Below are 57,279 nucleotides of genomic sequence, written 5' to 3' on the forward strand. Positions count from 1 at the left end.
GAGGAGCTGATCGGGGTGATGCTCTTCGACGCCGGTTACTGCTCCCGCGAGAATCTCACCGCGCCCGGCCCGGACCGGTTGATCGCCACCGGCAAGAGCCGAGACCTGCACCGGGCCGCGGCCGACGATCCCGCATCCGGGCCCGCCGACACCGACGACCCCCTCCTCGCGATGGCCCATCGGCTGCGCACCGAGGCCGGCATCGCCACCTACCGCAAACGCTCACCCATCGCCGAAACCGTGTTCGGGCACGCCAAACACAACCTCGGATTCCGCCGCTTCACCAGCCGCGGACTGGACCGCGCCCGCAGCGAATGGGCGTTCCACGCCGCCGTGCACAACCTCGGCAAGATCCTCACCCACCTGACCGGAGGCACCCCCCTCCCCGCCACCGGGTAACCCGAGAACCGGTGGAGGGTGGGGTGACCCACACACCCCCGATCACGTCACCGGGCAACCGCACCCGGGCCACGACCACTCAATTCCGCAACAGCCCCCCCGCGGTTAAGAAGTACTCACGGATCAGACGGCGCGGCGAATCGTCGCCAGGAACGTGGCCGCGACGAAGAACAATCCGGAGAACGTCCGGTTGGTGGTGCGCTGCTGCCGTGGTGACCGCATCAGCCGCAGGACCTTCGACGCCAGCCCGGTGTAGCCGGTCATGACGACGACGTCGACCGCGACCATGGTGGCGGCGATGATCAGGTACTGGGGGAGCAGCGGCGCCGACGGGGTGATGAACTGCGGGAGCACCGCGAGCATGAAGACGACGGCCTTCGGGTTGCTGGCATTGACCAGGAACCCGCGCAGGGTCATCGCCGGACCGCTGGTCTCGGCGACCTCGCCGTCGACGCCGGACACATCGGTCGCACTCGCCCGCCACTGCCGGATGCCGAGATACACCAGGTATGCGACGCCGAACCACTTGATCACCGTGAACGCGAGTGTCGAGTTCGCGAGCAGCGCCCCGAGTCCGGCGGCGACCACCGCGATCTGCAGCAGCAACCCCAGCTGGAGACCCGCGATGTTCCAGTAGCCGCGACGCAACCCGAACCGCATCCCCGCGGCCATCGACGCGATCGCGCCCGCCCCCGGGGACAAACTGATCACGCACGAGGCCCCGAGCACTGCACACCACATCTGCCACGACACCAGGCGATGGTACGTCGCGCCCCGGCGGCAACCGTTCTACGGGGGATCGATGCAGCTGAGCGGCGGATTCACGAGGGAACAGACACCGGCACGGCGTTCGGGTTCATAGCCGGGCGGGAGCCCGTTCGCAACGAGCTCCCGGTAGGTCGTCACCGCATCGGTCGGTCGCCGGGTGAGGGTGGGATCGGTCAGCGCGTCGACGGTGAACAGACCGAACCGGGGACGGTACGTGCCCCACTCGTAGTTGTCGGTGATCGACCAGTAGCTGTATCCGATCACCGGGGCGCCGTCCGCCCGCGCGCGCTCCAGCCAGTAGACGTGATCGCGGAGATGATCGGACCGCGTGTAGCCGTCCGGTCGCGGTTTCCCGTCGTCGGTGGGCATGCCGTTCTCCACGACGTACAGCGGTAGTCCCGGAAACTTGCGGGTGTACCGCATCAGGGCGTGGTAGATGCCGTCCGGTTGGGGGCTGATGTCGTAGAAGGCGTCGGTGACCGCGTTTACCGCGGTGAGGTTGTCGAGGGACAGTCCGTAGTAATAGTCGACGCCGAGGAAGTCGAGCTTGTCGCGGACCCGGTCGACGAAGGTGGCGTCGACCGCGTCCATGGCGGCCGGGATGTACGCGAGGTTGCTGCTCACCCGGGCGCCCGGGTCGTTCTCGTGGATCAGATCGTAGGCGCGGCGGTGGACCTCGACGAGCCGGTCGAGCATCTGCGGCGCCCGGTCGAGGCCGATGCCGCCGAACATCAGCTCCTTCTGCACGTACACCGTCGGTTCGTTGATCGTGATCCAGAGCGCGCCGACACCGGAATAGCGCTCGATCACTTTCTGCGCGTTCGCGAGCCAGTAGTCGACAGTGTCCGGGTCGGCCCAGCCACCCCGATCGGCGACCCACCCCGGATACACCCAGTGGTCGAGCGTGATCATCGGGGTCATTCCGCGGCTGGTGATCTCGTGAACGACGTCGTCGTAGTACCGCAGTTCGGTCTCGTCCCACACGCCCGGGACCGGCTGCAGGCGGGCCCATTCGACGCCGAACCGGAAGACGTCGACACCCAGGTCCGCGGCTCGGGTGATGTCCTCGGTGTAGCGGTGCCGGAAGTCGACGGAGTTGCCGATCGCGTCGTGGGTCCGCCCGGAGTCGGAATACCGCCGCCAGTTGCTGTCGGGTGAGGAACCCTCCGATTGGAACCCGGACGTCGCCACGCCCCACAGGAAGTCGTCGGGGAGCGGGGCCGCGTGCGCCGCGGTGGCGGGCGCCAGCAAGCAGAGGAGGACCACGCCGGCGCCCAGGAGTCGGGAGGGAGTCCGCATCGGCCGAAGAGTAGCGGAAACGCTGTCCCGAGTGCGCCGATTGGGGGATACTGGTGAGTAGGACTACCCGCCAGTAGGAGGCGCGTCATGGTCGACACCTCAGCTCCCAAGGTCACCGAGGAAGAAGCACGAGCGGTCGCGGAGGAGGCGAGGGAATCCGGCTGGGACAAACCCTCGTTCGCGAAAGAACTGTTTCTGGGACGGTTCCGGCTGGATCTGGTTCATCCCTTCCCGCGGCCGGCGACGGAGGACGCCGCAAAGGCCGAGGAATTCCTCATTCGCCTCCGCGCCTACTGCGAGGAGATGGACGGCAGCGTCATCGAATCCCAGTCGCGCATTCCCGACGAATACGTCCGCGGCCTCGCCGACCTCGGCTGCTTCGGCCTGAAGATCTCGGAGGAGTACGGCGGCCTCGGACTCTCTCAGGTGGCCTACAACCGGGCGTTGATGCTCGTCGCGTCGGTGCATCCGAGCCTGGGCGCGCTGCTGTCCGCGCATCAGTCGATCGGCGTCCCCGAACCGCTCAAGCTGGCCGGCACCCCCGAGCAGAAGCGCGAGTTCCTGCCGCGCTGCGCGCGCGGCGCCATCTCCGCCTTCCTCCTCACCGAACCCGACGTCGGCTCCGACCCCGCGCGGCTGGCGTCCTCCGCGACCCCCATCGAAGGCGGTGAAGCCTACGAACTGGACGGCGTAAAGCTGTGGACGACCAACGGCGTCGTCGCCGAACTGCTCGTCGTCATGGCGCGGGTACCCAAGAGCGAAGGTCACCGCGGCGGCATCTCCGCCTTCGTCGTCGAGGCCGACACCCCGGGCATCACCGTCGAACGGCGCAACGCGTTCATGGGACTGCGGGGGATCGAGAACGGCGTCACCCGCATGTACAAGGTCCGCGTTCCCCGCGAGAACCTGATCGGCCGGGAAGGCGACGGACTCAAGATCGCGCTCACCACCCTCAACGCCGGCAGGCTGGCGATTCCGGCGATGTGCGCCGGGGCCGGGAAGTGGTCGCTGAAGATCGCCCGCGAATGGTCCGGCGTCCGCGTCCAGTGGGGCAAGCCCATCGCCGAGCACACGGCCGTCGCCAACAAGCTGTCGTTCATGGCCGCGACCACCTATGCCCTCGAGGCCGTGGTGGACCTGTCGGCGCAGATGAACGACGAGGGTCGCAACGACATCCGGATCGAGGCGGCGCTCGCCAAGCTGTGGTCGTCCGAGATGGCCTGCGTCATCTCCGACGAGCTGATCCAGGTCCGCGGCGGTCGCGGATACGAGACTGCGGCGTCTTTGGCCGCCCGCGGTGAACGGGCGGTGCCGGTGGAGCAGCTGGACCGCGACCTGCGCATCAACCGGATCTTCGAGGGTTCGAGCGAGATCATGCGGCTGCTGGTCGCGCGCGAGGCCGTGGACGCGCACCTCACAGCGGCGGGCGATCTCGCGGACCCGCACGCCGACACCGGTGCGAAGGCCCGCGCGGCCGCCAAGGCGAGTGGTTTCTACGCGAAGTGGCTGCCGCAACTCGTGGCAGGCAAGGGCCAGGTGCCGACGGCGTACAGCGAATTCGGTGTTCTGGCCAAGCACCTGCGGTTCGTCGAACGGCACTCCCGCAAGCTGGCCCGCTCCACGTTCTACGGGATGGCCCGGTGGCAGGCGGCGCTGGAGAAGCAGCAGGGCTTCCTCGGCCGGGTCGTGGACATCGGCGCCGAACTGTTCGCGATGTCCGCCACCTGCGTCAAGGCGGAGATGCAGCGCGAGGAGAACGAGGCCGAGGGCGCGGCCGCCTACGAACTCGCCGACGTGTTCTGCCGGCAGGCGTCACTGCGGGTCGAGAAGCTGTTCGACGGTCTGTGGCACAACACCGACGACGTGGACAAGCAGGTCGCGCACTCGATCCTTGAGGGACGGTATGCGTGGCTGGAGCGGGGGGTGGTCGATCCCAGCGAAGGCACCGGTCCGTGGATCACCGAGTGGACCCCCGGCGCGTCCACCGAGGAAAACCTGGCGAGGAGGTTCCTGCACTCGACCCGCCTCTAGGCCGTCGGGTTCCCCGCGTCTCCTCGGCGGTACTCTCCGAGGAGACGCGCACACCAGCGTGGCGCTCGCCGGTGTCTCGGACGCGGGCGGGACGAGCCGAGGGAACACCAGTGCGCAGCTTCATGTGTCGTAAATGCGGCCAACGACTTTCGCTCGAGAACAGTCTCTGTCTGAAATGTGACAGCGCTCTGGGATTCCACCTGCCGAGCCGGTCCATCGTCGTCCTCGACGGCGCGGACCGGGCGGAGGTGGACGGCGACACGTGGGTGCGGTGCGGCAATGCCACCACGGCGAAGTGCAACTGGCTCGTCCGGAACGACGACGCCCAGAGCCTGTGCACGTCGTGCCGGTTGACGCGGACGCGTCCCGCGGACGGTGACGACGAGGGCCTGGCCGCGTTCGCGACCGCCGAGACCAACAAGAGGCGGGTCGTTCTCGAACTCGACGAACTCGGTCTCCCGATCGTCCCCAAGTTCGAGGACCCCGGCACCGGGCTGGCCTTCGACCTGTTGTCGAGCGCACGGACCCCGGTGGTGACCGGGCACGCGGGCGGGGTGATCACCCTGGACCTGGCCGAGGGCGACGACGTGCACCGGGAACAGTTGCGCGTCGAGATGGACGAGCCGTATCGCACGCTCGTCGGCCACTTCCGGCACGAGGTCGGGCACTACTACCAGATGATGCTGATCCGGGACCACGCCGAGCGCGCCCGATTCGAGGACCTGTTCGGGGATCCGGACCGCGACTACCAGGCCGCGCTGAAACGTCACTACAGCGAGGGCGCGCCGAAGGGCTGGGGCCGGCTCTACGTGTCGTCCTACGCCACGATGCACCCCGCCGAGGACTGGGCGGAGACCTTTGCGCACTACCTGCACATCCGGGACGCCCTGGATACCGCGGCAGCCTTCGCGATGGCGCCCGCCGGAGCGACGACGAGCAGCGAACTCAGTGGTGACGTGGGGTTCGACCAGATCATCGACTGGTGGCTGCCGCTGTCGTGGGCGCTCAACCAGCTGAACAGGTCGATGGGGCATCACGACCTGTATCCGTTCGTGCTTCCGGCCGCGGTCCTGGAGAAGATGCGGTTCATCCACTCGCTGATCCAGCCCGCCCCGGTGTGGGACGAGCCGGCACCGGCGTCGACGGAAACCCGGTCGGCCGCCGACCGGTGAAAACGGGGTGCGCCTATCCTGGATAATCGGTGTCGAGCCCTGTTCTCCGCAGAACAGTCCGCTCGTCCGACACACCGTGTCCCGACAGCCGCAGAGAGGACCTCTCATGCTCGCCCGCACCGACCTTCGTGGTCGTACCCCTTCCACGGCCGAACTTCGCGCCGCACTTCCTCGAGGTGGAGTGGATGTGGACGCGGTCCTGCATCAGGTTCGCCCCGTCGTCGAGTCGGTCCGTGAGCGCGGCGCCGACGCGGCCCTCGAATTCAGCGAGAAGTTCGACGGAGTCCGCCCCGCGCAGGTGCGGGTGCCGCAGTCCGAGTTGGACCGCGCCCTCGGCGAACTCGATCCGGCCGTCCGCGCCGCCCTCGAGGTCGCGATCGAACGCACCCGCAAGGTCCACGCCGACCAGCGCCGCACCGACACCACCACCGAGGTCGTCCCGGGCGGCACCGTCACCGAACGGTGGGTGCCCGTCGACCGCGTCGGGCTGTACGTCCCCGGCGGCAACGCCGTCTACCCGTCCAGCGTCGTGATGAACGTGGTCCCCGCGCAGGCTGCCGGTGTCCGGTCCCTCGTGGTGGCCTCGCCGCCGCAGTCCGAGTTCGGTGGTCTGCCGCACCCGACCATCCTCGCCGCGGCCGCCTTGCTGGGCGTCGACGAGGTGTGGGCCGTCGGCGGCGGTCAGGCAGTCGCCCTGCTCACCTACGGCGGCACCGACACGAACGGCGCCGAACTCACCCCCGTCGACCTCATCACCGGCCCCGGCAACATCTACGTCACCGCCGCCAAGCGCCTCTGCCGCGGTCTCGTCGGCATCGACGCCGAGGCAGGCCCCACCGAGATCGCGATCCTCGCCGACCACACGGCCGACCCCGTGCACGTCGCGGCGGACATGATCAGCCAGGCCGAGCACGACGTGTTGGCCGCGAGCGTGCTCGTCACGTCCAGCGTCGAACTCGCCGACGCCGTCGACACGGCGCTGGCCGCGCAACTCGAGATCACCAAGCACAAGGAGCGCGTCACCGCCGCGTTGTCCGGCACGCAGTCGGGCACCGTCCTGGTCTCCGACGTCGAGGCCGGGCTGCGGGTGGTCAACGCGTACGCCGCCGAGCACCTCGAGATCCAGACCGAGAACGCCACCGCCGTGGCCACGAAGGTGACCAGTGCGGGCGCGGTGTTCGTCGGCGCGTGGGCGCCGGTCAGCCTCGGCGACTACTGCGCCGGGTCCAACCACGTCCTGCCCACCGCGGGCTGCGCCCGGCACTCGTCGGGCCTGAGCGTCCAGACGTTCCTGCGCGGCATCCACGTGGTCGACTACTCCGAATCCGCGCTGAAGGAGGTCTCCGGCCACGTCATCACCCTCGCGAACGCCGAGGACCTGCCCGCGCACGGCGAGGCCGTGCGGCTGCGGTTCGAGGCGCTGCGGTGACCGCGGCGAACGTGCCGGGTTCGTCGATCGGGGTGGACGCCCTGCCGATCCGGGAGAATCTGCGCGGCAAGTCGGCGTACGGGGCGCCGCAGCTGACCGTCCCGGTTCAGCTGAACACCAACGAGAACCCGCACCCGCCCACGAAGGCACTCGTCGACGACGTCGCGGAGTCCGTGCGGGAGGCAGCGCGGGAACTGCACCGCTACCCCGATCGCGACGCGGTGGCCCTGCGCACCGACCTCGCTGCATACCTCGTCCGCCAGACGGGGGTGCCGGTGACGGTCGACAACGTGTGGGCGGCCAACGGCTCCAACGAGATCCTGCAGCAGCTGCTGCAGGCGTTCGGCGGTCCCGGTCGCAGCGCGATGGGCTTCGTGCCGTCGTACTCGATGCACCCGATCATCGCGGACGGCACCGAAACCGAGTGGCTGCCGATCTTCCGGCGCGCCGACTTCGCGCTCGACGTGGACGCCGCGACCGCGGCGATCGCCGAGCGCAGGCCCGACGTCGTGTTCGTCACCAGCCCCAACAATCCGACCGGGCACAGCGTCGGCATCGCGGAACTGCGCCGGGTCCTCGACACGGCGCCGGGCATCGTGATCGTCGACGAGGCGTACGCGGAATTCTCCGACGCGCCGAGTGCCCTGACGTTGATCGACGAGTACCCGTCGAAGCTCGTCGTGTCGCGGACGATGAGCAAGGCGTTCGCCTTCGCCGGCGGCCGGCTCGGATACCTCGCGGCCGCACCGGCATTCATCGAGGCACTGCTCCTGGTCCGGTTGCCGTATCACCTGTCGGTGGTCACGCAGGCCGCTGCCCGCGCGGCGCTGCGGCACGCGAACGAGACGCTCGGCAGCGTGCACGCACTCGCCACGGAGCGGGTTCGGGTGTCGAAGGCGTTGGAGGACACGGGGTTCCGTGTCATCCCCAGCGACGCGAACTTCATCCTGTTCGGTGAGTTCACCGACAGTGCCCACGCCTGGCAGGCCTACCTCGACCGCGGAGTGCTCATCCGGGACGTCGGCATCCCCGGATATCTGCGCGCCACCGTCGGGCTGGCCTCCGAGAACGACGCCTTCATCGTGGCGAGCGACGAGATCGCCGCCACCGAACTCACCAGCTCAGGAGACCGAGGATGACCGACCGCATCGCCCGCGTGGAGCGCACCACCAAGGAATCCAGCATCACCGTCGAACTGAACCTCGACGGTACCGGCATCGTCGACGTCTCCACCGGGGTCCCGTTCTTCGATCACATGCTGACCGCGCTCGGCTCCCACGCGAGTTTCGACCTCACCGTCCACGCGAAGGGCGACATCGAGATCGAGGCGCACCACACGGTGGAGGACACGTCGATCGTGCTCGGACAGGCGCTCGGTCAGGCGCTCGGCGACAAGAAGGGCATCCGACGGTTCGGTGACGCGTTCATCCCCATGGACGAGACGCTCGCGCACGCGTCGGTCGACGTGTCCGGGCGTCCGTACTGCGTCCACACGGGCGAACCGGAACACCTGCTGCACGCCGTCATCGGCGGGTACCCGGGCGTGCCGTACGCGACGGTGATCAACCGGCACGTGTTCGAGTCGATCGCGCTCAACGCGCGCATCGCCCTGCACGTGCGTGTGCTCTATGGGCGCGATCAGCACCACATCACCGAGGCCGAGTTCAAGGCCGTCGCCCGCGCACTGCGCGAGGCGGTCGAACCGGATCCCCGCGTCACGGGTGTGCCGTCCACCAAGGGCAGCCTGTGATCCGGACGCATTCGTGAGTGTCGTCCTCGTCTACGTCCTGTTCATCGCCGCGGGTATCGCGGCGGGCGGTGCGTACTCCATGTGGAAGTTCAACAAACTGGCCTCGGGCGTGCTGCTGGCACTGGCGGTGCTGGCAGCCGTGGCGGGCGTTCTCAGGTTGACGTAGTGCCCGTCGCAGTGGAGCCGCGCCGCGGCCTGCTCCGCACCCGCGGCATGCCCGCCGCGATGGTGATGGGCGCGGCGGCGTTCGGTGGCTGGGCGGTGCTCCTGCCCGTGGTGCCGCTGATCGTCTCGCTGTCCGGTGGCTCGGACACGCTCGCCGGCAGCGTGACGGCCGTGTTCATGGCCGCGACCGTCGTCACGCAACTCGGTGTGCCCCGGCTCCTGCGCAGGTGGGGGCATCGCTGGGTGCTCGCCGTCGGCTGCATGCTGCTCGGGCCGCCGTCGCTGCTCCTCCTGCTGTCCACCGAGGCGATCCCGGTGCTGGCCGTGTCGGCCGTCCGCGGATCGGGCTTCGGCATGCTCACCGTCGCCAGTAGTGCGCTGGTCGCCGAACTCGTTCCCCGCCAGATGCTCGGCCGGGCGACGGGTGCGCAGGGAATCGCGGTGGCCGCCGCGCAGATGGTCGGGCTGCCCGCGGGGCTCGCGATCATGCAGCACTGGTCCGCGACCCCCGTCTTCGTGATCGGTGCTCTCATTCCCGCTCTCGCGGTCGTCGCGATCACGCGGCTCCCCGCGATTCACGCCCCCGCGGATCGCGCGTCGCAGGACCGCATCCCGCTCGCCGTCCTGCTCACGCCGTGGCTCGCGATCGCGATCTCGGCGGCCGCATTCGGCGGTCTGTCCAGCCTGCTGCCGATCGCGATCTCGGAGCGGGCCTCGCTCGCCGGGGTGATCCTCGCCGTCTCGAGCGGTGCGACGCTGATCGGGCGGTACGCCGCAGGATCGTTCTCCGACCGGCTGGGGGTGGGCCGCGCCCTGGTTCCCGCCCTGGCGTTCGTGTGCCTCGGCCTGGTGTTGTTCGCCCTCGCCGCGGCGACGAGTGCGCCGGTGCCGCTGCTGGTGTGCGCGGCCCTGGCCTTCGGATTCGGATTCGGTGCGGTGCAGAACGAATCCCTCGTCATGATCTTCACCGCCGCGGGACCGGCCCGATTCGGCTCGGCGAGCGCCGGATGGAACATCGGGTTCGACGCCGGAACCGGTTTCGGTTCCCTCGCGCTCGGAGCCGTCGCGTCGGCGGCCGGGTACTCCTGGGTGTTCGCGGTCGCGGCGACGGCGGTCGCGGTGGTCCCGGCCGTCGGGATGGTCGTCGGCCGCACTCTCGGGCGTCGTGCAGCCGCCGGATAAGGTTGTGTCATGACCGTCTCCACCATTGCCGTCCTCGACTACGGCTCCGGCAACCTGCATTCGGCCACCCGCGCTCTGGCCCGGACCGGCGCGCGCGTCGAGGTCACATCCGATCACAAGGTCGCACTCGAAGCCGACGGTCTGGTGGTTCCCGGCGTCGGCGCCTTCGCCGCGTGCATGGAGGGACTGCGCGCGGTCCGCGGGGAGCGGATCATCGGTCAGCGTCTGGCCGGCGGACGGCCGGTCCTCGGGATCTGCGTCGGCATGCAGATCCTCTTCGAACGCGGAGTCGAGTTCGGCGTCGAGGCGGAGGGCTGCGGCGAATGGCCCGGCACCGTCGAACGGCTCCAGGCCGACGTGTTGCCGCACATGGGGTGGAACACGGTCGACGCGCCGGACAACAGCACGCTGTTCGCCGGTATCGATCCCGACACCCGGTTCTACTTCGTCCACTCGTATGCCGCCCAGACCTGGGAGCTGCCGACGCCGGAGCGGCTGGCGCCCCCCGCCCTGACGTGGGCCGACCATGGGGGCAAGTTCCTCGCCGCCGTCGAGAACGGCGCGCTGTCCGCCACACAATTCCACCCCGAGAAGTCCGGCGACGCCGGCGCGGAGCTGCTCCGGAACTGGGTTCGCAGTCTGTGACCGAACCCGGGGACGGGCGCGGTGACCTGTCGATCGGCAGGCTCGCGGTGTACGCGATGGGCGCCGCCACCGCGGTGCTGGTCCTCGCCACCGCGATCATTCTGGTGGTGAAGCCGGGCCCCGTCCTCGGGCTGATCGTCGGGCTGCTCGGCGTCGCAGGCGCGATCGCGGCCATGGGCTACGTGTCGAAACGCATGACCCGCAACGCCTACGGTCCCGATCCCGAGGACCCGGAGCCGGGTTCCGACCGCTGAGCGACTAGGGTTGTCGCACGTGAGCCTGGTCCTTTTGCCTGCTGTAGATGTCGTCAACGGTGAAGCTGTTCGCCTCGTCCAGGGGGAGGCAGGAAGCGAGACCGGATACGGCTCGCCTCGTGATGCCGCCCTCGCATGGCAGAACGACGGTGCCGAGTGGGTCCACATCGTCGACCTCGACGCCGCGTTCGGTCGCGGCTCGAACCGTGAACTCCTCGCCGACGTGGTGGGGGAGCTCGACGTCCATGTGGAACTGTCCGGTGGGATCCGCGACGACGCGTCCCTCGAAGCCGCACTGGCCACGGGCTGCGGACGCGTCAATCTCGGTACCGCCGCCATCGAGAACCCCGAGTGGTGTGCCCGCGCCATCGCCACGTACGGCGAGAAGATCGCGGTCGGTCTCGACGTGCGCCTCGTCGACGGTGAGTACCAGCTTCGCGGCCGCGGCTGGGTCACCGAGGGCGGAAACCTGTGGGAGACGCTCGCCCGGCTCGACAAGGACGGCTGCTCCCGGTACGTCGTCACCGACGTCAGCAAGGACGGCACCCTGACCGGCCCCAATCTCGAACTCCTCGCGCAGGTCTGCGCGGCCACCGATGCTCCCGTCGTCGCCTCGGGCGGCGTGTCCACCATCGACGACCTCCGGGCGATCGCCGGACTCGTCGATCAGGGGGTCGAGGGGTCCATCGTCGGCAAGGCGCTGTACGCGGGGCGGTTCACCCTCCCCGAGGCGCTCGCCGCGGTCTCGGGCTGAGTTCCCGCCATGACCCTGTCCCGTGATCCCCGGGAGCTCCTCGCCGTCGCCAGTGGGCTGCTCGACGGAGTGCACGACCGGTTCGTCTCGGGTGTGGGTGCGCCCAGCGCCGTCCACAAGGGTCCCGACGACTTCGCGACCGCCGTCGACCTCGAACTCGAGAAGCGGCTGACCGGCGAACTGCGCGACCGGACCGGCATCGATGTCCACGGCGAGGAGTTCGGCGGCCCCGACGTGGGCAGCGGACCCGTCTGGGTGCTCGACCCCATCGACGGCACGTTCAACTATTCGGCCGGTCTGCCCACGGCGGGCACGCTGCTCGCGCTGCTCGACGACGGGGTTCCCGTTCTCGGTCTCACGTGGCTGCCGCTCGTCGGGCGGCGGTATGCGGCTGTCGCGGATGGTCCGCTGCTCGAAGGTGGCAAGCCCCTGCCTGCGCTCGGTGGCACGTCGCTGGCGTCGTCGATCGTGGGCCTGGGCGCACTGAACATCGACAGTCGCGGGCGCATTCCCGGCGCGTACCGGCTGCAGGTCCTCGCGCAGCTCAGCCGGGTGTCCTCGCGGATCCGGATTCACGGATCCACCGGCGTCGACCTCGCGTTCACCGCGGCCGGAATACTCGGCGGCGCGGTGGTGTTCGGCCACAATGCGTGGGACAACGCCGCCGGTGTCGCGCTGGTGCGCGCCGCGGGTGGTGTGGTGACGGATCTGGGCGGCAAGCCCTGGACCGTGACATCCGACTCGGTGCTGGCCGGAGCGCCCGGAGTGCACGGCGAAATTCTCGATATCCTCGGATCACTGGGTGATCCTCGTTCCGAGCCTGCAGGAGGGCGTACACAATGACTCTGGCGGTTCGAGTGATCCCGTGCCTGGACGTCGATGCCGGACGCGTCGTCAAGGGCGTCAACTTCGAGAACCTGCGGGACGCGGGTGACCCCGTCGAGCTGGCCGCCGCGTACGACGCCCAGGGAGCCGACGAACTCACGTTCCTCGACGTCACCGCGTCCACCGCGGACCGGGGCACCATGCTCGACGTGGTGAGCCGGACGGCGGAGCAGGTCTTCATCCCGCTCACGGTCGGCGGCGGTGTCCGCACCGTCGAGGACGTCGACCGGTTGCTGCGCGCGGGCGCCGACAAGGTGAGCGTCAACACCGCGGCGATCGCCCGGCCCGAGTTGCTCCGCGAACTCAGCGAACGTTTCGGCTCCCAGTGCATCGTGCTGTCGGTCGATGCGCGCACCGTGCCGCAGGGTCAGCCCGACACCCCGTCGGGGTGGGAGGTCACGACTCACGGCGGCAAGCGCGGCACCGGTATCGACGCGGTCGAGTGGGCGGTCCGCGGCGCCGAACTGGGTGTCGGGGAGATTCTGCTCAACTCGATGGACGCCGACGGCACGAAGGCCGGTTTCGACCTGCCGATGATCCGGGCGGTGCGCGCCGCCGTGCACGTGCCGGTGATCGCCAGCGGGGGAGCGGGCGCCGTCGAGCACTTCGCGCCCGCGGTCGGCGCCGGCGCGGACGCCGTCCTGGCCGCCAGTGTCTTCCACTTCGGCGACATGACGATCGGCGACGTGAAGAAGTCCATGCGTGAAGAAGGGATCACCGTCCGATGAGCCTCGACCCCGCCATCGCGTCCAGGCTCAAGCGCAACGAGGCAGGACTGTTCAGTGCCGTCGCGCAGGAACGGTCGACGGGCGACGTCCTGATGGTGGCGTGGATGGACGACGAGGCACTCGCGCGCACCCTCGACACTCGCAAGGGCACGTACTACTCCCGGTCCCGTCAGCAGTACTGGGTGAAGGGCGAGACGTCCGGTCACACGCAGTACGTCCACGAGGTGCGGCTCGACTGCGACGGCGACACCGTGCTGCTCGTCGTCGATCAGGAGGGGGCGGCGTGCCACACGGGCACGCACACCTGCTTCGACACCGACGTGCTTCTCGCCGCCGAGTAGCTACCTCGACGCTCGGGCAGAATGTCCGCATGCCCTCGGGCAGAATGTCCGCCATGCCTTTGATTCAGATCAGTCAGACACCCGGGCTCACCGCGGAGCAGAAGCGCGCCACGATCGAGGCGGTCACCCGGGCGTACGCGGATGCGACGGGCAAGGATCCCGCGACGGTGTGGGTGACGATCACCGAGGTCCCGCGCGACAGCTGGGGTGTCGGCGGGACGCCGCTGGGGTGAGCTGGCGGGACGCCGCTGCGCTGAGCTGTCAGGCTTTGCCGGTGCCCGACGCGATGCTCTTGTCGAGTTGGGTGAGCATGGCGCCGGACAGTTCGGACAGCTGACGGACCTGTTCCGCGGACAGTCCGTCGAAGATCAGGGACCGGACGGATTCGACGTGCGGGGGTGCGGCCTCGACGACCTTGGCCATGCCTTCGTCCGTGAGGACGGCGTCGGAGCCGCGGCTGCCACGGATGCTCTCGCGGCGCACCCAGCCGGCCTTCTCCATCTTGGTGACGACGTGGGACAGCCGGGACAGTGACGCGTTGGCGCGCTGGGCGAGCAGAGACAGCTGCAGGCGCCGGTTCGCTTCTCCGGACAGCGAGGCGAGGACGAAGTACTCGAAGTGGGTGAGTGCCGAGTCGCGTTGGAGCTGGGTGTCCAGTGCAGCGGGCAGCCGGGTGACCAGGGCGATGAGGGTGAGCCAGGCCTCCTGTTGCTCTGCGTCGAGCCATCGGGTGCCGGCCTCTGCCGACTTGCCCTCGTCGTTACCACTCATCAGTGGTGTCCTCCATCCGTACGTCGATCCACGCGTGCAGCGTGTCCAACATAGTTAGCACGTCGCGGGCCGGATCGTGCCCGGGGAATAGTTGCCGCGCCCAGGGGTTGACTCCTATAGTAACTTGAAGGTTCAACATTGAGTGGCGCCCGTGATCCGGCCGGCGTCTTCGATGAGGGATCTCGATCCGAAGGAGTCGCGATGACCGCCACCATGCCCGCACTGTTCCTCAGCCATGGTGCGCCTCCGCTGGTGGACAGCGAACTGTGGGTGTCGCAGCTGGCGAAGTGGGCAGGCGACCTGCCGCGGCCGAAGGCCGTCCTCATGGTGTCGGCGCACTGGGAATCGGCGCCGCTCACGATCGGATCCACCACCACCGGGACGCCACTCGTCTACGACTTCGGTGGCTTCCCCGAACGCTTCTACCGGACGACGTACGAGTCGCCCGGCGCCCCCGAACTCGCGGCGCAGGTCGTGGCCCTGATGCCGGACGACGAGACCGTGTCGCACCAGCCGCACCGCGGCCTCGACCACGGCGCCTACGTGCCGTTGACGGTCATGTACCCCGACGCCGACATCCCGGTCCTCCAGATCTCGCTGCCCACGCTCGATCCGCAACGACTGCTGCACCTCGGCGAGCGGCTGCGTCCCCTGCGCGAACAGGGTGTGCTGATCGTCGGTTCCGGATTCACCACCCACGGGCTGCCGTTCCTGCGCGACCCGTCACCCGAGGCGAAGGCACCCGGCTGGTCGTCGGAGTTCGACGCCTGGGCGGACGAGCGTCTCGCCGCGGGCGACGTCGATTCGCTCATCGACTTCCGCTCGCTCGCGCCGGGCATGCCGTACGCCCATCCGACGATCGAGCACTTCGCGCCGCTGTTCGTCACGCTGGGCGCGTCGAGCGATCCCGAGCAGATTCCCCGGCAGGTGATCGACGGTTTCTGGATGGGGCTGGCCAAACGGTCGATTCAGGTGGATTGACGCGTCCGGAGGAAGGCGAGTGCCTGATCGCCGTGCGTGTTGGCGCGGAACTCGCTCGAGATGACCTCGAGCACGGTGCGGTCGGTGTCGATGACGAAGGTCGACCGCTTGACCGGCGCAAGCTTGCCGAGCAGTCCGCGCCGGACACCGAACTTCTCCGCGACCGCTCCGTCGGTGTCCGACAGCAGCGGGTAGTCGAACGACTGTGCCTGCGCGAACGACGCCTGCTTCTCCACCGCGTCGGTGCTGATCCCGGCGCGGGACGCGCCCACCGCGGAGAACTCGATTCCGAGGTCACGGAAATGGCAGGCCTCGGCGGTGCAGACCGGTGTCGACGCCGCAGGGTAGAAGAACAGCACCAGAGGGCCGTCCTCGAGGAGGCTCGACAGCGATCGCGCGATGCCGTCCTGATCGGGCAGGGTGAATTCCGGTGCAAGCTGACCTGGCTTCATGAGAGCCGAGGCTACCCGCGCACGCAGACACGACGAGTGCGCCTGGGATGATGGTCGGCATGCACGGCGAGCCCACCACGATTCCCGCACCCGAGTCCGCCGCCACCCCGGCCGACGGCGGGTCCGACTCGACCACCACGCGCGAGCAGTTCCACGCTCTCGCCGCCGAACACCGGGTGGTCCCGGTGACGCGCAAGGTGTTGGCAGACGCGGAAACTCCGCTGTCGGCGTACACCAAGCTGGCGGCGAACCGGCCGGGGACCTTCCTGCTCGAGTCGGCGGAGAACGGCCGATCGTGGTCGCGATGGTCGTTCATCGGCGCGGGCAGTCCCGCCGCGCTCACCGTCGTCGACGGTGAAGCCGCCTGGTATGGCAACGTCCCGGCGGGCGCACCGTCCGGCGGCGATCCGATCGCGGCCCTCGGCCAGACGCTCGAACTGCTGCGCAGCGAACGACTGCCCGACCTGCCGCCGCTGACCGGCGGCATGGTGGGCTTCCTCGGATACGACGCGGTGCGCCGGATCGAGCGCATCGGCGAGCACGCCACCGACGATCTGCAGATCCCCGAGATGGTCATGTTGCTGGCGACGGATCTCGCGGCCGTCGACCACCACGAGGGCGCCATCACCCTGATCGCCAACGCGGTCAACTGGGACGGCACGGACGAACGCGTCGACGAGGCCTACGACTCCGCGGTCGAGCGGCTGGACCGGATGACGCACGCCCTGTCGGCGCCGGCGCCGTCCACCGTGTCCACGTTCGCGAAGCCCGCACCCGACTACCGGCGTCAGCGCACCACCGAAGGTTTCGGCGCCGACGTGCAGAAGCTCGTGGGAGACATCGAGGCGGGCGAGGCGTTCCAGGTGGTGCTGTCGCAGCGCTTCGAGATCGACTGCACGGCGGACCCGATCGATGTCTACCGGATGCTGCGCGCCTCCAACCCCAGCCCGTACATGTACCTGCTCAACGTGCCGAACGGCGACGGCGAGACCGCGTTCTCGATCGTCGGTTCGAGCCCGGAGGCCCTGGTGACCGTGTCGGAAGGCGTCGCCACCACGCACCCGATCGCCGGAACCCGGTGGCGCGGGCACACCGAGGAGGAGGACATCCTGCTCGAGAAGGACCTGCTCGCCGACGAGAAGGAGAACGCGGAGCACCTGATGCTCGTGGACCTGGGCCGCAACGACCTCGGGCGCGTGTGCGAACCGGGCACCGTGAAGGTCCACGACTACCGCCACATAGAGCGGTACAGCCACGTGATGCATCTCGTCTCCACCGTCACGGGTCACCTCGCGGACGGCAAGCAGGCCCTGGACGCCGTCACCGCGTGCTTCCCGGCGGGCACCCTGTCGGGCGCGCCGAAGGTCCGGGCGATGCAGCTGATCGAGGAGCTCGAACCGACCCGCCGGGGCATCTACGGCGGCATCATCGGATACCTGGACTTCGCCGGCGACGCCGACACGGCCATCGCGATCCGGACCGCGCTGATCAAGGACGGCATCGGGTACGTCCAGGCGGGCGCGGGCGTCGTTGCCGACTCGAACCCCGAGTACGAGGACACCGAGGCGCGGAACAAGGCGATGGCGGTGCTCAGCGCGATCGCGGCGGCGCACACGCTCCGGACCCTGGGAGGCGACACGCAGTGACTGACGCGTCGGAGACGGCCCGGGAACCCGGGCAGGCGGGACGTCGCCGGTCGATGATCTCGGTGCTGCTGCTCGCGGTCGCCGCGGTGTGCCTGTGGGGTGCCTCCCGGATGACGTGGGTGGAGGTCACCTCCTCCGACGGACTCGGTGAGGAGCGCACGTCCGCACTCGTCGGCGGCACGTGGGCCGCGGCGCTCACACCGTTGGCGCTGACCCTGGTGGCCGCGATCGCCGCGTCGTTCGCCGTGAAGGGCTGGGCGCTGCGGGTGCTCGGTGTCCTCGTCGCGGTCGTGGCCGTCGCGGCCGCGGTCCCCGCGGTGGGGTTGATCGTCTCCGGCGCAGCCGACGACGAGGCGGGCCGGCTGGCCGAGCTGCCGGGCCGCGCCGAGGTCCAGTCGGTGTCCGTGCACGTCGGCCCCGCCGTTCTCGCGCTGGTGGGCGCCGTGGCGGCGCTCGCCGCCGCGGTGGAACTCGTCCGACGCCCGCGCGTGCGGGCCGGGCTCTCCGGCAAGTACGACAGCCCCGGTGCGCGACGTGACGCGGCGAAGAAGACCGGCGCCGATTCCGCCGAGGGGCCCGTCACCCAGCGCATGCTCTGGGACGCCCTGGACGCGGGGGAGGACCCCACGGTGGAAGACAAGAAAGCCGAACCTGTCGACCAAGTTGACGGACCGGACCAAGACCCGGGGACCCGAACGTAAACAGAATCAGAGTGCCATCTAGGCTGACTTCACCCCTGATGATGTTCCTCACATCGGGTTTCTGCCCAGAAAGGACTCGGGCCACGATGACCGTTCTCGACTCGATTCTCGACGGGGTGCGCGCCGATGTCGCCGCCCGCGAAGCCGTCCTTGACTTCGCCGCAGTCAAGGCTGCCGCCGCCGCCGCACCGCCGGCCCTTGATGCCGCGGCCGCCCTGCTCGAGCCGGGCATCGGAGTCATCGCCGAGGTCAAGCGCGCGAGCCCCTCGAAGGGCGCGCTCGCCGACATCACCGATCCCGCCGAGTTGGCCGCCGCCTACCAGGCCGGTGGCGCCCGCGTGATCAGCGTGCTCACCGAGGAGCGCCGGTTCCAGGGGTCCCTCGCGGACCTCGACGCCGTCCGCCGCGCGGTGAGCATCCCGATCCTCCGCAAGGACTTCATCGTCGGGCCATATCAGATCCACGAGGCCCGCGCGCACGGCGCCGACGTCGTGCTGCTCATCGTCGCCGCCCTCGAGCAGGACGCGCTCGCGTCGCTGATCGACCGCACGGAGTCGCTGGGCATGACGGCCCTCGTCGAGGTCCACACCGAGGAAGAGGCCAACCGGGCGCTCGAAGCGGGTGCCAAGGTCATCGGTGTCAACGCCCGCAATCTCAAGACGCTCGAGGTCGACAAGAACACGTTCGGCGAGATCGCTCCCGGACTGCCCACCGAGATCATCAAGATCGCCGAGTCCGGTGTGCGCGGCACGGCCGACCTGCTGGCCTACGCCGGTGCGGGAGCCGACGCGGTGCTGGTCGGCGAAGGCCTCGTCACCAGCGGGGATCCGCGCAAGGCGGTGGCCGATCTGGTCAACGCCGGCGCGCACCCGTCCTGCCCCAAGCCCTCACGCTGACGCTGCGTCGTCGGAACTGACCCGGACGGCGGCGGAACCCAGCGTTGGGGCAGACTGGACCTGTGACTTCACGTAATCAGGAAACCGTCTTCAAGGGTGGCAATCTGCCGACTGCCAGCGCCGGAATCGCCGAGCGCACGACGCACGACCCCGACGCCGGAGGACACTTCGGCGTGTACGGCGGACGGCACGTGCCCGAGGCCCTGATGGCAGTGATCGAGGAGGTCACCGCCGAGTACGAGAAGGCCCGCGCCGACGACGCGTTCCTGAACGAACTCGATCGTCTCCAGCGCGACTACACCGGCCGTCCGTCCCCGATCTTCGAGGCGAAACGGATGAGCGAGTTCGCCGGTGGGGCGCGGCTCATCCTCAAGCGCGAAGACCTCAACCACACCGGCTCGCACAAGATCAACAACGTGCTCGGCCAGGTGCTCCTCGCCAAGCGCATGGGCAAGACCCGCATCATCGCGGAGACCGGCGCCGGCCAGCACGGTGTGGCCACCGCGACCGCCTGTGCGCTCCTCGGCCTCGAATGCGTCATCTACATGGGTGCCGTCGACACCGAGCGGCAGGCGCTGAACGTCGCCCGCATGCGGTTGCTGGGCTCCTCGGTGGTGTCGGTCGAGTCGGGGTCGAGGACCCTGAAGGACGCCATCAACGAGGCGCTGCGCGACTGGGTCACCAACGCCGACGACACGTACTACTGCTTCGGCACCGCTGCCGGGCCGCACCCGTTCCCGACCATCGTCCGCGACTTCCAGCGCGTCGTCGGTCTGGAGGCGCGTGCCCAGGTGCAGGCGCTGACCGGCCGGCTGCCCGACGCTGTGACGGCGTGCGTCGGCGGCGGTTCCAACGCCATCGGCATCTTCCACGCGTTCCTCGACGATCCGGCCGTGCGGCTGGTCGGATACGAGGCCGCCGGTGACGGCGTCGAAACCGGGCGGCACGCCGCCACGTTCGCCGCGGGCACCCCGGGCGCGTTCCAGGGCGCGTACTCGTACCTGTTGCAGGACGAGGACGGCCAGACCATCGAGTCGCACTCGATCTCCGCGGGCCTCGACTACCCCGGTGTCGGACCGGAGCACGCACTCCTCAAGGACATCGGACGCGCCACCTACGAGCCGGTCACCGACACGGAGGCAATGGACGCGCTGCGTCTGCTGTCCGAGCGTGAGGGCATCATCCCGGCCATCGAATCCGCCCACGCCGTCGCCGGGTCGCTGCGACTGGGCCGCGAACTGGGGGAGGGCGCGATCATCGTCGTCAGCCTGTCCGGGCGCGGCGACAAGGACATGGACACGGCCGCCAAGTGGTTCGGACTGTTCGATCCCGACGACTCGACCGAGACCACCACGACTGACAAGGAAGGTTCGGCCAAGTGAGCGAACGACTCTCGCGCCTCGCCCCGACGTTTGCGCAGTGCCGCGAGGAGAAGCGTGCCGCGCTCGTCGGGTACCTCCCGGCCGGTTTCCCCACCGTGCAGGAGTCCATCGACGTGTTCAAGGCGATGGTCGAATCCGGTTGCGACATCGTCGAGGTCGGCATCGCCTACTCCGACCCGGTGATGGACGGGCCCACCATCCAGGCGGCGGCCGAGACGGCGCTGCGGAACGGTGTCCGGGTGCGTGACGTGTTCACCGTCGTCGAGGCGATCGCCTCCGTCGGGGGCAAGGCCGTCGTGATGACCTACTGGAATCCGGTCCTGCAGTACGGCGTCGACAAGTTTTCCCGCGACCTGGCGAGCGCGGGCGGCCTCGGGCTGATCACGCCCAACCTCATCCCCGAGGAGGCCGGCGAGTGGATCGCCGCGTCGAAGGAACACGACCTCGACCGGATCTTCCTCGTGGCGCCGTCGTCGACCGAGGAACGCCTCGCGATGACCCTCGACGCCAGCAGCGGCTTCGTGTACGCCGCGTCCACGATGGGTGTCACCGGCGCACGTGACGCGGTGTCGTCGATGGCACCCGAGCTGACAGCCCGCATCCGCGCCCACTCGGACATCCCGGTGGGTGTCGGACTGGGTGTCCGCTCCGGCGCGCAGGCCGCCGAGATCGCCGCGTACGCCGACGCGGTCATCGTCGGATCCGCACTGGTCACGGCCGCGGAGAGCGGTCTCGACGCGGTGCGCTCGCTCACGAAGGAACTCGCCGAGGGCGTTCGCTCCGCTACCGTGGCGTCGTGACTTCCACTGTGGACGTACTGGCCTACATTCCGAGTCCGCCCCAAGGTGTCTGGTATGTCGGACCGGTGGCCCTACGCGCGTACGCGCTGTTCATCATCGTCGGTATCGTCGTCGCGATCGTGTGGGGTGACCGTCGCTGGGTCGCCCGCGGCGGCGAGAAGGGCACCGTCCTCGACATCGCCATCTGGGCGGTGCCGTTCGGCCTGATCGGCGGCCGTCTCTACCACGTGATGACCGACTGGCCGACGTACTTCGGGGAAGGCGGCGACCCCGTCGACGCCCTGAAGGTGTGGCAAGGCGGCCTCGGCATCTGGGGCGCCGTCGCGCTCGGCGGTGTCGGCGCCTGGATCGGTTGTCGTCGCCGCGGCATCCCGCTGCCTGCGCTCGGCGACGCGGTCGCGCCCGCAATCCTGCTGGCGCAGGCGATCGGCCGGCTCGGAAACTACTTCAACCAGGAACTCTACGGTCGCGAGACCGACGTGCCGTGGGGGCTCGAGATCTTCGAGCGGCGCAACGACGCGGGCCAGGTGTCACCGCAGCTGATCGACGGGGTGTCCACCGGCGAGGTCGCGTTCGTGGTGCATCCGACGTTCCTGTACGAGGCGCTGTGGAACGTGCTGATCGTCCTCCTGCTCGTGTGGGTCGATCGCCGCTTCCGCATCGGTCACGGCCGCCTGTTCGCCCTGTACGTGGCCGGGTACTGCGCCGGCCGCTTCTGGATCGAACTGATGCGCAGCGATCACGCGAGCCTCATCGCCGGTGTCCGCGTGAACTCGTTCACCTCCGCCCTGGTGTTCGTCGCGGCCCTGGTGTACTTCTTCGCCGCCACAAAGGGCCGCGAGGATCCGGCCGAATTGCGGCCTGCCGACGGCGAACCGGTCGAGAGCGCGACCACGGAGACGGAGCCCGAGAAGAACGTCGAGGACGAGGGCAAGGGCGAGGGCGCGTCCTCGTCGGAGCCGGTATCGGACGACAAGGCCGCGAGTACTGCGAGTACCGGCGGCGAGGCGGGCACGAAGACCATCGACAGCAAGAAGGATGACGCGAATGACTGAACCGGGGAAAGCATCCGACGATTCCGGCAAGGGTGCATCCGAGGACGCACACAAGGTCGACCTGGGTAAGAGCAGCGACGGCACCGAGAACAGCACCGAGTCGAGCCTGCCGCCCGAGTTCGGCTCACCCTTCGATTACGACGCCACCGCCGAGGCCTCGCTGTCCCAGTCGCCGGCCACGTCGGACGCGACGCCGTCACCGGGTTCGTCCGGCACCGGACCGGGCTGGGACACCTACTCCGGTGTCGGTAACGGCCCGGGCTGGGGGTCGACGCCCACCTACCCGTCGCCGAGCGGCACCGAGCCGACGGCCCCGTTGCCGAACGTGGGCGAGCCGACTCCGCCGACCGCGCCCTACACCGGGTACGACAAGCCCCAGCAGCAACCGGACGGTCCCACCTACGGCGCACCCGACCCCAACTACGGCGCGCAGTACGGGGCGGCTCCGCAGTCGCCGCAGGACTACCAGCAGCCCGGGTATCAGCAGCCGGGATACGGACAGCAGCCGGGTTACCCCCAGCAGGGGTTCCCGCCGCCCGGGTACGCCCCCGCCGGCTACAACGCGTACGCCGATCCCTCGGCGCCGTTCGGCAGGCATCCGCTGACGGGTGAGCCGTATTCCGACAAGTCCAAGCTGACCGCAGGCCTGCTGCAGATCTTCCTCGGCGGTTTCGGAGTCGGGCGGTTCTACCTGAACCAGCCCGGCATCGCCGTGGCGCAGATCGCCGTCACGTGGCTCACCTGTGGAATCGGCGGGATCTGGCCGCTGGTCGACGGCATCATGATGCTGACCGGGAGCGTGAAGGACAAGTACGGACGACCCCTCCGGGAGCAGTGACGAACCCCGGCCGAACTGTGGCCCGTGTTGCTGATGCGACACGGGCCACAGTGCTGTCCGGGGCCGGAATCGGCATATCTCGCGAGGTATCGGTCCTGGTAAGCTGAGCGCGCCGGGTGTATGTCCGGTAACAACCTTCACGGGCCGATGCTGTCCCGGTAGACCCCCGAAAAGCAGTTAGCGCCCGTCGTGGCGACCCCGCTAGCGGAGGCCGCCGACAGCACGTGCGGAGCGCACACACTGGTGGTCTTCCTGGCCGATGTGGAGGTATATCGGTGCTGTTCTCTCAGTTGCCCGGTCCTCAGGGCTTGTACGACCCGGACCAGGAAGTCGATTCCTGTGGCGTCGCCATGGTGGCGGACGTGCACGGCCGCCGCTCACACTCCATCGTCTCCGACGGACTCCTCGCCCTCGAGAATCTCGAGCACCGCGGTGCGGCAGGATCGGAACCGAACAGCGGAGACGGCGCCGGCATCCTTCTCCAGCTCCCCACCGAATTCTTCGGGGAGGTCGTCGAGTTCGATCTCCCGGCGCCGCTCGACGACGGCAGCAGCACGTACGCGGCGGGCATCTGCTTCCTCCCGCAGGACCCGCAGGCGCGGGCTGCCGCGCAACGACGCGTGTCCGACCTCGCGGCCGAGGAGGGGCTCGAGATCCTCGGCTGGCGTCGGGTGCCCGTCGATCCCGACGGCGCGGACGTCGGTTCCACGGCCCGGGCCTGCGAACCGCACATGAGCCAGTTGTTCGTCACCGCACCCGCCGTCGGCGGGATCCGGCCCGGCGGGCCGGCACTCGAACGCCTGGTCTATCCGCTGCGCAAGCGGGCCGAGCAGGTCACTCCCGAGGTCGAGTCCGAGGGCAGCGGCGTGTACTTCCCGTCCCTCTCGAGCCGGACCGTCGTCTACAAGGGGATGCTGACCACGTCCCAGCTGTCACGGTATTTCCCGGATCTGCGCGACCCGCGGATCGCGAGTGCGATCGCGATCGTACACAGCCGGTTCTCCACCAACACGTTCCCGTCCTGGCCGCTCGCGCATCCGTTCCGGTTCGTCGCGCACAACGGCGAGATCAACACGGTCCGCGGCAACCGGAACCGCATGCGCGCCCGCGAGGCGTTGCTGTCGAGTTCGATGATCCCGGGTGACCTGCGCAGGCTGTATCCGATCTGCACCCCCGACGCGTCGGATTCGGCGTCGTTCGACGAGGTGCTCGAATTGCTGCACCTCGCCGGCCGCAGCGTGGCGCACGCGGTGATGATGATGGTGCCGGAGGCGTGGGAGAACGACACGTCGATGTGCCCCGACCGTCGGGCGTTCTACCAGTTCCACGCATCGCTGATGGAGGCGTGGGACGGACCGGCGTGTGTGACGTTCACCGACGGGACCGTGGTCGGCGCCGTGCTGGACCGCAACGGGCTGCGTCCGGGACGCTGGTGGCAGACCGTCGACGGGCGGGTGGTCCTCGCGAGCGAGAGCGGCGTCCTCGACGTCCCGCAGGCGGAGGTGGTGGCGAAGGGCCGGCTCGAACCGGGCCAGATGTTCCTCGTCGACACGTCGGAGGGCCGGATCGTGCCCGACGAGGAGATCAAGATGCGGCTCGCGGCGGAGCAACCGTACGCCGAGTGGCTGTACGCCGGTTTGCTCGAACTGAAGACGCTGCCGGATCGCCCGCACGCGCAGCACAACCACGAGTCGGTGGTGCGACGGCAGGTGGCGTTCGGGTACACCGAGGAGGATCTGCGCATCCTGCTCGCGCCGATGGCCGCGTCCGGCGGCGAGCCCCTCGGCTCGATGGGGACGGATACGCCGATCGCCGTCATGTCGCAGCGTTCGCGGCTGCTCTACGACTACTTCGTCGAACTGTTCGCTCAGGTCACGAACCCGCCGCTCGACGCGATCCGCGAAGAGATCGTGACATCGCTGTCGCGGGTCATGGGCCCGGAGCAGAACCTGCTGGAGCCGACCGCGGCGTCGTGCAGGCAGATCGTGCTGCCGTGGCCGGTGCTCGACAACGAAGAGCTGAACAAGATCATCAACGTGAACGCGGACGGCAACCATCCGGGGCTGGCCGCGACGGTGCTGCGCGCGCTGTACGACGTGGAGCGCGGCGGTGCGGGGATGGCCGAGGCGATCGAGGAATTGCGGGCTCAGGCGAGCGCCGCGATCGCGGACGGCTACCGGACGCTGGTGATCTCGGACCGAGACTCCGACCACACCCGCGCGCCGATCCCGTCACTGCTCGCGGTCGCCGCGGTGCACCATCACCTGGTGCGGACCAAGGAACGCACCAAGGTGGCGCTGGTCGTCGAATCCGGTGACGCCCGCGAGGTCCACCACCTGGCGCTGCTCATCGGGTACGGCGCCGCGGCTGTCAACCCGTACCTCGCGATGGAGTCGATAGAGGACCTCGTGTCCGAGGGCGAACTCACCGGCGTCGAGCACACGATCGCCGTGCGGAATTACCTCACCGCTCTCGGCAAGGGTGTGCTCAAGGTGATGTCGAAGATGGGCATCTCCACCGTCGGCTCGTACACGGCGGCGCAGGTGTTCGAGGCGATCGGCCTGGATCGCGACCTCGTCCACGAATACTTCAAGGGCACCGTCAGCAAGCTGGGTGGCGCCGGTCTCGACGAGATCGCCCGAGAGGTCACCGTCCGCCACCGCCAGGCGTACCCGGACAACCCGGCCGAGTTCGCCCACCGGCGGCTCGAGGACGGCGGCGAGTACCAGTTCCGCCGTGACGGCGAACTGCACCTGTTCACCCCGGAGACAGTGTTCCTGCTGCAGCACGCCACCCGCACCGGTCAGCACGAGGTGTTCGCGAAGTACAGCGACGAGGTGAACCGGCTGGCCGAGGCCGGTGGGGCACTGCGTGGTCTGTTCACGTTCCGCGACGGCGTGCGCCCGCCGGTGCCGCTGGACGAGGTGGAACCGGTCGAGCGGATCGTCACCCGGTTCAACACCGGCGCGATGAGCTACGGCTCCATCTCCGCCGAGGCCCACGAGACGATGGCCGTCGCGATGAACAATCTCGGCGGACGCTCCAATACGGGCGAGGGCGGCGAGAACGTCGACCGCCTCTACGATCCGTCCCGCCGCAGCGCCGTCAAGCAGGTGGCGAGCGGGCGATTCGGCGTCACCAGCGACTACCTGATCAACGCCAGCGACATCCAGATCAAGATGGCGCAGGGCGCCAAGCCCGGTGAAGGCGGCCAGTTGCCGGCGTACAAGGTGTACCCGTGGGTCGCGGAGACCCGGCACTCGACGCCGGGGGTCGGGCTCATCTCGCCGCCGCCGCACCACGACATCTACTCGATCGAGGATCTCGCGCAGCTGATCCACGACCTGAAGAACGCCAACGATCGGGCCCGGGTCCACGTGAAGCTGGTCAGCTCGGTGGGGGTGGGAACGGTCGCCGCCGGCGTCAGCAAGGCGCACGCCGATGTGGTCCTGATCTCCGGGAACGACGGCGGAACCGGCGCGACGCCGCTGACGTCGATGAAGCATGCCGGGGCGCCGTGGGAGATCGGGCTGGCCGACGCCCAGCAGACGCTGGTACTCAACGGTCTCCGCGACCGCATCACCGTCCAGTGCGACGGCGGGATGCGCACCGCGCGGGACGTCGTGGTCGCGGCGCTGCTGGGTGCGGAGGAATTCGGGTTCTCGACTGCCCCGCTGATCGTGGCGGGTTGCATCATGATGCGGGTCTGCCACCTCGACACCTGCCCGGTCGGTGTCGCCACCCAGAACCCGGAGCTGCGCAAGCGGTACACCGGCAAACCGGAGTTCGTGGAGGAGTTCTTCCGGTTCGTCGCCGCGGACGTGCGCCAGTACCTGGCGAACCTCGGGTTCCGCAGCATCGACGAGGCCGTCGGTCACGCGGATGTCCTCGAGACCGCCCAGGGGATCGCGCATTGGAAGAACCGCGGACTCGACCTCACGCCGATCTTCGCGGTGCCCACCGGGCCGGACGGGGCGCCACTGCCGCAGCGGCGCCGGGACCGCGATCAGGACCACGGACTGGACCGGGCACTGGATCGCACGCTCATCCAGCTGGCCGAGGGTGCCCTCGAGGACGCGCACGCCGTGGAGATCGAGATGCCGGTGCGCAACGTCAACCGGACGGTCGGCACGCTGCTCGGCGCGGAGGTCACCCGCCGGTACGGCGCCGCCGGGCTGCCGGACGACACGATCCGGCTCACGTTCACCGGTTCGGCCGGGCAGTCGCTCGGTGCGTTCCTGCCGCCGGGCATCACCATCGACCTGACCGGGGACGCCAACGACTACGTCGGCAAGGGATTGTCGGGCGGGCGGATCGTGGTCCGTCCCGCCGACGACGTCCTGTTCGTCCCGGAAACCCAGGTGATCGCGGGCAACACCCTGCTCTACGGTGCCACCTCGGGCGAGCTCTATCTCCGGGGACGTGTCGGCGAACGCTTCTCCGTGCGCAACTCCGGTGCGTCGGCCGTCGTGGAGGGCGTCGGCGACCACGCCTGCGAATACATGACGGCCGGACGGGTCGTGATCCTCGGACCGACCGGCCGGAACATGGCGGCCGGCATGTCCGGCGGCATCGCGTACGTCCTCGACCTGGACCCCGAGGACGTGAACCCGGCGATGGTGAAGCTCCTGCAACCCGACCCGGACGACCTCGACTGGTTGTGCGGCGCGGTCACCCGGCACCACCGGTGGACCGGTTCCGCGGTGGCGGCGTCGGTGCTCGCCGACTGGCCCCGCCGCTCCGCGTTGTTCACCAAGGTGATGCCGGTGGACTACCAGCGGGTGCTGGACGCGACCCGGATGGCCAAGGCAGAGGGACTCGACGTCGACACTGCGATCATGGAGGCGGCACGTGGCTGATCCACAGGGCTTTCTGCACATCGTCAAGAAGGAGGCGAGCAAGCGTCCGGTCGCGGAACGGGTGCACGACTGGCACGAGGTGTACACGCCGCAGAGTCCGGCGGAGCGGGCCGCCGAGGTGTCCGAGCAGGCCGCCCGGTGCATGGACTGCGGAATCCCGTTCTGCCACTCGGGAAGTGCGGGCTGCCCACTGGGTAACCTGATTCCGGAGTGGAACGACCTGGTGCGGCGCGGCCGCTGGTCGGCGGCCAGTGAGCGGCTGCACGCGACCAACAACTTCCCGGAGTTCACCGGGCGGGTGTGTCCGGCGCCGTGCGAGTCGGCGTGCGTCCTCTCGCTCGCCGACACACACACGACCGGCAGCGTCACCATCAAGCGGATCGAGCAGGCCATCGCCGACGTCGCGTGGGAGTCCGGCACGGTGGTCCCCAAGCCGCCGATGATCGCCACGGGCCACAAGGTGGCGGTGGTCGGTTCCGGTCCGGCCGGTCTCGCGGCGGCTCAGCAGCTGACCCGGGCGGGGCACGACGTCACCGTCTACGAGCGCGACGACCGGCTCGGGGGACTGCTGCGGTACGGCATCCCGGAATTCAAGATGGAGAAGGCGATCCTCGATCAGCGCCTCATGCAGATGCGTGCCGAGGGAACGCATTTCGTCACCGACTGCGAGGTCGGCGTCGACCTGACCGTGGAGCAGATGCGCGAGAATTTCGCTGCCGTCGTTATCGCGATCGGCGCGCTGCGGGGCCGTGACAACACGACCGTCGAGGGCCGGGAGCTGAACGGGATCCACCTCGCGATGGAACACCTCGTCACCTCGAACAAGGAATGCGAGGGTGACGGTCCCGCGACGATCACCGCCAAGGGCAAGCACGTCGTCATCATCGGCGGCGGCGACACCGGGGCCGACTGCCTCGGCACGGCGCACCGCCAGGGCGCGCTGTCGGTGACCCAGCTGGACTACAACCCGGAGCTGCCGACGGAACGGGACGAGGCCGCGACGCCGTGGCCCGCGTGGCCGATGGTGCTGCGCACGTCGCCCGCGCACGCCGAGGGCGGTGTCCGCCGATACCAGGTCGCGGTGCAGCGTTTCCTCGGTGACGAGAACGGGAACGTCCGATCCATGGTGCTCGCCGAGGTCCGGGTCGCCCGCGAGGACGGCAAGCGCATCATCACGCCGGTCGGCGAGGAGATCGAATTGCCGTGCGAACTGGCACTTTTCGCGATCGGATTCGAGGGGGTCGATCTCGGGCCGCTGCTCGACGACTACGGGCTGTCACCCACCCGGCGCGGATCGCTCTCCTGCGGACCGGACTGGCAGACCACCGCACCCGGGGTCTTCGTCTGCGGGGACGCGCACCGCGGCGCGTCGCTCGTGGTGTGGGCGATCGCGGAGGGCAGGTCCGCGGCGCACGCCGTCGACGTGTATCTGACCGGGGCGTCGGATCTCCCGTCGCCGGTGCATCCGACGGCGCTCCCGCTGGCAGTCGTCTAAATGGAGAAGGGCGCGCGGGACGACTAGGCTCGAGGCCGTGAACCGACGCACGAAGATCGTATGCACACTTGGACCTGCTACCGCCACCGGTGACCGTATTCGCGAGCTCGTCGAAAGCGGTATGGACGTGGCTCGGCTGAACTTCAGCCACGGCGAACACGCCGATCACGAGGAGAACTACAAACGCGTCCGGGCGGCCTCGGACGCGACGGGGAAGGCGGTCGGCGTCCTCGCCGACCTCCAGGGCCCGAAGATCCGGCTCGGCCGGTTCGCGGAGGGTCGCACCACGTGGGCCAACGGTGAGGAAGTGCGGATCACCGTCGACGAGGTCGAGGGCACCCACGACCGGGTGTCGACCACCTACAAGCAGCTCGCCGAGGACGCCAAGGCGGGCGACCGGCTGCTCGTCGACGACGGCAAGGTCGGTCTCGTCGTCTCCGGTGTGGACGGCAACGACGTGATCTGCCGGGTCACCGAGGGCGGCCCGGTCAGCAACAACAAGGGCGTGTCCCTGCCGGGGATGAACGTGTCGGTCCCGGCGCTGTCGGAGAAGGACATCGCGGACCTCGAGTTCGCGCTCGGCCTCGGTGTCGACTTCATCGCCCTGTCGTTCGTGCGGTCGCCGGCCGACATCGAACTGGTTCACGAAGTGATGGATCGGGTCGGTCGCCGGATCCCGGTGATCGCGAAGCTCGAGAAGCCGGAGGCGATCGACAACCTCGAGGCCATCGTGCTGGCGTTCGACGCGGTGATGGTCGCCCGTGGTGACCTCGGTGTGGAGTTGCCGCTCGAGCAGGTGCCGCTGGTGCAGAAGCGGGCGATCCAGATCGCCCGGGAGAACGCGAAGCCGGTCATCGTGGCCACCCAGATGCTCGAGTCGATGATCGAGAACTCGCGGCCCACCCGCGCCGAGGCGTCCGACGTCGCGAACGCGGTCCTCGACGGTGCGGACGCCGTCATGCTGTCCGGTGAGACGTCGGTCGGTAAGTACGTGATGGAGACGGTGCGCACCATGGCGCGGATCGTCGAGGCGGTGGAGAACGAGTCCACCCAGGTGCCGCCGCTGACGCATGTGCCGCGCACCAAGCGGGGTGTCATCTCGTACGCTGCCCGCGACATCGGGGAGCGGTTGGATGCGAAGGCGCTGGTCGCGTTCACGCAGTCCGGCGACACGGTGCGTCGCCTGGCGCGTCTGCACACGCCGTTGCCGTTGCTGGCGTTCACCCCGTTGCCGGAGGTGCGCAGCCAGTTGTCGCTGACGTGGGGCACCGAGACGTTCATCGTCGATCCGGTCGACAGCACCGACGCGATGGTGCGGCAGGTCGACCACGCGCTGCTCGGGTTGGGCCGGTACCAGAAGGGCGAGCTGGTGGTCATCGTGGCCGGGTCGCCGCCCGGCACCGTAGGCTCGACCAACCTGATCCACGTCCACAGAATCGGCGAAGAGGACCACTAGGTGAGCGAAGTCGCGGCGAAGACCGATCTCCAGACCCTGCTCGAACTTCTCGATCTCGAGAGGACCGGGGAGGACACGTACCGAGGTCGGCATCCCGCGCAGGTGGGTAGCCGGACGTTCGGCGGCCAGTTGATTTCCCAGGCACTGGTCGCCGCCGGCCGCACCGTGAGCGGCGAGCGTGCCGTGCACGCGATCAACGCCCACTTCATCCGCGGCGGCGACGTCAAGGAACCCATCGAATACCGTGTCGCGCGGCACCGTGACGGGCGGGCCTTCGCGAACCGTCAGGTCACTGCGCTGCAGAACGGTGAGGAACTGTTCGTCATGCTGGCGGCGTTCCAGGATTGGGGCAAGGGTCTCGAGCATGCGGTCGAGGTGCCCGACGTCCCGTTCCCGGACACGCTGCCGCCACTGGGCGACCACTTCCTGGGGTACGAGGATCGCCTGAAGATGTTCGTCGACGCCCTCAAGCCGATCGACATGCGTTACGCGAACGACCCGTCGTGGATCATGAAGGGCACGGGGGAGAAGCTCACCCACAACCGGGTCTGGATGAAATCGGACGGCGACCTTCCCGACGATCCGCTGATTCACGTGGCCGTCATGGGCTACTCGTCGGACACCACGGTCCTGGATTCCATCATCACCACCCACGGACTGTCGTGGGGGCTGGATCGGATCGTCGCGGCCACCGTCAACCATTCCATCTGGTTCCACCGGCCGTTCCGGTTCGACGACTGGACGCTCTACGCCACCGAATCGCCGGTGGCGGCGGGGTCCCGCGGCCTCGCGACGGGGCGCTTCTTCTCCCTCGAGGGCGAGTTGCTGGCCACCGTGGTCCAGGAGGGTCTCATCCGCCACTTCCCGCCGCGGAAGTAGCGGCCCCGCCATTCCTTTGCCACCGAACGGTTTTGAACGGTAGTTCAGCTGGTGGGTGCGGCGTATGGTCGGTCTGGAATCTCCGAAACGGAACGGACGTGCACTATGAGCGCAGACGCACCCGAGCAGAAGAACTCCGGCCGGCCGGCCGAGAGCGAAGTTCCCCTTCCCGACGACGAGGCGCTTGCCGAAGCCAAGAAGAAGGTGGCGGAGATCGACGCCCGCTACGAGCCGGGCGCCCGCGAGACGGTAGTCCTCCCCGGCTCCGACGGGACGGTGTCGGGTACCGCCTTCGACGACTACGTCGACGACGAAGGCAACCTGAAAAAGCCTGAGCCCGAGAAGGACTCGTAGACCCCCCGTCAACGTCGTCCAGTTCTCCCTGCCCGATGTCCCGTTCGCGCGGCCGAAACCGCCCAAATGGGACATCGGGCGACGTGTGGGTGCGGATCGACGCGTGTCCTGCGCGTATCTCTCGCCGATGACCGAGGTCCGGGGTTAGACTTCGCCATCTTTTCTGGTGAGTTTCACCTCGTGATCGGGGATATGGGTCGTGGACTGGAACAACGTCGTATGGGACAGCGCGATGTGGCTGCTCAAGGCCTACGTCATGACTGTCGTCGCGTTCGTCGTCGTAGTGATACTGCTCGCGCGGTTCACCAAATGGGGTAGGCAGTTCTGGCGCTTCGCCGCGCCGTACTTCGATCCGCGGCGCAGCCTCAAGCCGTTGACCATCCTGGCGCTGCTGCTGCTGTCGACGGTCTTCGCGGTGCGGATGACGGTGCTGTTCTCATACTGGTACAACGACTTCTACGATTCGATCCAGAATCTGGACGAGCCGGCGTTCTGGCACTTCCTCCGCGTATTCGCCATTCTGGCGACGGTCCACGTGGTGCGGGCCCTGATCGAGTACCTGATCGGGCAGACGCTCGACATCGACTGGCGGACGTGGCTCAACCACCATCTCGTCGACGACTGGCTCGACAGCCGCGCCTACTACCGCGACCGGTTCCTGGACGACGCGATCGACAACCCGGATCAGCGCGTCCAGGCCGACATCACCAACTTCGTGACCACGTCCCGCTCGCTGTCGATGGGCGCGGTGACCGCCGTGCTGTCGATCGTGTCGTTCACGGGAATCCTGTGGGATCTGTCCGGCCCGATGACGGTGTTCGGCGTGGAGATCTCGCGGGCGATGATCTTCCTGGTCTACATCTACGTGCTGGTGACCACGGTGGTGGCGTTCTGGATCGGCAAGCCCCTCATCAAGCTGAACTTCCTCAACGAGAAACTGGGCGCCAACTTCCGTTACGCGCTGATCCGGGTCCGGGAGTACGGGGAGAGCATCGCGTTCTACCGCGGCGAGAACGTCGAGCGCCGCACGCTCGCCGGACGGTTCGCGGACGTCATCCGGAACATGTGGCAGATTGTGTTCCGGACGTTGAAGTTCAGCGGATGGAACCTCACCGTCAACCAGACGGCCGTCATCTTCCCGTTCCTCGTGCAGGGTCCGCGACTGTTCACCGGTCAGGTGTCGCTCGGTGACGTGATGCAGACGTCGCAGGCCTTCGGCCAGGTCCACGACTCCCTGTCCTTCTTCCGCGAGTCGTACGCCGACTTCGCGAGTTTCCGCGCCACCCTCATCCGACTCAACGGTCTGGCCAACGACAACCAGCACGCCGCCGAACTCCCGATCCTGAAGACCGGAAAGTCGGGCGACGACCTCCAGGTCGAGAAGCTGGACGTGCGCATCCCGACCGGACAGACCCTCATCGAGGGCCTCGAGCTCACCGTGACCCCCGGGCAGTCGTTGCTGGTCAAGGGCCCCTCGGGCTCGGGAAAGACCACCCTGCTCCGCACGCTCGCCGATCTGTGGCCGTACGCCGACGGCACGGTGTCACGGCCCTCGGGGGAGGCCATCTTCCTGTCCCAGCGGCCGTACCTGCCGCTCGGTTCGCTGCGGACCGCCCTGGCGTACCCGAAGGAGCCGACGGCGGCCGACGACGTCGTGCGCGCTGCGCTGTCGAAGGTGTCGCTCGGCAATCTCGGGGATCAGCTCGACGAGACCGCCGACTGGACGCGGATCCTGTCCCCGGGTGAGCAGCAGCGTCTCGCGTTCGCGCGGGTGCTGATCGCACGTCCCGCGGTGATCTTCCTCGACGAGGCCACGTCGGCGATCGACGAGGGCCTCGAGTACACGCTCTACACCCTGCTCAGGACCGAACTCCCGGACAGCATCGTGGTGAGCGTGGGCCACCGCAGCACCCTCAACCAATTTCATTCCCGCGGGGTGGAACTCGAGGGGGAGGGGCGGTGGACGGAGTCGGAACTCGTGGGGTGACCAGCGGGATTCGTCCAGCGAGCTACCCGGCGTCCAGCCGAGTCGTGAACTGCAGGAGCGGTAGGGATCTCCGGTCGTCGTGTTCCATTGCGACACAAACAGATGCAGCTCGTCCAGCGTGGACGACGGATGGATGAATCCGCCGTAGATCTGCGCCCACGTGCCGTCCATCGCTCCCCAGCCGCCCCCCCGCGATCTGCACGGTCGGCTCCGACCACGGTCCGTCGATGCGCGCCGCCGTGCGCGTGACGACCGCGTACGCGGTGGGATCGAAGTAGGCGAGGACCCAGGTGCCGTCGATTCGTCGCAGGCACATCTCCCCGACGGGGCCCGGCAGGATCGGGGTCGCCGGCTGTCCCCACGCCCACCCCGTGCCGCGGTCCCAGCCCCAGTCCTCGTAGGCTCCGGGTTCGAGGATGCGCGATTCGGGGACCCGCCGGAGGATCATCCCGCCCGGATCGGTGCGGTCGAACGCGCTCGAGACGACGTAGACGTAGCCGTTGTGCCGTTCCATGGTCCAGAGCTGATCGAGCGACCCGCCGCGGTTGTCCCAGCGGGCGGGTGAGCGGTGCCAGTTCTCGCCGCCGTCGTCGGACCAGGCGAGATACGTGAAGTTCGTCGGCCATCCATGCGACCTCCACGAGTGCACACTGACGACGGACAGATAGGTCCGATCACCGATCGTGACGGCGTCTGCGGGAACGACGGTGAACTCGCTGCCCGCCGCTTCCCGGTCGGGAAGTTCGCGTACGTCGTGCGCGTTGGGGAGGATCTCCCTCGCCGTCCGACCGCCGGCCGCGGATTCGAACTCGATGCCGCCGCGCAGATCGGTTGTGGTGGAGCGCAACATCACGGGGCTGCGCCACCGCCTGCCGTGTCGGCCGGGTGAGCTGAACGTGTCGCCGAAGAGGAACGCGACCCTGCCGTCGGCCAGGCGCGTGGGACAGCCGAGGTCGGTGCCGTGCACACCCCAGCGCCGCGTCGCCGCTCCGGTGACCTCCTTCACGAAGGTCGCTGCCGGTGTGGTCGTGCTGCCCGGGATACGCACTCCTCCCTGTCGGTGAACCGGTGGTCAGGACGACTTACGGTAGGACGCGGCGAGTTCGTCGGCGCGATCCCACGGGGACCAGTCGACCTCGCGGCCGTCCAGTTGCGCTTCGACCACCTCGAGTCCCGCGTGCCAGCCGGCGGCGTGCGCGTAGGCGGATTCTTCTTCTTCCACGGTGTGGGTGAGCGTCAGCCAGCAGCCTCCGCTGCCGTCGGGGACGAGTTCCCAGTGCAGCGTCTCGGCGTCCCACAGGTACTCGAGGATGTGCGCGGGATGAACTGAGATGACCGTCCCGGTGGTGGTCTGATCTGCGGGCAATCCGAATCGGCGCACCTGCTCCGGCGTCACCCGGAAGACGAGGTCGGCACCCGGAGTGAGGTCGAACTCGACGTCGGCGGGGAACCAGGCCTTCAGGTACTGCGGGTCGGTGAGAACTCGCCACACCTTCTCCGGCGAGTGCGAGAGCGCTTGCTGGAATCGAAGGGCTACGCGCCCGTCGTAGGTGAAAGTGACGGTGCCGAGCTCCATGGGTGACCTCCGTGCTCGAGGGCGTACCTGTCCCACCATGGTACTGGCAGGACGGCGCAGATCCCCAGGATCGGCCACAAAAAACCGCCGCTACCTGCGGGGTCGTCAGTCGCCGACAGTGGAGAGCCCCAGACGCTGCAGGCGGTGCGGGTCGGCGAGGATGTCGATCCGGACGATCTTCCCACCTGCGATGGTGAAGGCCATGACCGACATGGCTTTTCCCTCGGGTGCGGTCACGACCCCGGCGGCGCCGTTCACCAGCGCGAGCCGGGCGAAAGGAGCGAAGCGCGAGAAGGTGAGGGCCTGCTCGCTGACGGCGCGGGCTCCGCGCACGAGTCGTGCAACACGAATGCGAGCCGCTCAGCGGGCGTCAGCGTGTCGAGAACGACCAGCAGCGCGAGTCCGACGGAGTCGCCGAGCACTGCCTCGTGCTCGGGATCTGCCACGTCCAGTTCGCTCACGATCGGATCCGGCACATGGACGTCCAGGGGCTCCTCGCGGCGAGTCTTCCGTGAGCGGAGCATGTCGAGGCACACCCGGGCGACCACCGTCGTCAGCCAACCCCGCAGGTTCTCCACCTCCGACGCCTCGGCACGGCTGAGCCGGAGCCAGCCCTCCTGCACGGCGTCCTCCGCTTCGCTGATCGAGCCGAGCAACCGGTAGGCGACCGCCGACAGATGCGTCCGGTTCTCCTCGAAGCGGTGCGCCAGAACTTCGTTGTCGTTCATCTGTCACATTCTGCCGTCGCGGTTCGTCATGTCAGTGAGAACGAAAATCAACCGGTGTGACATCACCTCACCCGAATACCTTTGGAGGCAGACAATCATGAAAGCCCGAATGACCAACCCCGCGATGATCGTTCCCGACGCCATGAAGTCTCTGCTGGCTCTGGGAAAGGCAGCGTCGAAGGCGGACGTGCCGCCGGTGACCCACGCGCTCGTGCATCTGCGGTCGAGTCAGATCAACGGCTGCAGCGTGTGCGTGGACATGCATTCGCGTGAGCTGGAGAAGGAGGGGGAGATCAACGAGCGGATCTTCGCGGTGGCGGCGTGGCGGGAGGCTCCGTACTTCAGCGACGCCGAACGCGCGGCCCTGGCGCTGGCCGAGTCGATGACCCGGTTGAGCGATCGTTCGGACCCGGTGCCCGACGATGTGTGGAACGAGGCCGCCCGGCACTACGACGAGCAGGCGCTCGCATCGCTGGTCCTGTCGATTGCCACCGTGAACCTGTGGAACCGTCTCAACGCCGCCACCCGGCAGGTCGCGGGCGGGCAGTGGTGACGGCAACACCGTAACGGGCGACGAGATGCGAATCGCAGGTCGGAGAAAGTATCCGACCTGCGATTCGCGGAGAAATCCTGGCAGTGCCCTCGGTGAGACTCGAACTCACACTGGACGGGTTTTGAATCCGTTGAAAAGTGTTTCCGCTGGTCAGCTTTGATCGTCAAGTCTTACAGTTCGACACCCGAAAAGTGCTGCGCTGTAAGGTTTGACGATCATTGCTCTCCGCTCTCTGTCAGCTTTGACGATCAATTCATATCAGAACTACTGCGAGTGACTGCGAGTGAAACCGAACTCGACCCGCCGGGGTGCTCGGTGTCGCGACCCGACGGCCACAAGCGGGGGACGCTGCCGACGGCGCGCGAGGTAGACCTCATCTCGCTCGAACGGCTCCCCGTCGGCGAGGTCGAACGTCCCGCCGGTGAGGTCCGTCCCGCTGGTGTCGATGTCCTCGGCGCCGTCGCACTCACACCGGCCGACGGTCAGCACCTCCCGGCCGAACGCACGGACGGTGATCACGCGGCACCCCTATCCCGCTTCGCTTGGTTGCGAGTCCTTCGGCGGGCCTGTCTCGTGACTCGCTCCGGGTCGGGCACGGAGCCGGGGTCGGCGTACTGCCTGCCGCTCTCGAAGTGGACGCGCTCGGTCCACGCCGACGGTCCCGTCTTGTCGAGCTGCGCGTTCTTCTGGCGCTCGAACGCCGTCTCGGCGAGTAGTTCAGCGGGTATCGGCCTGCCCCGCTGTGCTGGGTCGCTGTGTCGGGAGTAGTGCGCCGTCCAGAGGTCCTCACGGAGACACCGGACGCAATTCCAGCCGACCGGCTCCGTCGTCGCGAGGTCGATGCGACCCTTCCTCATGGTGACGACGTGCGTCGTCCTCGGGGTGAGTTCGTGCCCGCGACGGCACCGCTCCGGGACGGTCAAGCTGACGGCGTCCTTCTGCTCACTCATCGCTGCCCACCTCGCCGTTCCTCATCCCAGCGGGTGAACGCCGTCCAACTCCACTCGCGCGGCACGCTGCGCCGACTGCGCGAGCCGTTGAGGGTCAGCCCGTTCTCATCGCACCACTGCCAGTAGCTATCCCACTGCGCCGCGACCGCGATCATGGTCCGCCAGTGCGAGGCCACGGCCGGACGCTGCCCGCGCGGGATACGCGCCACCTCCTCCGGCTCCAGGCCGTATGCGGCTTCGCAGTGGTCGGCGTTGTCGTGGTCGGGGTGCTCCGGGACCTCGGCGAGCCACTGGAGGAACGACGACGGCCGGAGCTTGGCGGGCACGTCCTCGAACCTCAAAGCCCGCTGGCGGAGGTGGCTGGGGTGTCCTCCGGAGCGCTTGACCATCACGCACCCCGCTTGCGCATCGGCCGTGCTCCACGGCGCGGTGAGGCGCTGGCGACGGCATAGGGACCGCGCGTGCTCCCCGGCTGCACTCCGCGAGGACGAACGCCGCTGTCCGCCACGTCAATGCGGTGCGCGATCAACGTAGTCAGCTTGGCGAGCGCGGTTCGCTGCTGCCGGATCTCGACGGCGGCCGGGTTGGTGCGCGAGGTCCCGGCGGCGCTCGTGAGCATCGCGCCGTTGCGGTCGATGTCCGCTTGAAGCTCTGCGATCAGATCGGCGGTGTCGGCGGCCTGCGTGATCAGTAGTTCGTCGTCGTGCTCCAGGGTCAGTCCGGCGTCTGCTGCCTTCTCGAAATAGAACCGCGCCAGCTCCTCGCCAGTCGTCTCGGTCTGCTCGGTCATTGTCTGGACCTGCACTTTCTGTCATATACCCCCGTGGGGTATTCGCATACGTGAAGGGTATCGAACCCTGTCAAATCTCGGTCCTGCCAACCGACCGTTCGGCAGATAGTCAACCGATCGTTCAGCCGGTTATGTGCCCGATCGGCCGGTTGGTAATGCCGAATGCTGGACCCCCTCGACACCCCCTCGACACCCCGCTTGACCGGCCGGAGGGTGTGATTCACCAAAAGCCAATAGCGGCAAGGGATTACGGCTCAATTCCCCGTTGCCAGAGCCTCTGTGGGGCGCTCCGGCGCCGTCGCCGGGGGTCACTCGAACCCACCTCGGCGTCCTAAATCCGCTGGTCAGGGCGCTAGGGGGCTGGAATGGGGGTGTGGGAGAGGTGTGGGGGAGGTGTGGGGGAGGTGTGGGGGAGGTGGTGTTTAATATCGCTCGTCCCATGACGCAGTACGGGGCTGCCCTCCGAGAGAGCCGCCGGGGGGACCTCCCTCCCCGGGGGTCCAGCGACACCCCTACCCCCTCGACGCCATGCGCTAGGACACCAGCGCCGACCTGAGCCTCCCCGGTGTGGCTCACACCCGCTCAGATCGACGCTGACGCACTAGAACCTAGTCGGTGAGGTATCGACCGAAACCGCGTCCGTCGGCGTTCGTGTCCGTCTTGACCTTGACGCCGGACAGCGTGACCTTCTCGTCCTTGCCGGACGGCACGCGGTACTGCCTGCCTGCCTGCTCGCGCCGGTCGGACTCCTCGCGCCGCTGGTGCTCGGCGCTGTCCTTCACTGCCTCCCGTTCGGCGTCGCGGGTCGCGTGCTCCTCACGCCGTCGCTGCTCGGCCTGTGCTCGATGCTCGGCCATCCGCTTGCCGTACTCCTCGGTCAAGTACTGACCCATACCGTGCGTGCTGCTCACTTGGACCCCTGTCCTTCGTTGCTCTGCGCGACCCCTGCCGGTGCAGGACGCTTGTTCTCCAGCCACCAGACCAGCGCGTGGTGTGCTCCCGCGACCCCTACCCGCGACCCCTCGAACTGTGACCACCACGCGGTCACCTCGGCCTCCCCGTGATCCCCACCGGCGAGCGTCTCCGGACGGCGCGGGTCGAACCCTGCCGCCAGCGCGACCCCTACCCACCGCCGAGCGCTCTGCACGTCGCTCCAGGTCCCCACGGCCCGCTTCCACGCCTTGAACGCGTCGAGCACGTCCGTGGTCCCGTTCTCGATGACCCCGTCGCGATCGTCGAACTCGATACCCGCTGCGGTGAGCGTGTCCGCTGCGCTCCCGGCCTTCTCCAGCACCTCGCGGGCTGCCGACAGGATCACCCCGTCCACCTCGGCGAGAACGTCCTTCACCCGCTGGCGGGCCTTCTCGGCGTGCTGTTCCCGGATGCGCTTGGTCACGGTGTCTGCGAGCGCGGACGGCGAGAGGACGTGCTGCACGGCGTCCACGAACTCGATGTGTGGCGCCAGGATCGGCGGAACCTTGGCCTTACCCGCTGCGGCCTCCCAGCCGTCCGCGAGCACGGCGTCGAGATGTTCGGCGCGAGCGGCGAGTTGCATCGCCTCTTCGGCCTCCCGGCGCTCCTCGGTCACCCGGTGCTCCAGCTTGCGCGCGCTCTCTGCGATCCGGTCGAGCCGCAGCACGTCGAGCACGCTCTCGCCGACCTCACCCCGAAGCGCGGTTGCGACGTCTCCACCTCCGGCCGCCGCAATACGCTGCGCGCGGTCCTGTTCGCGCTGCTGGCGCTCCCGTGCGTACTTCTCCCGCCGGGGTGCTCCCACAATCTCGTGGACCGCTGCCGACTGGCGATACTGCTCGTTGCCGCGCTCCGCGAGCGGGTCCACGGCCGCCGGTGTGGCCGGTGCGCTGGTCTCCGTCTCGGCGGTGTCGGTGTCGGCGACGTAGTCGACGCTGACGTTCTCGAACGGGGTGCTGATGTCCTTGCTCACTTGAATCTCTTCTCTCTCGGTTACTTGGCGGTCGTCGGCAGGATCAGCCGAACGACTTTGTGGTGACGGTTGTTGAGGTGTCCCTCACCCATCCATTCGAGCTGGCGCTCGGTATCGGTGAGCTTGGCGAGTGCTGTGTCGGCGGTGTCGTGGAGCGTGATGGTCGGCCACTGGTCGAACCACCAGACGAGCGCGTACGGCCCGGTTCCGCTGCCCTCCAGCACCCCGTTAGGCCACAGGCACCGGGACATCGCCGTATACGTCCGGTGGACCCGCTCGCAGTTGTGTGCGCGATACGCCTTCACTCTCGGGTCTGCATAGTCGGCGAGTGCGGCCTGGACCTCGGCGCGGCCCATCCTCAGTGTCAGCTTGGGCACTTTCTTTTCCTCTCTTTTTCTCTTTTCTTTTCCAACCCCCGGGCACCGGACGACAGCCGACAACACCGGGCGCTCGGGTGCGGGGTGGGCGGGGTGCATATAAAGACATGCACCCCACCCCACCCCACCCCTCACCGGAGTGCCGCGCGTGGTGCGGGGTGGAGTGGGGTGCACACCAAAAAAGAAAGATCTACCTGCGGTTTCTCGGAAATTCCACCCCGATTCCACCCCGGTTCCACCCCAAGAAAATCGGGGTGAAAATCGGGGTGGAGCGGAGAGGGGATTCCACCCCAAGCGGGTGCTTGGTTTTCGGCTATTCCTGCGCATCGATTCCACCCCCGTCCGGGGTTTCCTCGGCCGCGAGACGCGCGGCCTCCCGGTTCTCGCGGAACTCGATCGCAGTGGTCACGAGCTTGTCGTCGAACTTGTGCTTGCGCTTTGCCCGTAGCTCCGCGATGGCGTCCCGCTTGGTGACCTTGAACGGCAGCTTGGCGGCGTCCATCTTGACGACCAGGTCGAGCACACGCGGGTCGGTGTCGCCGTCGAGAGCGCTCGACTTCGCGGCGCGGGTCACATCCACCCGGACGTGCGTCAGCGGGTTGTCTCGACGCTCCAGGTGGACCACGCGGGGGTGTCCGTCGAAACCGTTGCGCATCTTGCCGGTGTCGACCGGGTTGGACAGCCGCAATGTGTCCGGGGCCGACTTGTCCGGGAGGTCGAGAACCCACTCGACATCGAGCTTGGCTTTCTTCGCGCTCGCGCCGCGAGCACGTGAGTTGTCGTGTCCGGTGTGGTCGGCGTAGACCACGGTGATGCCCGACGCTTTGAGCGGGAGCGTCACCAAGCGGTCGAACTCCAGCCACGTGTCATTGCTCGACTCCTCCCCGCCGACGAACGCCGACAGGGTGTCGAGCACGATCACGTCCAGCCCGCCGACTGCGATGGCGAACTCGCGGATGAACGCCAGGAACGCTTCGGCGCCGTCCGGGGTGCAGAGCGCGGGCCACGTCGGCGCGTCGTCGGTGAGCGTGCGCAGGTGGAAGTTCGGCAGGTGGCGGGGGAACCGGAACCGACGCGTGTAGTCGGTCCACCACGGCAACCCAAGCTCTCCGTCGATGTACAGGACCCGCTGCGGCCGATTCAGACGGCGAGGCTTGCCGTCCTCGTCCACGTCGAGCGACGACATTCCCAGCGACCAGTTCACGGCCATATCGGAGAGAAGAATCGTCTTGCCGAATCCGCTCGCTGCGGTCAGCTTGTTGACGGCTCCGGCCTCGATGATGCCGTTCTCCAGCCACACACGCGGGATTGGCGGTAGTGAACGCGCTCCGGTCAGGTCGGCGATGCCGGGGACGCTCGGCTCAGTGGACTCCGGCGCGAACCCCGCGATGTCGACGCCACGGGCCTCGAACCGCTCCACCAGATCGAGGTACGGCAGATCCGGACTCGCCGGGACGATGAACGCGCCGTGCTCGGCAAGCCAAGCGGGGTCGAGAAGCGCGGCCGTGTCCTCGTCAGGGACGAAAAAGAGCACCGCAGCGGGGTCGAACGGGTCCTCGCTGACCTGCTCGTCCTCGACCCAGAGAAGGTCCAATGCCGCCGCAGCGTCGACTGCCGTCTCGGGGACGTCGAAATACTCGACTACATCGCCGTCCGCATCCTCGTCCACGTCGATGTACTCGGTCTCGGCGGAATCATCTGACTCATCGGAGTTATCGAAATCCTCGGCCGTATACAGAGCACCCCACAGAACAGAGCGATTCGGCGAGTACAGCGCATGCCACTCCGTCGACTCGGCTCGCGAACCCTCCACTACATCTGTAGTACCGGACTCGGTTTCTGTGGCCGGTTGGTGGTCGGTCGGCATGGCTCCCGCGTCGGCTCGCGCGGGAGCCGTTGTCGTTTCTCGGGACATTGCGCTCGGTTCCTGTCGTCGGTGTGTGCGAGTAAGCCGCTGGTCACGCGCTGGTGCGCAGTGATTCGAGCCATGTGTCGATATCTCGCGGCGCGAAGTGGTAGCCGTTGCCGATTCGGTACGCGTCGAGCGCACCCTCGCGGACGGCCTGCCGGATGAACGACGGTTTGAGGTTGGCGCCGAACACTTCTCCGACGTACTCGACTGCGGCGCCGGTCGACGGGATGCACGGGGTGTTGTAGAACACCTCGGCGTGCTGCTCGGCGGTCACCTGCTCGCCGCGCTTGAAACGGTCGGCGTACGAGTGAAAAAGCGGGTTGAGGGCCACCGGAGGGCCTCCTTCGTCATGTCGTGTCGGTCGAACTCGATGTGGAGGACACTACGGAGTCGTGCAAACTCGATCAACCCGAAAAAGACTGTGCTGCAAGTGATTTAGATAGATTTGATCGTCAAAGCTGACAGCCTCGACCCTCGAACGTGCGGCAGCGGCCCGCTGGCAGAAAGATAACGGTTTGATAACGGAACGGTTTTCACTCGCACTCGCGATAGATTGAGCGGGTGACGACGACCAAGACGGCGACCGTGAGCACCCCGGAGACGCCGAAGACGAAGCGCAACCGCCGAAGCGGGATTGAGGACCTGTGGATGCGGCGCGACGGCCGCAAGTCCACGAAGTACGGCGTCAAAAAGCGCTGGCAGGCGCGGTTTGTGGACTATGACGGTCACGAACACATGAAGTCGTTCGAGGACAAAGACGACGCGCAACAGTGGCTCGACCAGAACACGGCCGACTTGGTGACGGGCAAGTTCGTCGGCAAGGCAGCCGGGACGCGCACCGTGGGCAGCGTTGCCGCGCAGTGGATCGAACACCGCCAGCACTTGAAGCCGAAGACGCTCGCCGGATACCGGTCGCTGCTCGACGGTCTGGTGCTCCCGACGTGGCGGGATGTGACGCTGGCGGATGTCGACTACGCCGGGGTGCGTTCGTGGGTCACGGCGATGCAACAGGGCAGGCACGCCGTCGGCGAGCGGGACGGGCAGGGTCGCATGATGCGCGCACGGCCGCTGTCGGCGTCCCGGACCATCCAGGCGTACCAAGTGCTGAAACAGGTCCTCGATGACGCCGTGCGGATGAAGCTGCTACCGGTCAATCCCGCTGCCGGGGTCGAGATGCCGCGCAAGCCCGAAGGGGACAAGCGCTACCTGTCACACGCGCAGGTGGACGCGCTCGCGCTGGAGTGCGCCGACCTCGCGACGATGGTCTACGTCCTGAGCTACTGCGGACTGCGGTTCGGCGAGGCCGTGGCGCTGCGGGTGTGTGATGTGGACCTGGAAGGCTCACGTCTCAACGTCCGGCGCTCGGTGACCTACGTCAGCGGGACCGGCTTCGTGGAGGGCACAACGAAGGGGCATGAGTCCCGCGCGGTTCCGGTGCCCGCGTTCCTGGTCGAGTTGCTGCGCGAGCACGTCCGGGACGGCGAGCCGACAGCGCTGGTGTTCCCCGGCAAGAGCGGGGAGTGGATGACGCCGGGGGAGTTCCGGTGGCGGTTCGACCCCGCTGCGACGGCGGTCGGCGTGGACGGTCTCACCCCGCACGAACTCCGGCACACGGCCGCATCACTCGCGATCCGCTCCGGCGCGACGATCAAGGTGGTGCAACGGATGCTCGGCCACAAGACGGCGACGCTGACTCTCGACCGGTACGGCCACCTGTTCGACGACGAACTCGACGGCCTCGCGACCCGCTTGGATGCCGGACGGTCGGCGGCGCTGGCTCCGGCGCGGCCCGCTCTCGATGTCGGCCGTCTGGCGGGTCACCTCGAACTCACCGGGGAGCAAATCGCGAAGCTCGCCGACCTGCTCGCGGGGTAGCTCCGGGGACTGCTGCGAGTGGCTGCGAGTGAGATTGGGGTTACCCCCTATGGGTATGAGTCAGAAAACCTACTCTGACCTGCACCTTTCGGTGCCCTCGGTGAGACTCGAACTCACACTGGACGGGTTTTGAATCCGTTTCCTCTGCCAATTGGGATACGAGGGCGTGTTGCGCTGTACCACTGTAGAAGATCGCCGTCGGGAGTCAACCACCGGTACCCTTCTAACGTTCGCTCCCCGCGCCGGGGTCGTCCGAGCAGAGGAGAATGGTGGCCGTGAACGCTCCCCAGCAGCAAGGTGTGCCGTCGCAGCCGCGACGGGTCGTGGTGGCCGAGGACGAGGCGCTGATCAGGCTCGATCTGGTCGAGATGCTGCGGGAAGAGGGCTACGACGTGGTCGGTGAGGCGGGGGACGGGCAGGCCGCCGTCGACCTGGCGGTGGAGCTCAAACCGGACCTCGTGATCATGGACGTGAAGATGCCCCGTCGCGACGGTATCGATGCGGCGTCGGAGATCGCCGCGAAACGTATTGCGCCCGTGGTCATTCTCACAGCGTTCAGCCAGCGCGAGCTGGTGGAGCGGGCTCGGGACGCCGGGGCGATGGCGTATCTCGTCAAGCCGTTCTCCTCGGCCGACCTGGTGCCTGCGGTCGAGTTGGCGGCGAGCCGGTTCAAGGAAGTGACGGCGCTCGAGCGGGAGATCTCCGATCTGTCGGAGCGACTGGAAACCCGCAAGATCGTGGAACGCGCCAAGGGCGTGTTGATGGAGAAGCAGTCCCTGACCGAGCCCGAAGCGTTCAAGTGGATCCAGCGGGCCGCTATGGACCGCCGGTCGACCATGAAGGCGGTCGCGCAGGTGGTGCTCGAGACCCTCGGTGGGGAAGCTCCCACCAGCTGAGCCGCGAGATCGGCAACAGCCGATGCGTTTTCGAAGCGTCAGGCGCCGGCGGGGAAGTCCGCGGAGCGGCTGACGCCGGCCCACCGCTGGGCCTCGGCGGCGCGTTCGCGGGATGACTTCTCGGCCATCTCGACGGCGCCGGCCCCGAGTAGCAGGCGCAGCGGGGCGTCCTCGGCGGCAACCACATCCAGGATGATCCGAGCGGCCCGGGCCGGGTCTCCGGGCTGGGCGCCGTCGGTGGTCTCCCGTTACGGTTCATCACGCCGACCGTCGCCTCGTAGTCGGGGCCGACCGAGCTGCGTTTCATCGACGAACCCTGCCAGTCGGTCCGAAATGCCCCGGGTTCCACGATGAGCACCTTCACGCCGAACGGTTTCGCCTCGGCCGCCAGGACTTCGGAGAATCCCTCGACGGCGAACTTTGCTGCCTGATACGCGCTCAGCCCCGGCGTGCCACCGACGCGACCTCCGACGGAGGAGAACTGCACGAAGCAGCCGCTGCGTTGCTCGCGCAGGATCGGCAGTGCCGCGCGGGTGACGTTGACGACGCCGAAGAAGTTGGCTTCGATCTGCTGTCGGAAGTCCTCGTCGTCCATTTCCTCGATCGGGACGCTGTTGGCGTAGCCGGCGTTGTTCACCACCACGTCGAGGCCCCCGAACTCGTCGACGGCGACAGCGACCGCGGAACGGGCGGCCGCGGCGTCGGTGACGTCCAGGGCGACCGTCCGAACCCGGTCGCCGTACGTGCCGACCACGTCGGTCAGCTGTTCGGGCTGCCGGGCGGTGGCGACCAGATTATCGCCGGCGTCGAGGATCGCTGTCGCGAGTTCCCTGCCGAAACCGCGTGAGCTTCCGGTGACGAGCCACGTCTTCGCCATGGTGTCTTCCCTCCCGTGTGCTTGCAACTGACTGGTTGATGCTGACGAAATCCATGGAACACCTGCCGAGGGAAACTGTCATTCGGCATCGCCGGGGCGCGGGTCGACCGCATCGCCCTGGCCGCCAAGGCGAACAAATCGATGATCTACGCGTACTTCGGCGACAAGGGGCAGCTGTTCGACGCGGTCTTCGCCGCCCACGTGGTGGCCTTCACCGAGCGGGTGCGGTTCGACGCCACCGATCTCCCGGGTTACGCGGGGCGCTCGTTCGACCTGTACGAGAACAACCCGGCGACGCTCCGGCTCGCCACCTGGTACCAGCTCGAGCGGCCCGACGGTGAACCACTGCAGGTGGTGGCCGCGTCCAACCGGTCGAAGCTCGCCGACATCGAGCGAGCGCAGAGAAGTGGTGTGCTGCCAACCCGATTCGAGCCCGTGGAACTGCTCGCCGTCGTCCGGTCCGTCGCGATGTCCTGGCACACGCAGACTCCGGAACTCGGCGCCTCGGCCCCCGCGGACCGAGCCCGCCGACGCCAGGTGGTCGTCGACTCCGTGCGCCTTCTCGTCGGCGCCTGAGGCTCGCCACGCTACGGCCGCGTAAACACTCGTCGTATTCAGATCACAGTAAGGTCACGAGCCTTTCTGGACGGATCGCGAAAGCCGCCGGACCGCTAGCGTCTGATCCCACAGCGGACGCCAACTCGGGTGGCGCCCGCACTCAGGTGATCTAAGGAGAGTTTGGATGGCTAAACGGACCCTCGTGCGGGCGGCCGCGGTTCTCGGCGCGGCATCACTCGCACTGGCAGGTTGTAGTTCGGACAGTGGCGACGACTCCGCGAGTGGGAGTGACAGCTCTGCCTCGGCCACCACTGTTTCCACCGACTGCACGCCCGAAGAGGCGGCGGCAGCGGGTGCCCCGTCGACGGCGCCGCTGAAGATCGGCACCCTGCTTCCCGACACGGGAAGCCTCTCCTTCCTCGGACCGCCGATGGTGGCGGGCACCCAGCTCGGCGTCAATGACGTCAATGCGGCCGGTGGGGTTCTCGGCCAGCCCGTCCAACTGATTCCCGGCGACTCGGGCGACACCACCACCGACACGGCGAACACCACCGTGGACCGGGAACTGGCCGCGGGCACCCAGGTGATCATCGGTGCGGCGTCGTCCTCGGTGTCGCTGAAGGTCATCGACAAGGTGTCCAGCGCCGGCGTCGTGATGTTCTCCCCGGCCAACACGTCCGACCAGTTCGTCTGCTACCCGGACAAGGGCCAGTACTTCCGCACCGCTCCCACCGACGTGTTGCAGGCTCAGGCTGTGTCGCAACTCATCTCGGACGACGGCGGCCAGCGCGTGTCCATCCTGGCCCTCAACGACCCGTACGGAACCGGGCTCGCCGACAACATCCAGAAGAACCTCGTCGACGCGGGCATCCCCGAGGATCAGATCCAGAAGATCATCTACGACCCCAACGCGCAGTCGTTCAACTCGGAGGTCGACCAGGTCAAGGACTTCGCCCCCGACGCCGTCGCGGTGGTCGGATTCGAGGAGTCGGCGAAGATCATCACCCGTATGCACGAGGTCGGCATCGGCCCGTCCGACGGCATGAAGGTCTACGGCGTGGACGGCAACATGGGTAACGCGCTCGGCGAGTCGGTGGCCCCACCGCTGCTCGACGGAATGCAGGGCACCACGCCCCTCACCGACGTCGGTCCGGCCTTCCAGGATCGCCTCAAGGGCATCAACCCGGGGTTGATCGACTTCAACTACGCCGGTGAATCCTACGACGCCGTGGTCGTTGCCTCGCTCGCCGCGGAAGCCGCGAAGTCGACGGCCGGTCGCGACATCGCCGCGAACATCAACGCCGTCACCGAGGGTGGCACTCCGTGCACGTCGTACCAGGAGTGCCTGCCGCTCGTGCAGGCCGGCACGGACGTCGACTACAACGGCATCACCGGCAAGCTCGACTTCACCGCCGCAGGCGAGCCGTCCATCGGTTCGTACGGCAAGCTGAAGTTCGGTGCCGACAACAAGCTGACGACGGACGGATACATCGTCGTCGGCGGGTGATCGCACTCACCTGAAACGGACTGTGGGCCAGGGAAACCTGGCCCACAGTCGTGTCCGGAACTGCCGGACCTACTTCTTCTCCTGGCGTCCCGCGAGGGTCCCGAGGTACAGCTCGATCACCTTCGGGTCGTGCATCAGGTTGGGGCCCGAGTCGGTGTAGGCGTTTCGGCCCTGGTCCAGGACGTACCCGCGGTCGCAGATCTGCAGGCACCGGCGGGCGTTCTGCTCGACCATGATCACCGAGACGCCCGCCGCGTTGATCCTCTTGCAGCGGATGAACACCTCGTCCTGGAACATCGGGGAGAGTCCGGCGGACGGTTCGTCGAGCAGCAGCACGGACGGATCCATCATCAGTGCCCGGCCCATGGCGACCATCTGCCGTTCACCGCCGGACAGGGCGCCCGCCTTCACCTTCTTCCGCTCGACGAGCAGCGGGAAGAGGTCGCCGACGAACGCGAATCGCTCCGCGAAGAGCTTGGGGCGCAGATACATCCCCATCTCGAGATTCTCCTCGATGGTGAGCGACGGAAAGACGTTCTGCGTCTGCGGGACGTACCCGACGCCCTTCTGCACGAGAACGTGGGCCGGCTTCGACGTGATGTCCTCACCGCGCAGGGTCACCGATCCTTCACGCACCGGTATCAGCCCGAACAGTGACTTGAGGAGCGTGGACTTCCCGGCGCCGTTGGGGCCGATGATGCCGACGATCTCACCCTCGCGCAGGAAGAAGTTGCATTCGCGGAGGATGTTGACGCCGGGGATGTAGCCGGCCACCACGCCGTCCGCGCGGACGAGGGCACCCTCGGCGAGCCGGGCATGCTCCTCGGGTGTGGCCGCGAATTCCGCTGGGGTCGGTTCGGTCATGGGTTCTCACGCCTCAGCTCGGTGATGTCGGGTTCGGAGAGGTCGCCGCCGGTCTCGAGGGTTTCGGCCTCGGCGTTCTCGAGTGCCTCGGCCAGAACGGCCGTCGCGCCCACCGGATTTCCCTCGTCGTCGAACTCGAGTGCCTGATCGTGGTGGCTGCCCAGGTAGGCGTCGACCACCGCGTTGTTGGACGAGAGCTGCTCCGGTGTGGACTCGGCGATCACACTGCCTTGCGCCATCACCACCACCCAGTCGCTGATGTCGCGGATGACGTCCATGTCGTGTTCGACGAACACGACGGTCATGCCTTCGTCCCGAAGCGATTTGATGTGGCCGAGCAGGCTCTGGGTGAGTGCCGGGTTCACGCCGGCCATCGGCTCGTCGAGCATCACCACTGTCGGCTCGGTCATCAGCGCCCGCGCCATCTCGAGCAGCTTGCGCTGACCGCCGGACAGCGAGCCCGCGAGGTCGTCGGACTTGGTGTCGAGTTTGAACCGCGCGAGCAGCTCGTTGGCTCGTTCGGTGACGGCCCGTTCCTGCGCCTTCCACGTCCACGGCAGAAGCGTGTTGAAGATCCGCTCGCCTCGTTGCCCGGTGGCGCCGAGCCGCACGTTGTCGAGCACCGTGAGCTTCGACAGCGCCTTGGTGAGCTGGAACGTGCGGACGACGCCGCGGCGAGCCACCTGGTGCGGATACATCCGGCCCAGGGACTGGCCGTCCATCGCCCACGTGCCGCTGTCCGGCCGGTCGAAACCGGTGAGCAGGTTGAACAGGGTGGTCTTGCCTGCGCCGTTCGGACCGATCAGTCCGGTGATGCAGCCGCGCTGAATCTCCAGATGTGCCACGTCGACGGCCTTGAGCCCGCCGAACGTCCGGGACACGTTGTCGACCACGAGGATCGGGTCGGGTTTCGGTGCGCCGGGGGAGTGCGGGACGTCGGTGAAGATGGAGGCCCGTTCCTCGGCGGTGAGCACGGTGTCGGTCTGCAGTTGATCCGGCAGTCTGTGGTCAGGCATTGAGCTGCACCTCCCGCTTGTTGCCCAGTATGCCCTGTGGCCGGAAGACCATCAGCACCGCGATCATGATGCCGAGCAGGACGAACCGCATGGCCCCGACCTGCTGTTCCGTCAGCGGCAGCAGCGGCTCCGGCCCGGAGATGGCCTGCCGCAACAGGGCGTCCGGGATGGCCAGCAGGAACCAGAACAGCATCGCCCCGACCACCGGTCCGAAGACCGTCGCCGCGCCGCCGAGGATGAGGGCGCCGAACGCGAAGAACGTCTGCGCGGTGGAGTAGAAGTCGGGGTTGATCGACTTGGTCTGCAGTGCGTTGAACACGCCGCCGAGTCCGCCGATCATGCCGCCGAGGACCAGCGCCTGCATCTTGTAGACGAAGACGTTCTTGCCGAGCGCGCGTGCGGCGTCCTCGTCTTCGCGGACGGCCTTGAGGACGCGGCCCCACGGACTGTGCGTCAGGAGGTACACGAACCCGCACAGCACCAGGACGAGCGTCCATCCGACGACCATCGACCAGAGGTCGTCGCCGTAGAACTTCACGCCGAGGAAGTTGTACTGCTTACCCGAGTCGAACGGGCTGAGCGTCGTGAACGGGTCCGCGAAGCCGAACAGGCCGTTGGTGGATCCGGTGATCGAATCCGAAGCGGTGGAGCGGAATATCAGCCGCAGGATTTCGGACGCGGCGATCGTGACGATGGCGAGGTAGTCGGCCCGCAACCGCAGCGTCGGGATACCGAGGACGACGGCCAAGAGGCCGGCCGCGGCGAGACCGACGAGGATGCCGACCCACAGTGGCTGCTCGTAGGTGACGGTCATGATCCCGACGCCGTAGCCGCCGAGGAGTGCGAAACCGATCTGACCGAAGTTCAGCAGTCCGGCGTAGCCGAAGTGCAGATTGAGGCCGATCGCGAGCAGCGCGTAGAAGATCGCGGACGGGCCGATCAGCTGGGCGAGCGAGACCTGGAGTGCTCCTGTGATGTCCATGCCCTCACCCGATCCTTTGCCGGCTGCCGAGAATGCCCTGAGGCCGGACGACCAGGATGACGATCAAGATGAGCAGTCCTCCGATGTACTTGAGGTCGGGGTTGATCACCAGCGTCGACAGCTGGACGAGCAGACCGACGATCACACAGCCGAGCAGTGCGCCGTAGGCGGTGCCGAGTCCACCGAGCGTGATGCCGGCGAACATCAGCAGCAGGAGTTTGAAGCCCATTTCCCACTGCACGCGGCCGCCGAGTTCGGAGATGCCGAACAGGACGCCGCCGAGCGCGGCGAGACCGCCTCCGAGACCCCACACGAAGCGGATCACGCGTTCGACGTCGATGCCGGAGGACGCGGCCAGGTCGCGGTTGTCGGACACCGCGCGCATGGCCTTGCCGATGCGCGTCTTCTGCAGCAGCAGGGCCACTCCGACGAGAACGACGAGACTGATTGCGATGCTCACGAGGTTGGCGTCGGTGATCGCGATCGGACCCCAGTGCCTCTCCACCTGGGCCTGGTAGTCGACGAACGGCTCCGCGCGATCGGAGAAGAAGATCAGGATCAGGTAGCGCAGGGAGATCGCGAGTCCGATCGACACCACCAGCTGCGCTATCAGGCCGGTCTTGCGTTTTCGCAGCGGTTTCCAGATCGCGGCGTTGTTCAGCAGACCTATCAGGATTCCCACGAAGACCGCGAGGATCGTGGCCGGGATCAGCTGCACACCGAACGTCACGTTGATCACCCACGCCGCGACCGCGCCGAGGGTGACGAGTTCGCCGTGCGCGAAGTTCGTCAGGCCGGTGGTGCCGTAGATCAGGCTCAGCCCGACACCGGCGATGGCGATGACGAGGCCGAACCGGAGTCCGTCGATAGTCTGGCGAATCAGCTTCTCGTAGAACGGGACCGCGGAACCGGTGCGGGCCTCGCCGAACGAGAAGATCACCGTGTTGGTGCGACCGGCCACCACTTCCCGCTGCACGGTGCCCTGCACGCTGACGTCGTCGGGAAGCGAGTCCGCCACGATCTCGAACGTGTACGTGCCGGGCGCGACCTGGACTTCCCAGCGGCCGTTCGACTCCGACGTCGCCTTCGCCACCTCGTTGCCCGACGAATCGAGAGCGCGCACCTCGACGTCGGCGAGCCGTTCGCCGGCGTTGTTCAGATTGCCGCTGACCCGCACCGCGTTCTCCGGGGGCGCCGGTTGCCCGCTCGTCGCGGGCGGTGGGGGCGGCGGGGTGGGTTCCTGCGCCGCCGCGGGACCGCCGAAAGCGATCGCCGCGACGAGGCCGAGCAGGACGAGGACGAACGCACGGCCGAGTTGCCGGGTGACCGACCCTCGCCTCGTGCGTTTCCTCGCGGATTTCGGTCGCGTACTCACTGCTGCGAGTCGCTTCCTCACGGTTGGGGCCACGCAGGTCCTCCGGGGACGTGTAGATCGGTCAGGAACGTGCTGCGACGGACTCGACTACCGCCCGTGCCGCAATTTCCGGACTCTAACGGCTCCGGTCGCGCGAAATGGGGTTCTCGGATTTCCGGCACGTTTCGGTTGGGTATCGAACCATCCGGCTGATCGGTGTCGGATCCGCTCCCTAGACTGGGCAACCGTGAGCCCTGCAACCACCCCCCGGTCCACCACGTCCCCCGCGTCCGGCGCAGCCGCGTCGTCCGACGATCGCCCCACCCTGATGCTGCTCGACGGCCATTCGCTGGCCTTCCGTGCGTTCTACGCCCTGCCCGCCGAGAACTTCAAGACGCACAGCGGTCAGGTCACCAACGCCGTCTACGGGTTCACGTCGATGTTGATCAACCTGCTGCGCGACGAACAGCCCAGCCACGTGGCGGCGGCGTTCGACGTGTCCAGGCAGACGTTCCGGGCCGAGAAGTTCCCCGAGTACAAGGCCAATCGCAGCAAGGCTCCGGACGAGTTCAAGGGGCAGGTCGAGATCACCAAGGACGTCCTCGGGGCCCTCGGCATCCCGGTGATGGCCGAAGAAGGCTTCGAGGCCGACGACATCATCGCCACGCTCACCACCCAGGCCGAGGCGCTCGGGTACCGCGTCCTCGTGGTGACCGGCGACCGGGACTCGCTCCAGCTGGTCACCGACGGGGTGACGGTGCTCTACCCGAAGAAGGGCGTCTCGGACCTCACCCGGTTCACGCCGGCGGCCGTCGAGGAGAAGTACGGGCTCACACCTGCGCAGTACCCCGACTTCGCGGCATTGCGCGGCGACCCGAGCGACAACCTGCCGGGCATCCCGGGTGTGGGGGAGAAGACCGCCACCAAGTGGATAAAGGAGTACGGCGATCTCGTCGGCCTGGTCGACAACGTCGACAAGGTCCGCGGCAAGGTCGGTGACGCGCTGCGGGAGAACCTCCCGAACGTTCTGCTCAACCGGGAACTGACCGAGATGGTGCGCGACGTCCCGCTGCCGTACACCCCGGACCAGCTGATGCTCGCGCAATGGGATCGGGAGAAGATCCACGCGCTGTTCGACGACCTCGAGTTCAAGGTGCTGCGCGACCGGCTGTTCGCGACGTTGGCCCCTGTCGAAGCGGAGGCGGAGGAGGGCTTCGAGGTGCGCGGGGGCGCGCTCGATCCCGGAGCGGTCGCGGACTGGCTGTCGGCGCACGCGTCGACGGGCGAGCGATCCGGCGTGTCGGTGGTCGGCACCCGCACCCCGTACGGCGGTGACGTGACGGCGATCGCCATCGCGGCCGCAGACGGCGAGGGCGCCTACATCGCCACCGCGTCCGCCACCCCGGAGGACGAGAAGGCGCTCGGCAACTGGCTCGCGGACGCGGGTCAGCCGAAGGCCCTGCACGAGGCCAAGTGGGCGATGCACGCGCTGCGCGGACGCGGCTGGGTGCTCGGCGGTCTCACCAGCGACACCGCGCTGGCGGCCTACCTGGTGCGCCCCGGACAGCGGACGTTCAACCTCGACGACCTGTCGCTGCGGTACCTGCGCAGGGAGCTGCGGGTGGAGGAGACCGGCCAGGAGCAGCTGTCGCTGCTCGACGACGCCGACCAGGTCGACGCGGAAGCCGCCGAGACCGAAATTCTCAGCGCCCGCGCCGTCCTCGACCTCGCGGCCGCGCTCGACACCGAACTCGAAAACATCGAATCGACGGCTCTGCTGTCCGAGATGGAGTTGCCGCTGCTGGAGGTGCTGGCCGTCATCGAGGCGTCCGGTATCGCCGTCGACGGCACCCACCTGCACGACCTGCAGAGCCGTTTCGCGGCCGAGGTCTCCGAGGCGGCGGAGGCGGCCTACGGGGTCATCGGCAAGCAGATCAACCTCGGGTCACCCAAGCAGCTGCAGGTCGTGCTGTTCGACGAGCTGGAGATGCCCAAGACGAAGAAGACGAAGACCGGGTACACCACGGACGCCGAGGCGTTGCAGAACCTGTTCGAGAAGACGTCGCACCCGTTCCTCGAGCACCTGCTCGCGCACCGCGACGCGACGCGGCTGAAGGTGACCGTCGACGGCCTGCTGAAGACGGTCGCCGAGGACGGGCGGATCCACACGACGTTCAACCAGACCGTCGCGGCCACCGGCCGGTTGTCGTCGACCGAGCCCAACCTCCAGAACATCCCGGTGCGCACCGACGCGGGCCGTCAGATCCGGGACGGTTTCGTCGTCGGCGAGGGCTACGACACGCTGCTCACGGCCGACTACAGCCAGATCGAGATGCGGATCATGGCCCACGTTTCCGGTGACGAGGGACTGATCGAGGCGTTCAACACCGGAGAAGACCTGCACAGCTTCGTCGGCGCGCGTGCCTTCGGCGTGCCGATCGAGGAGGTCACGCCGGAGCTGCGCCGCCGCGTGAAGGCGATGTCCTACGGGCTGGCGTACGGGCTGAGCGCGTTCGGTCTGGCCGCCCAGCTCAAGATCTCGACCGAAGAGGCCAAATCACAGATGGAGGCGTACTTCGCCCGGTTCGGCGGGGTACGCGATTACCTGCACGAGGTCGTGGAACAGGCCCGCAAGGACGGCTACACGTCCACGCTGTACGGGCGTCGCCGCTACCTTCCCGACCTCACGAGCGACAACCGCCAGCGGCGGGAGGTCGCCGAGCGCGCCGCGCTCAACGCCCCCATCCAGGGCACGGCCGCCGACATCATCAAGGTCGCGATGATCAACGTGCAGCGTTCGCTGCGCGAGGCGGGTCTGAGGTCGCGGATGCTGCTGCAGGTCCACGACGAACTCGTGCTCGAGGTCGTCGACTCGGAACGGGAACAGGTCGAACAGCTGGTCCGCGACAAGATGTCCTCGGCCATCGAGCTGTCGGTGCCGCTGGACGTGTCCGTCGGCACCGGTCGCAGTTGGGACGCCGCCGCACACTAGGCGGCGGCGGTCCTCCGCCCTATTCGGCCGGCGCCTGCTCGGCGATCTGCTTGCGCACCTCGTCCATGTCGAGGGCCTTGACCTGCGTGAGAAGATCCTCGAGCGCCGCAGGCGGCAGCGCACCCGGCTGGCTGAACACCAGCACACCCTCACGGAACGCCATGATGGTCGGGATCGACCGGATGTTCGCGGCGGCGGCGATGCCCTGTTCCGCCTCGGTGTCGACCTTGGCGTGCACGACGTCCGGGTGCTGCTCCGACGAGGCCTCGAAGGTGGGCGCGAAGGAGCGGCACGGTCCGCACCACGATGCCCAGAAGTCGACCAGAACGACGTCGTTGCCGGTCACGGTCTCGTCAAAGTTCTGCTGAGTCAGAGTCTTGGTGGCCACGAGGGTCCTTTCGTTCGATGACTGCTCTGCGTGTGCAACGCCGCGCCGCCGTCGATTCTTCCCTGCGGCGTCGTCAGCCGGTGCGCTCCGTGTCCCGGAACGTGCGGCGGTACGCCTGCGGGGTGGTGTGGCGCAGCCGCAGGAAATGCTGCCTCAGGACGGGGCCGCCGCCGAAGCCGACCCGTTCGGCGATCACGTCCACCGAGAGGTCCGAGTTCTCCAGGAGGTGCTGCGCGGCCAGCACCCGCTGATCGCTGAGCCATCGGGCGGGGGTGGTCCCGGTCTCGGCCTGGAACCGCCGCGCGAACGTGCGGGGAGACATGTTGGCCTTGGCCGCCACCGCGGTCACCGACAGGTCGAGGGCGAGGTGCTCGGTCATCCAGTCGAGCAGCGGTCCGAGCGTGTCGATCGTCGTCGACGGCAGCGGCATCGCCACGTACTGCGCCTGACCGCCGTCCCGGTGCGGCGGGACCACCATGCGCCGCGCGATCCCGTTGGCCACCCGGCTGCCCTGTTCCTTGCGCACGATGTGCAGGCACAGGTCGATACCCGCGGCGGTGCCCGCGCTGGTCAGGACGGGATCGTCGTCGACGTACAGGACGTTCGGGTCGACCGTGGCCGCCGGGTGGAGGTCGGCGAGCCGCTGGGCGTGCCGCCAGTGGGTGGTGCATTTGCGCCCGTCCAGCAGTCCGGCCGCACCGAGCACGAAGGCGCCGCTGCACAGGCTGGCAACCTTGGCGCCCCGGTCCACCGCGGCCCGCAGTTTGTCGAGGAGGGGGTCCATG

55 protein-coding genes, 1 tRNA gene and 3 pseudogenes (1 of these 59 only partly in view) are annotated in these 57,279 nt (G+C 68.1%); 35 read left to right on the top strand and 24 right to left on the bottom strand.

Annotated features, from left to right (window positions below; translation table 11 throughout):
• Positions 1 to 399 (top strand): transposase (locus tag ACFWAY_RS23620; protein ID WP_378512375.1); only part of this gene is annotated, 399 nt, incomplete at its 5' end.
• 123 nt (positions 400 to 522) lie between these two features.
• Here ACFWAY_RS23620 and ACFWAY_RS23625 read toward each other — a convergent pair.
• Both ACFWAY_RS23625 and ACFWAY_RS23630 read right to left on the bottom strand, forming a co-directional pair.
• Positions 523 to 1,152, bottom strand: a complete 630-nt coding sequence (locus ACFWAY_RS23625; protein ID WP_378452513.1) for a LysE family transporter — start codon at positions 1,150 to 1,152, stop codon at positions 523 to 525.
• A gap of 36 nt (positions 1,153 to 1,188) precedes the next feature.
• On the bottom strand, positions 1,189 to 2,466 hold the full coding sequence (locus ACFWAY_RS23630) for a glycoside hydrolase family 1 protein (RefSeq protein ID WP_378512376.1): 1,278 nt from the start codon (positions 2,464 to 2,466) through the stop codon (positions 1,189 to 1,191).
• 87 nt (positions 2,467 to 2,553) lie between these two features.
• On the opposite strand from ACFWAY_RS23630, the gene ACFWAY_RS23635 reads away from it, so the two are divergent.
• The 14 genes from ACFWAY_RS23635 (at position 2,554) to ACFWAY_RS23700 (ending at position 14,035) form a co-directional block, all read left to right on the top strand.
• Complete coding sequence (locus ACFWAY_RS23635; RefSeq protein WP_378452511.1) at positions 2,554 to 4,497, top strand: acyl-CoA dehydrogenase family protein; 1,944 nt, start codon at positions 2,554 to 2,556, stop codon at positions 4,495 to 4,497.
• Positions 4,498 to 4,607: 110 nt separating this feature from the next.
• A complete protein-coding gene (locus ACFWAY_RS23640) occupies positions 4,608 to 5,669 on the top strand; it encodes a putative zinc-binding metallopeptidase (protein WP_378512377.1) in 1,062 nt (353 codons plus the stop codon).
• A 106-nt stretch (positions 5,670 to 5,775) separates the two neighbouring features.
• On the top strand, positions 5,776 to 7,098 hold the full coding sequence (gene hisD / locus ACFWAY_RS23645; protein WP_378452509.1) for a histidinol dehydrogenase: 1,323 nt from the start codon (positions 5,776 to 5,778) through the stop codon (positions 7,096 to 7,098).
• On the top strand, positions 7,095 to 8,237 hold the full coding sequence (locus tag ACFWAY_RS23650; RefSeq protein WP_378512378.1) for a histidinol-phosphate transaminase: 1,143 nt from the start codon (positions 7,095 to 7,097) through the stop codon (positions 8,235 to 8,237). Before hisD ends, ACFWAY_RS23650 begins: the two co-directional genes overlap by 4 nt.
• Complete coding sequence (gene hisB / locus ACFWAY_RS23655; RefSeq protein ID WP_005247522.1) at positions 8,234 to 8,848, top strand: imidazoleglycerol-phosphate dehydratase HisB; 615 nt, start codon at positions 8,234 to 8,236, stop codon at positions 8,846 to 8,848. The genes ACFWAY_RS23650 and hisB overlap by 4 nt, the downstream gene beginning before the upstream one ends.
• 13 nt (positions 8,849 to 8,861) lie before the next feature.
• Positions 8,862 to 9,014, top strand: a complete 153-nt coding sequence (locus tag ACFWAY_RS23660; RefSeq protein ID WP_378452507.1) for a hypothetical protein — start codon at positions 8,862 to 8,864, stop codon at positions 9,012 to 9,014.
• Positions 9,014 to 10,195, top strand: coding sequence for an MFS transporter (locus ACFWAY_RS23665; RefSeq protein WP_378512379.1), 1,182 nt, complete (start codon positions 9,014 to 9,016; stop codon positions 10,193 to 10,195). Before ACFWAY_RS23660 ends, ACFWAY_RS23665 begins: the two co-directional genes overlap by 1 nt.
• A 9-nt stretch (positions 10,196 to 10,204) precedes the next feature.
• Positions 10,205 to 10,840, top strand: a complete 636-nt coding sequence (gene hisH / locus ACFWAY_RS23670; protein ID WP_378512380.1) for an imidazole glycerol phosphate synthase subunit HisH — start codon at positions 10,205 to 10,207, stop codon at positions 10,838 to 10,840.
• Positions 10,837 to 11,094, top strand: coding sequence for a membrane protein (locus ACFWAY_RS23675; protein ID WP_005247513.1), 258 nt, complete (start codon positions 10,837 to 10,839; stop codon positions 11,092 to 11,094). Before hisH ends, ACFWAY_RS23675 begins: the two co-directional genes overlap by 4 nt.
• 19 nt (positions 11,095 to 11,113) lie before the next feature.
• Positions 11,114 to 11,848 carry a bifunctional 1-(5-phosphoribosyl)-5-((5-phosphoribosylamino)methylideneamino)imidazole-4-carboxamide isomerase/phosphoribosylanthranilate isomerase PriA gene (gene priA / locus ACFWAY_RS23680; RefSeq protein WP_378512381.1) on the top strand — a complete coding sequence of 245 codons (735 nt, stop codon included), beginning with the start codon at positions 11,114 to 11,116 and terminating at the stop codon, positions 11,846 to 11,848.
• Positions 11,849 to 11,857: 9 nt separating this feature from the next.
• A complete protein-coding gene (locus ACFWAY_RS23685; RefSeq protein WP_378512382.1) occupies positions 11,858 to 12,691 on the top strand; it encodes an inositol monophosphatase family protein in 834 nt (277 codons plus the stop codon).
• Entirely contained in the window at positions 12,688 to 13,461 is a 774-nt protein-coding gene (hisF, locus tag ACFWAY_RS23690) for an imidazole glycerol phosphate synthase subunit HisF (protein WP_005247506.1), read from the top strand. The genes ACFWAY_RS23685 and hisF overlap by 4 nt, the downstream gene beginning before the upstream one ends.
• The gene (hisI, locus tag ACFWAY_RS23695; RefSeq protein ID WP_105413692.1) at positions 13,458 to 13,802 is read left to right on the top strand and encodes a phosphoribosyl-AMP cyclohydrolase; all 345 of its coding nucleotides are present in this window, start codon (positions 13,458 to 13,460) and stop codon (positions 13,800 to 13,802) included. Before hisF ends, hisI begins: the two co-directional genes overlap by 4 nt.
• A gap of 44 nt (positions 13,803 to 13,846) precedes the next feature.
• Positions 13,847 to 14,035, top strand: coding sequence for a 4-oxalocrotonate tautomerase family protein (locus ACFWAY_RS23700; protein WP_378452596.1), 189 nt, complete (start codon positions 13,847 to 13,849; stop codon positions 14,033 to 14,035).
• A gap of 28 nt (positions 14,036 to 14,063) precedes the next feature.
• On the opposite strand, the gene ACFWAY_RS23705 is transcribed toward ACFWAY_RS23700, so the two are convergent.
• Positions 14,064 to 14,573, bottom strand: a complete 510-nt coding sequence (locus tag ACFWAY_RS23705) for a MarR family winged helix-turn-helix transcriptional regulator (protein WP_378452503.1) — start codon at positions 14,571 to 14,573, stop codon at positions 14,064 to 14,066.
• Positions 14,574 to 14,774: 201 nt separating this feature from the next.
• Here ACFWAY_RS23705 and ACFWAY_RS23710 point away from each other — a divergent pair, with 201 nt between their 5' ends.
• Positions 14,775 to 15,554 (top strand): dioxygenase, encoded by a 780-nt coding sequence (locus ACFWAY_RS23710; protein WP_378452502.1) that lies wholly within the window; start codon positions 14,775 to 14,777, stop codon positions 15,552 to 15,554.
• Here the strand turns inward: ACFWAY_RS23710 and ACFWAY_RS23715 are convergent.
• A complete protein-coding gene (locus tag ACFWAY_RS23715; RefSeq protein WP_037237464.1) occupies positions 15,542 to 16,006 on the bottom strand; it encodes a peroxiredoxin in 465 nt (154 codons plus the stop codon). The genes ACFWAY_RS23710 and ACFWAY_RS23715 overlap by 13 nt on opposite strands.
• A 59-nt stretch (positions 16,007 to 16,065) precedes the next feature.
• Between ACFWAY_RS23715 and ACFWAY_RS23720 the strand changes: the two genes are divergently transcribed.
• The 13 genes from ACFWAY_RS23720 (at position 16,066) to ACFWAY_RS23780 (ending at position 34,354) form a co-directional block, all read left to right on the top strand.
• The gene (locus ACFWAY_RS23720) at positions 16,066 to 17,652 is read left to right on the top strand and encodes an anthranilate synthase component I (protein WP_378452501.1); all 1,587 of its coding nucleotides are present in this window, start codon (positions 16,066 to 16,068) and stop codon (positions 17,650 to 17,652) included.
• Positions 17,649 to 18,353 (top strand): TIGR02234 family membrane protein, encoded by a 705-nt coding sequence (locus ACFWAY_RS23725; RefSeq protein ID WP_378512383.1) that lies wholly within the window; start codon positions 17,649 to 17,651, stop codon positions 18,351 to 18,353. The genes ACFWAY_RS23720 and ACFWAY_RS23725 overlap by 4 nt, the downstream gene beginning before the upstream one ends.
• Before the next feature lie 86 nt (positions 18,354 to 18,439).
• Entirely contained in the window at positions 18,440 to 19,249 is an 810-nt protein-coding gene (gene trpC / locus ACFWAY_RS23730) for an indole-3-glycerol phosphate synthase TrpC (RefSeq protein ID WP_005247490.1), read from the top strand.
• A 62-nt stretch (positions 19,250 to 19,311) separates the two neighbouring features.
• Positions 19,312 to 20,631 (top strand): tryptophan synthase subunit beta, encoded by a 1,320-nt coding sequence (gene trpB / locus ACFWAY_RS23735; RefSeq protein WP_378452499.1) that lies wholly within the window; start codon positions 19,312 to 19,314, stop codon positions 20,629 to 20,631.
• A complete protein-coding gene (gene trpA / locus ACFWAY_RS23740) occupies positions 20,628 to 21,431 on the top strand; it encodes a tryptophan synthase subunit alpha (protein WP_005247486.1) in 804 nt (267 codons plus the stop codon). The genes trpB and trpA overlap by 4 nt, the downstream gene beginning before the upstream one ends.
• Positions 21,428 to 22,486, top strand: coding sequence for a prolipoprotein diacylglyceryl transferase (gene lgt / locus ACFWAY_RS23745; protein ID WP_378452498.1), 1,059 nt, complete (start codon positions 21,428 to 21,430; stop codon positions 22,484 to 22,486). The genes trpA and lgt overlap by 4 nt, the downstream gene beginning before the upstream one ends.
• Positions 22,479 to 23,324, top strand: coding sequence for an NINE protein (locus tag ACFWAY_RS23750; RefSeq protein WP_378452497.1), 846 nt, complete (start codon positions 22,479 to 22,481; stop codon positions 23,322 to 23,324). The genes lgt and ACFWAY_RS23750 overlap by 8 nt, the downstream gene beginning before the upstream one ends.
• Positions 23,325 to 23,599: 275 nt before the next feature.
• A complete protein-coding gene (gene gltB, locus ACFWAY_RS23755; protein WP_378452496.1) occupies positions 23,600 to 28,183 on the top strand; it encodes a glutamate synthase large subunit in 4,584 nt (1,527 codons plus the stop codon).
• On the top strand, positions 28,176 to 29,678 hold the full coding sequence (locus ACFWAY_RS23760; protein WP_378452495.1) for a glutamate synthase subunit beta: 1,503 nt from the start codon (positions 28,176 to 28,178) through the stop codon (positions 29,676 to 29,678). Before gltB ends, ACFWAY_RS23760 begins: the two co-directional genes overlap by 8 nt.
• Before the next feature lie 37 nt (positions 29,679 to 29,715).
• On the top strand, positions 29,716 to 31,134 hold the full coding sequence (gene pyk, locus ACFWAY_RS23765) for a pyruvate kinase (RefSeq protein ID WP_378452494.1): 1,419 nt from the start codon (positions 29,716 to 29,718) through the stop codon (positions 31,132 to 31,134).
• Positions 31,135 to 32,013, top strand: a complete 879-nt coding sequence (locus tag ACFWAY_RS23770; protein ID WP_378512384.1) for an acyl-CoA thioesterase — start codon at positions 31,135 to 31,137, stop codon at positions 32,011 to 32,013. It begins immediately after the preceding gene.
• A gap of 105 nt (positions 32,014 to 32,118) precedes the next feature.
• Entirely contained in the window at positions 32,119 to 32,367 is a 249-nt protein-coding gene (locus ACFWAY_RS23775; protein ID WP_378512385.1) for a hypothetical protein, read from the top strand.
• Between the two features lie 199 nt (positions 32,368 to 32,566).
• Complete coding sequence (locus ACFWAY_RS23780; RefSeq protein WP_378452491.1) at positions 32,567 to 34,354, top strand: ABC transporter ATP-binding protein/permease; 1,788 nt, start codon at positions 32,567 to 32,569, stop codon at positions 34,352 to 34,354.
• 22 nt (positions 34,355 to 34,376) lie between these two features.
• Here ACFWAY_RS23780 and ACFWAY_RS23785 read toward each other — a convergent pair.
• The 3 genes and pseudogenes from ACFWAY_RS23785 to ACFWAY_RS23795 all read right to left on the bottom strand — a co-directional run bounded on the left by ACFWAY_RS23785 (position 34,377) and on the right by ACFWAY_RS23795 (position 36,658).
• Positions 34,377 to 35,402 (bottom strand): annotated as a pseudogene (locus tag ACFWAY_RS23785) (DUF4185 domain-containing protein).
• A gap of 24 nt (positions 35,403 to 35,426) precedes the next feature.
• Complete coding sequence (locus ACFWAY_RS23790; protein ID WP_378452489.1) at positions 35,427 to 35,930, bottom strand: SRPBCC family protein; 504 nt, start codon at positions 35,928 to 35,930, stop codon at positions 35,427 to 35,429.
• A 105-nt stretch (positions 35,931 to 36,035) separates the two neighbouring features.
• Positions 36,036 to 36,658: pseudogene (locus tag ACFWAY_RS23795) on the bottom strand (sigma-70 family RNA polymerase sigma factor).
• Positions 36,659 to 36,755: 97 nt separating this feature from the next.
• Here ACFWAY_RS23795 and ACFWAY_RS23800 point away from each other — a divergent pair.
• Complete coding sequence (locus tag ACFWAY_RS23800; RefSeq protein ID WP_378452488.1) at positions 36,756 to 37,211, top strand: carboxymuconolactone decarboxylase family protein; 456 nt, start codon at positions 36,756 to 36,758, stop codon at positions 37,209 to 37,211.
• 264 nt (positions 37,212 to 37,475) lie between these two features.
• On the opposite strand, the gene ACFWAY_RS23805 is transcribed toward ACFWAY_RS23800, so the two are convergent.
• From ACFWAY_RS23805 to ACFWAY_RS23845, 9 genes are all read right to left on the bottom strand, one after another.
• Positions 37,476 to 37,730, bottom strand: a complete 255-nt coding sequence (locus ACFWAY_RS23805; protein ID WP_378512386.1) for a hypothetical protein — start codon at positions 37,728 to 37,730, stop codon at positions 37,476 to 37,478.
• A complete protein-coding gene (locus ACFWAY_RS23810) occupies positions 37,727 to 38,161 on the bottom strand; it encodes a hypothetical protein (RefSeq protein WP_378512387.1) in 435 nt (144 codons plus the stop codon). Before ACFWAY_RS23810 ends, ACFWAY_RS23805 begins: the two co-directional genes overlap by 4 nt.
• Complete coding sequence (locus ACFWAY_RS23815) at positions 38,158 to 38,487, bottom strand: hypothetical protein (RefSeq protein ID WP_378512388.1); 330 nt, start codon at positions 38,485 to 38,487, stop codon at positions 38,158 to 38,160. Before ACFWAY_RS23815 ends, ACFWAY_RS23810 begins: the two co-directional genes overlap by 4 nt.
• Positions 38,488 to 38,549: 62 nt before the next feature.
• Positions 38,550 to 38,951, bottom strand: coding sequence for a hypothetical protein (locus ACFWAY_RS23820; protein WP_378512389.1), 402 nt, complete (start codon positions 38,949 to 38,951; stop codon positions 38,550 to 38,552).
• A gap of 608 nt (positions 38,952 to 39,559) precedes the next feature.
• Positions 39,560 to 39,862, bottom strand: a complete 303-nt coding sequence (locus ACFWAY_RS23825) for a hypothetical protein (RefSeq protein WP_378512390.1) — start codon at positions 39,860 to 39,862, stop codon at positions 39,560 to 39,562.
• Positions 39,859 to 40,896, bottom strand: coding sequence for a hypothetical protein (locus ACFWAY_RS23830; protein ID WP_378512391.1), 1,038 nt, complete (start codon positions 40,894 to 40,896; stop codon positions 39,859 to 39,861). The genes ACFWAY_RS23825 and ACFWAY_RS23830 overlap by 4 nt, the downstream gene beginning before the upstream one ends.
• Positions 40,897 to 40,916: 20 nt before the next feature.
• Positions 40,917 to 41,273, bottom strand: a complete 357-nt coding sequence (locus ACFWAY_RS23835) for a hypothetical protein (RefSeq protein WP_378512392.1) — start codon at positions 41,271 to 41,273, stop codon at positions 40,917 to 40,919.
• 313 nt (positions 41,274 to 41,586) lie between these two features.
• The gene (locus ACFWAY_RS23840; protein WP_378512393.1) at positions 41,587 to 43,086 is read right to left on the bottom strand and encodes an AAA family ATPase; all 1,500 of its coding nucleotides are present in this window, start codon (positions 43,084 to 43,086) and stop codon (positions 41,587 to 41,589) included.
• Between the two features lie 145 nt (positions 43,087 to 43,231).
• The gene (locus ACFWAY_RS23845; protein ID WP_378512394.1) at positions 43,232 to 43,516 is read right to left on the bottom strand and encodes a helix-turn-helix domain-containing protein; all 285 of its coding nucleotides are present in this window, start codon (positions 43,514 to 43,516) and stop codon (positions 43,232 to 43,234) included.
• 230 nt (positions 43,517 to 43,746) lie between these two features.
• Between ACFWAY_RS23845 and ACFWAY_RS23850 the strand changes: the two genes are divergently transcribed.
• On the top strand, positions 43,747 to 45,060 hold the full coding sequence (locus tag ACFWAY_RS23850; RefSeq protein WP_378512395.1) for a tyrosine-type recombinase/integrase: 1,314 nt from the start codon (positions 43,747 to 43,749) through the stop codon (positions 45,058 to 45,060).
• A 92-nt stretch (positions 45,061 to 45,152) separates the two neighbouring features.
• Here the strand turns inward: ACFWAY_RS23850 and ACFWAY_RS23855 are convergent.
• Positions 45,153 to 45,226, bottom strand: a tRNA-Leu gene (locus ACFWAY_RS23855).
• 100 nt (positions 45,227 to 45,326) lie between these two features.
• Between ACFWAY_RS23855 and ACFWAY_RS23860 the strand changes: the two genes are divergently transcribed.
• On the top strand, positions 45,327 to 45,956 hold the full coding sequence (locus tag ACFWAY_RS23860) for an ANTAR domain-containing response regulator (RefSeq protein WP_378452487.1): 630 nt from the start codon (positions 45,327 to 45,329) through the stop codon (positions 45,954 to 45,956).
• Positions 45,957 to 45,994: 38 nt separating this feature from the next.
• Here ACFWAY_RS23860 and ACFWAY_RS23865 read toward each other — a convergent pair.
• Positions 45,995 to 46,833, bottom strand: a pseudogene (locus tag ACFWAY_RS23865) (oxidoreductase).
• 87 nt (positions 46,834 to 46,920) lie between these two features.
• Here ACFWAY_RS23865 and ACFWAY_RS23870 point away from each other — a divergent pair.
• Both ACFWAY_RS23870 and ACFWAY_RS23875 read left to right on the top strand, forming a co-directional pair.
• Entirely contained in the window at positions 46,921 to 47,409 is a 489-nt protein-coding gene (locus ACFWAY_RS23870) for a TetR family transcriptional regulator (RefSeq protein ID WP_378459072.1), read from the top strand.
• A gap of 166 nt (positions 47,410 to 47,575) precedes the next feature.
• Positions 47,576 to 48,898: an ABC transporter substrate-binding protein gene (locus ACFWAY_RS23875; RefSeq protein WP_378452485.1), complete on the top strand. Its 1,323-nt coding sequence runs from the start codon at positions 47,576 to 47,578 to the stop codon at positions 48,896 to 48,898.
• 69 nt (positions 48,899 to 48,967) lie between these two features.
• Here the strand turns inward: ACFWAY_RS23875 and ACFWAY_RS23880 are convergent, their stop codons facing one another.
• From ACFWAY_RS23880 to ACFWAY_RS23895, 4 genes are read right to left on the bottom strand one after another with little or no spacing between them, the layout of a single operon-like run.
• Positions 48,968 to 49,762, bottom strand: a complete 795-nt coding sequence (locus ACFWAY_RS23880; RefSeq protein ID WP_378452484.1) for an ABC transporter ATP-binding protein — start codon at positions 49,760 to 49,762, stop codon at positions 48,968 to 48,970.
• Positions 49,759 to 50,778 carry an ABC transporter ATP-binding protein gene (locus ACFWAY_RS23885; protein WP_378452483.1) on the bottom strand — a complete coding sequence of 340 codons (1,020 nt, stop codon included), beginning with the start codon at positions 50,776 to 50,778 and terminating at the stop codon, positions 49,759 to 49,761. Before ACFWAY_RS23885 ends, ACFWAY_RS23880 begins: the two co-directional genes overlap by 4 nt.
• A complete protein-coding gene (locus tag ACFWAY_RS23890) occupies positions 50,771 to 51,760 on the bottom strand; it encodes a branched-chain amino acid ABC transporter permease (protein ID WP_378452482.1) in 990 nt (329 codons plus the stop codon). The genes ACFWAY_RS23885 and ACFWAY_RS23890 overlap by 8 nt, the downstream gene beginning before the upstream one ends.
• A gap of 4 nt (positions 51,761 to 51,764) precedes the next feature.
• Positions 51,765 to 53,135 (bottom strand): branched-chain amino acid ABC transporter permease, encoded by a 1,371-nt coding sequence (locus ACFWAY_RS23895; protein ID WP_378452481.1) that lies wholly within the window; start codon positions 53,133 to 53,135, stop codon positions 51,765 to 51,767.
• Positions 53,136 to 53,361: 226 nt separating this feature from the next.
• On the opposite strand from ACFWAY_RS23895, the gene polA reads away from it, so the two are divergent.
• Positions 53,362 to 56,106, top strand: a complete 2,745-nt coding sequence (gene polA / locus ACFWAY_RS23900; RefSeq protein ID WP_378512396.1) for a DNA polymerase I — start codon at positions 53,362 to 53,364, stop codon at positions 56,104 to 56,106.
• 19 nt (positions 56,107 to 56,125) lie between these two features.
• On the opposite strand, the gene trxA is transcribed toward polA, so the two are convergent.
• Both trxA and ACFWAY_RS23910 read right to left on the bottom strand, forming a co-directional pair.
• Positions 56,126 to 56,494: a thioredoxin gene (gene trxA, locus ACFWAY_RS23905; RefSeq protein WP_005260388.1), complete on the bottom strand. Its 369-nt coding sequence runs from the start codon at positions 56,492 to 56,494 to the stop codon at positions 56,126 to 56,128.
• A 73-nt stretch (positions 56,495 to 56,567) separates the two neighbouring features.
• A protein-coding gene (locus ACFWAY_RS23910) for a helix-turn-helix domain-containing protein (RefSeq protein ID WP_378452479.1) crosses the window boundary here: on the bottom strand, positions 56,568 to 57,279 show its 3' portion. It continues 287 nt past the right edge of the window; the window shows 712 of its 999 coding nt (coding positions 288-999); the start codon falls outside the window, past its right edge; the stop codon is at positions 56,568 to 56,570.

This window comes from Rhodococcus sp. NPDC059968 (assembly GCF_042738615.1).
Taxonomy (GTDB): domain Bacteria; phylum Actinomycetota; class Actinomycetes; order Mycobacteriales; family Mycobacteriaceae; genus Rhodococcus_F.

Bases quoted from the DNA above. Each gene is read 5' to 3' on its own strand.
- ACFWAY_RS23630 (WP_378512376.1), bottom strand. From the start codon at position 2,466: ATGCGGACTCCCTCCCGACTCCTGGGCGCCGGCGTGGTCCTCCTCTGC.
- ACFWAY_RS23635 (WP_378452511.1), top strand. From the start codon at position 2,554: ATGGTCGACACCTCAGCTCCCAAGGTCACCGAGGAAGAAGCACGAGCG.
- hisD (WP_378452509.1), top strand. From the start codon at position 5,776: ATGCTCGCCCGCACCGACCTTCGTGGTCGTACCCCTTCCACGGCCGAA.
- hisB (WP_005247522.1), top strand. From the start codon at position 8,234: ATGACCGACCGCATCGCCCGCGTGGAGCGCACCACCAAGGAATCCAGC.
- hisH (WP_378512380.1), top strand. From the start codon at position 10,205: ATGACCGTCTCCACCATTGCCGTCCTCGACTACGGCTCCGGCAACCTG.
- ACFWAY_RS23685 (WP_378512382.1), top strand. From the start codon at position 11,858: ATGACCCTGTCCCGTGATCCCCGGGAGCTCCTCGCCGTCGCCAGTGGG.
- hisF (WP_005247506.1), top strand. From the start codon at position 12,688: ATGACTCTGGCGGTTCGAGTGATCCCGTGCCTGGACGTCGATGCCGGA.
- hisI (WP_105413692.1), top strand. From the start codon at position 13,458: ATGAGCCTCGACCCCGCCATCGCGTCCAGGCTCAAGCGCAACGAGGCA.
- ACFWAY_RS23700 (WP_378452596.1), top strand. From the start codon at position 13,847: ATGTCCGCCATGCCTTTGATTCAGATCAGTCAGACACCCGGGCTCACC.
- ACFWAY_RS23705 (WP_378452503.1), bottom strand. From the start codon at position 14,573: ATGAGTGGTAACGACGAGGGCAAGTCGGCAGAGGCCGGCACCCGATGG.
- ACFWAY_RS23710 (WP_378452502.1), top strand. From the start codon at position 14,775: ATGACCGCCACCATGCCCGCACTGTTCCTCAGCCATGGTGCGCCTCCG.
- ACFWAY_RS23715 (WP_037237464.1), bottom strand. From the start codon at position 16,006: ATGAAGCCAGGTCAGCTTGCACCGGAATTCACCCTGCCCGATCAGGAC.
- ACFWAY_RS23720 (WP_378452501.1), top strand. From the start codon at position 16,066: ATGCACGGCGAGCCCACCACGATTCCCGCACCCGAGTCCGCCGCCACC.
- trpC (WP_005247490.1), top strand. From the start codon at position 18,440: ATGACCGTTCTCGACTCGATTCTCGACGGGGTGCGCGCCGATGTCGCC.
- ACFWAY_RS23750 (WP_378452497.1), top strand. From the start codon at position 22,479: ATGACTGAACCGGGGAAAGCATCCGACGATTCCGGCAAGGGTGCATCC.
- ACFWAY_RS23775 (WP_378512385.1), top strand. From the start codon at position 32,119: ATGAGCGCAGACGCACCCGAGCAGAAGAACTCCGGCCGGCCGGCCGAG.
- ACFWAY_RS23790 (WP_378452489.1), bottom strand. From the start codon at position 35,930: ATGGAGCTCGGCACCGTCACTTTCACCTACGACGGGCGCGTAGCCCTT.
- ACFWAY_RS23800 (WP_378452488.1), top strand. From the start codon at position 36,756: ATGAAAGCCCGAATGACCAACCCCGCGATGATCGTTCCCGACGCCATG.
- ACFWAY_RS23810 (WP_378512387.1), bottom strand. From the start codon at position 38,161: ATGAGTGAGCAGAAGGACGCCGTCAGCTTGACCGTCCCGGAGCGGTGC.
- ACFWAY_RS23820 (WP_378512389.1), bottom strand. From the start codon at position 38,951: ATGACCGAGCAGACCGAGACGACTGGCGAGGAGCTGGCGCGGTTCTAT.
- ACFWAY_RS23860 (WP_378452487.1), top strand. From the start codon at position 45,327: ATGGTGGCCGTGAACGCTCCCCAGCAGCAAGGTGTGCCGTCGCAGCCG.
- ACFWAY_RS23875 (WP_378452485.1), top strand. From the start codon at position 47,576: ATGGCTAAACGGACCCTCGTGCGGGCGGCCGCGGTTCTCGGCGCGGCA.
- ACFWAY_RS23880 (WP_378452484.1), bottom strand. From the start codon at position 49,762: ATGACCGAACCGACCCCAGCGGAATTCGCGGCCACACCCGAGGAGCAT.
- ACFWAY_RS23885 (WP_378452483.1), bottom strand. From the start codon at position 50,778: ATGCCTGACCACAGACTGCCGGATCAACTGCAGACCGACACCGTGCTC.
- ACFWAY_RS23890 (WP_378452482.1), bottom strand. From the start codon at position 51,760: ATGGACATCACAGGAGCACTCCAGGTCTCGCTCGCCCAGCTGATCGGC.